The organism is Pseudomonas sp. GW821-FHT02B10 (genome assembly GCF_059421865.1).
The window spans coordinates 55,650-112,821 of sequence record NZ_JBWKVU010000015.1 but is presented as its reverse complement, the minus strand read 5'-3'; the positions used below and the strand labels follow the sequence as shown (position 1 = coordinate 112,821).

52 protein-coding genes (1 of these 52 running past the window's edge) are annotated in these 57,172 nt (G+C 61.8%); 27 read left to right on the top strand and 25 right to left on the bottom strand.

From position 1 onward, the window contains the following. From AC07VU_RS26415 to AC07VU_RS26395, 5 genes are all read right to left on the bottom strand, one after another. Positions 1-354: the 5' portion of a succinylglutamate desuccinylase/aspartoacylase family protein gene (locus AC07VU_RS26415; protein ID WP_495030778.1), read on the bottom strand. It extends 759 nt beyond the left edge of the window; 354 of the gene's 1,113 nt are visible here — the first part of the coding sequence; its start codon is at positions 352-354; its stop codon lies beyond the left edge, outside the window. 295 nt (positions 355-649) lie between these two features. Then, complete coding sequence (locus AC07VU_RS26410; protein ID WP_495030777.1) at positions 650-1,429, bottom strand: ABC transporter substrate-binding protein; 780 nt, start codon at positions 1,427-1,429, stop codon at positions 650-652. Positions 1,430-1,733: 304 nt separating this feature from the next. Then, positions 1,734-2,498, bottom strand: a complete 765-nt coding sequence (gene cobF / locus AC07VU_RS26405) for a precorrin-6A synthase (deacetylating) (RefSeq protein WP_495030776.1) — start codon at positions 2,496-2,498, stop codon at positions 1,734-1,736. 179 nt (positions 2,499-2,677) lie between these two features. Then, positions 2,678-3,241 (bottom strand): histidine phosphatase family protein, encoded by a 564-nt coding sequence (locus AC07VU_RS26400; protein ID WP_495030775.1) that lies wholly within the window; start codon positions 3,239-3,241, stop codon positions 2,678-2,680. 94 nt (positions 3,242-3,335) lie between these two features. Further along, entirely contained in the window at positions 3,336-3,899 is a 564-nt protein-coding gene (locus AC07VU_RS26395; protein ID WP_274306299.1) for a DUF4865 family protein, read from the bottom strand. 94 nt (positions 3,900-3,993) lie between these two features. On the opposite strand from AC07VU_RS26395, the gene AC07VU_RS26390 reads away from it, so the two are divergent. From AC07VU_RS26390 to astA, 8 genes are all read left to right on the top strand, one after another. After that, the gene (locus AC07VU_RS26390) at positions 3,994-4,860 is read left to right on the top strand and encodes a LysR family transcriptional regulator (protein ID WP_007932587.1); all 867 of its coding nucleotides are present in this window, start codon (positions 3,994-3,996) and stop codon (positions 4,858-4,860) included. A gap of 169 nt (positions 4,861-5,029) precedes the next feature. Continuing rightward, positions 5,030-5,884: a MurR/RpiR family transcriptional regulator gene (locus tag AC07VU_RS26385; protein WP_007932586.1), complete on the top strand. Its 855-nt coding sequence runs from the start codon at positions 5,030-5,032 to the stop codon at positions 5,882-5,884. A gap of 2 nt (positions 5,885-5,886) precedes the next feature. Then, positions 5,887-6,531, top strand: coding sequence for a cysteine hydrolase family protein (locus AC07VU_RS26380; RefSeq protein ID WP_274306297.1), 645 nt, complete (start codon positions 5,887-5,889; stop codon positions 6,529-6,531). Continuing rightward, positions 6,528-7,874: a type I glutamate--ammonia ligase gene (locus AC07VU_RS26375; protein ID WP_495030774.1), complete on the top strand. Its 1,347-nt coding sequence runs from the start codon at positions 6,528-6,530 to the stop codon at positions 7,872-7,874. The genes AC07VU_RS26380 and AC07VU_RS26375 overlap by 4 nt, the downstream gene beginning before the upstream one ends. After that, positions 7,858-8,610, top strand: a complete 753-nt coding sequence (locus tag AC07VU_RS26370; protein ID WP_007932583.1) for an N-formylglutamate amidohydrolase — start codon at positions 7,858-7,860, stop codon at positions 8,608-8,610. Before AC07VU_RS26375 ends, AC07VU_RS26370 begins: the two co-directional genes overlap by 17 nt. A gap of 194 nt (positions 8,611-8,804) precedes the next feature. Further along, positions 8,805-10,148: an APC family permease gene (locus AC07VU_RS26365; RefSeq protein WP_495030773.1), complete on the top strand. Its 1,344-nt coding sequence runs from the start codon at positions 8,805-8,807 to the stop codon at positions 10,146-10,148. A 192-nt stretch (positions 10,149-10,340) separates the two neighbouring features. Continuing rightward, a complete protein-coding gene (locus AC07VU_RS26360) occupies positions 10,341-11,357 on the top strand; it encodes an arginine N-succinyltransferase (protein WP_495030772.1) in 1,017 nt (338 codons plus the stop codon). A gap of 58 nt (positions 11,358-11,415) precedes the next feature. Beyond that, a complete protein-coding gene (gene astA / locus AC07VU_RS26355; protein ID WP_274306293.1) occupies positions 11,416-12,480 on the top strand; it encodes an arginine N-succinyltransferase in 1,065 nt (354 codons plus the stop codon). Positions 12,481-12,504: 24 nt separating this feature from the next. Here the strand turns inward: astA and AC07VU_RS26350 are convergent, their stop codons facing one another. The 3 genes from AC07VU_RS26350 to AC07VU_RS26340 all read right to left on the bottom strand — a co-directional run bounded on the left by AC07VU_RS26350 (position 12,505) and on the right by AC07VU_RS26340 (position 15,595). After that, positions 12,505-12,900 carry a carboxymuconolactone decarboxylase family protein gene (locus AC07VU_RS26350; protein ID WP_495030771.1) on the bottom strand — a complete coding sequence of 132 codons (396 nt, stop codon included), beginning with the start codon at positions 12,898-12,900 and terminating at the stop codon, positions 12,505-12,507. 232 nt (positions 12,901-13,132) lie between these two features. Then, positions 13,133-14,377 (bottom strand): M20/M25/M40 family metallo-hydrolase, encoded by a 1,245-nt coding sequence (locus tag AC07VU_RS26345; protein ID WP_053260476.1) that lies wholly within the window; start codon positions 14,375-14,377, stop codon positions 13,133-13,135. Between the two features lie 93 nt (positions 14,378-14,470). Further along, complete coding sequence (locus AC07VU_RS26340; RefSeq protein ID WP_274306292.1) at positions 14,471-15,595, bottom strand: diguanylate cyclase; 1,125 nt, start codon at positions 15,593-15,595, stop codon at positions 14,471-14,473. A 264-nt stretch (positions 15,596-15,859) separates the two neighbouring features. Between AC07VU_RS26340 and hglS the strand changes: the two genes are divergently transcribed. The 4 genes from hglS (at position 15,860) to AC07VU_RS26320 (ending at position 18,493) form a co-directional block, all read left to right on the top strand. Continuing rightward, positions 15,860-17,254, top strand: a complete 1,395-nt coding sequence (gene hglS, locus AC07VU_RS26335; protein ID WP_457276039.1) for a 2-oxoadipate dioxygenase/decarboxylase HglS — start codon at positions 15,860-15,862, stop codon at positions 17,252-17,254. Between the two features lie 234 nt (positions 17,255-17,488). After that, the gene (locus AC07VU_RS26330) at positions 17,489-17,782 is read left to right on the top strand and encodes a type II toxin-antitoxin system RelE/ParE family toxin (protein WP_495030770.1); all 294 of its coding nucleotides are present in this window, start codon (positions 17,489-17,491) and stop codon (positions 17,780-17,782) included. 1 nt (position 17,783) lies between these two features. Continuing rightward, positions 17,784-18,074 (top strand): addiction module antidote protein, encoded by a 291-nt coding sequence (locus AC07VU_RS26325; protein WP_007923531.1) that lies wholly within the window; start codon positions 17,784-17,786, stop codon positions 18,072-18,074. A gap of 71 nt (positions 18,075-18,145) precedes the next feature. Then, positions 18,146-18,493, top strand: coding sequence for a hypothetical protein (locus tag AC07VU_RS26320; RefSeq protein WP_277588335.1), 348 nt, complete (start codon positions 18,146-18,148; stop codon positions 18,491-18,493). Here AC07VU_RS26320 and AC07VU_RS26315 read toward each other — a convergent pair. The 9 genes from AC07VU_RS26315 to AC07VU_RS26275 form a co-directional block, all read right to left on the bottom strand. Continuing rightward, entirely contained in the window at positions 18,471-19,058 is a 588-nt protein-coding gene (locus AC07VU_RS26315; protein ID WP_053260471.1) for a hypothetical protein, read from the bottom strand. The genes AC07VU_RS26320 and AC07VU_RS26315 overlap by 23 nt on opposite strands. Positions 19,059-19,176: 118 nt before the next feature. Then, positions 19,177-20,559 (bottom strand): efflux transporter outer membrane subunit, encoded by a 1,383-nt coding sequence (locus tag AC07VU_RS26310; RefSeq protein WP_277588334.1) that lies wholly within the window; start codon positions 20,557-20,559, stop codon positions 19,177-19,179. After that, entirely contained in the window at positions 20,552-23,734 is a 3,183-nt protein-coding gene (locus AC07VU_RS26305; protein WP_277588333.1) for an efflux RND transporter permease subunit, read from the bottom strand. Before AC07VU_RS26305 ends, AC07VU_RS26310 begins: the two co-directional genes overlap by 8 nt. Continuing rightward, on the bottom strand, positions 23,731-24,921 hold the full coding sequence (locus AC07VU_RS26300; protein WP_274306287.1) for an efflux RND transporter periplasmic adaptor subunit: 1,191 nt from the start codon (positions 24,919-24,921) through the stop codon (positions 23,731-23,733). The genes AC07VU_RS26305 and AC07VU_RS26300 overlap by 4 nt, the downstream gene beginning before the upstream one ends. 101 nt (positions 24,922-25,022) lie before the next feature. Beyond that, positions 25,023-25,160 carry a hypothetical protein gene (locus AC07VU_RS26295; RefSeq protein WP_009043095.1) on the bottom strand — a complete coding sequence of 46 codons (138 nt, stop codon included), beginning with the start codon at positions 25,158-25,160 and terminating at the stop codon, positions 25,023-25,025. A gap of 203 nt (positions 25,161-25,363) precedes the next feature. Next, positions 25,364-26,446 (bottom strand): lipocalin-like domain-containing protein, encoded by a 1,083-nt coding sequence (locus AC07VU_RS26290; RefSeq protein ID WP_274306285.1) that lies wholly within the window; start codon positions 26,444-26,446, stop codon positions 25,364-25,366. Then, a complete protein-coding gene (locus AC07VU_RS26285; RefSeq protein ID WP_495030769.1) occupies positions 26,436-28,952 on the bottom strand; it encodes an ABC transporter permease in 2,517 nt (838 codons plus the stop codon). Before AC07VU_RS26285 ends, AC07VU_RS26290 begins: the two co-directional genes overlap by 11 nt. Then, on the bottom strand, positions 28,918-29,586 hold the full coding sequence (locus tag AC07VU_RS26280; protein ID WP_495030768.1) for an ABC transporter ATP-binding protein: 669 nt from the start codon (positions 29,584-29,586) through the stop codon (positions 28,918-28,920). Before AC07VU_RS26280 ends, AC07VU_RS26285 begins: the two co-directional genes overlap by 35 nt. A gap of 213 nt (positions 29,587-29,799) precedes the next feature. Further along, positions 29,800-30,297, bottom strand: a complete 498-nt coding sequence (locus AC07VU_RS26275; RefSeq protein ID WP_150050053.1) for a MarR family winged helix-turn-helix transcriptional regulator — start codon at positions 30,295-30,297, stop codon at positions 29,800-29,802. A 200-nt stretch (positions 30,298-30,497) separates the two neighbouring features. On the opposite strand from AC07VU_RS26275, the gene arsQ reads away from it, so the two are divergent. The 5 genes from arsQ (at position 30,498) to AC07VU_RS26250 (ending at position 35,825) form a co-directional block, all read left to right on the top strand. Next, entirely contained in the window at positions 30,498-31,703 is a 1,206-nt protein-coding gene (gene arsQ, locus AC07VU_RS26270) for an arsinothricin export permease ArsQ (RefSeq protein ID WP_150050051.1), read from the top strand. 84 nt (positions 31,704-31,787) lie between these two features. Beyond that, positions 31,788-33,062 (top strand): arsinothricin biosynthesis radical SAM protein ArsL, encoded by a 1,275-nt coding sequence (arsL, locus tag AC07VU_RS26265; protein ID WP_053260463.1) that lies wholly within the window; start codon positions 31,788-31,790, stop codon positions 33,060-33,062. 10 nt (positions 33,063-33,072) lie between these two features. Continuing rightward, positions 33,073-33,975, top strand: a complete 903-nt coding sequence (locus tag AC07VU_RS26260) for a DUF8838 domain-containing protein (RefSeq protein ID WP_495030767.1) — start codon at positions 33,073-33,075, stop codon at positions 33,973-33,975. A gap of 16 nt (positions 33,976-33,991) precedes the next feature. Continuing rightward, positions 33,992-35,047, top strand: coding sequence for an arsinothricin biosynthesis methyltransferase ArsM (gene arsM, locus AC07VU_RS26255; protein WP_495030766.1), 1,056 nt, complete (start codon positions 33,992-33,994; stop codon positions 35,045-35,047). Positions 35,048-35,114: 67 nt separating this feature from the next. Beyond that, a complete protein-coding gene (locus tag AC07VU_RS26250) occupies positions 35,115-35,825 on the top strand; it encodes an aquaporin (protein WP_495030765.1) in 711 nt (236 codons plus the stop codon). Between the two features lie 60 nt (positions 35,826-35,885). On the opposite strand, the gene AC07VU_RS26245 is transcribed toward AC07VU_RS26250, so the two are convergent. From AC07VU_RS26245 to AC07VU_RS26235, 3 genes are all read right to left on the bottom strand, one after another. Next, a complete protein-coding gene (locus AC07VU_RS26245) occupies positions 35,886-36,437 on the bottom strand; it encodes an arsinothricin resistance N-acetyltransferase ArsN1 family B (protein ID WP_495030764.1) in 552 nt (183 codons plus the stop codon). 477 nt (positions 36,438-36,914) lie between these two features. Next, the gene (locus tag AC07VU_RS26240) at positions 36,915-37,568 is read right to left on the bottom strand and encodes a peroxiredoxin (RefSeq protein ID WP_007923518.1); all 654 of its coding nucleotides are present in this window, start codon (positions 37,566-37,568) and stop codon (positions 36,915-36,917) included. 173 nt (positions 37,569-37,741) lie between these two features. Next, a complete protein-coding gene (locus AC07VU_RS26235) occupies positions 37,742-37,915 on the bottom strand; it encodes a hypothetical protein (RefSeq protein ID WP_495030763.1) in 174 nt (57 codons plus the stop codon). 480 nt (positions 37,916-38,395) lie between these two features. Between AC07VU_RS26235 and AC07VU_RS26230 the strand changes: the two genes are divergently transcribed. Continuing rightward, positions 38,396-39,307 carry a hypothetical protein gene (locus AC07VU_RS26230; RefSeq protein ID WP_495030762.1) on the top strand — a complete coding sequence of 304 codons (912 nt, stop codon included), beginning with the start codon at positions 38,396-38,398 and terminating at the stop codon, positions 39,305-39,307. A gap of 154 nt (positions 39,308-39,461) precedes the next feature. On the opposite strand, the gene AC07VU_RS26225 is transcribed toward AC07VU_RS26230, so the two are convergent. Both AC07VU_RS26225 and AC07VU_RS26220 read right to left on the bottom strand, forming a co-directional pair. Then, positions 39,462-39,833 carry a hypothetical protein gene (locus AC07VU_RS26225; protein WP_495030761.1) on the bottom strand — a complete coding sequence of 124 codons (372 nt, stop codon included), beginning with the start codon at positions 39,831-39,833 and terminating at the stop codon, positions 39,462-39,464. Between the two features lie 98 nt (positions 39,834-39,931). After that, on the bottom strand, positions 39,932-41,878 hold the full coding sequence (locus tag AC07VU_RS26220; RefSeq protein WP_495030760.1) for a tetratricopeptide repeat protein: 1,947 nt from the start codon (positions 41,876-41,878) through the stop codon (positions 39,932-39,934). A gap of 574 nt (positions 41,879-42,452) precedes the next feature. Between AC07VU_RS26220 and AC07VU_RS26215 the strand changes: the two genes are divergently transcribed. Beyond that, positions 42,453-42,734 (top strand): hypothetical protein, encoded by a 282-nt coding sequence (locus AC07VU_RS26215; protein WP_123412413.1) that lies wholly within the window; start codon positions 42,453-42,455, stop codon positions 42,732-42,734. A gap of 234 nt (positions 42,735-42,968) precedes the next feature. After that, on the top strand, positions 42,969-43,370 hold the full coding sequence (locus AC07VU_RS26210; RefSeq protein ID WP_495030759.1) for a type II toxin-antitoxin system HicB family antitoxin: 402 nt from the start codon (positions 42,969-42,971) through the stop codon (positions 43,368-43,370). A 438-nt stretch (positions 43,371-43,808) separates the two neighbouring features. Here AC07VU_RS26210 and AC07VU_RS26205 read toward each other — a convergent pair whose 3' ends face one another. From AC07VU_RS26205 to AC07VU_RS26195, 3 genes are all read right to left on the bottom strand, one after another. After that, positions 43,809-44,579 carry a hypothetical protein gene (locus tag AC07VU_RS26205; RefSeq protein ID WP_495030758.1) on the bottom strand — a complete coding sequence of 257 codons (771 nt, stop codon included), beginning with the start codon at positions 44,577-44,579 and terminating at the stop codon, positions 43,809-43,811. Between the two features lie 84 nt (positions 44,580-44,663). Continuing rightward, a complete protein-coding gene (locus AC07VU_RS26200) occupies positions 44,664-45,299 on the bottom strand; it encodes a response regulator transcription factor (protein ID WP_053260452.1) in 636 nt (211 codons plus the stop codon). Then, a complete protein-coding gene (locus AC07VU_RS26195) occupies positions 45,296-47,185 on the bottom strand; it encodes a PAS domain-containing sensor histidine kinase (RefSeq protein ID WP_495030757.1) in 1,890 nt (629 codons plus the stop codon). Before AC07VU_RS26195 ends, AC07VU_RS26200 begins: the two co-directional genes overlap by 4 nt. A 181-nt stretch (positions 47,186-47,366) precedes the next feature. On the opposite strand from AC07VU_RS26195, the gene AC07VU_RS26190 reads away from it, so the two are divergent. The 7 genes from AC07VU_RS26190 (at position 47,367) to AC07VU_RS26160 (ending at position 56,822) form a co-directional block, all read left to right on the top strand. Further along, positions 47,367-48,989: an acyl-CoA synthetase gene (locus tag AC07VU_RS26190; RefSeq protein ID WP_053260450.1), complete on the top strand. Its 1,623-nt coding sequence runs from the start codon at positions 47,367-47,369 to the stop codon at positions 48,987-48,989. Positions 48,990-49,113: 124 nt separating this feature from the next. After that, entirely contained in the window at positions 49,114-50,886 is a 1,773-nt protein-coding gene (locus tag AC07VU_RS26185; protein WP_495030756.1) for an acyl-CoA dehydrogenase C-terminal domain-containing protein, read from the top strand. 108 nt (positions 50,887-50,994) lie between these two features. After that, entirely contained in the window at positions 50,995-51,645 is a 651-nt protein-coding gene (locus AC07VU_RS26180) for a hypothetical protein (RefSeq protein ID WP_495030755.1), read from the top strand. 185 nt (positions 51,646-51,830) lie between these two features. Next, entirely contained in the window at positions 51,831-52,922 is a 1,092-nt protein-coding gene (locus AC07VU_RS26175) for an alpha/beta hydrolase family protein (RefSeq protein ID WP_495030754.1), read from the top strand. A 520-nt stretch (positions 52,923-53,442) separates the two neighbouring features. Beyond that, complete coding sequence (locus AC07VU_RS26170) at positions 53,443-54,975, top strand: AAA family ATPase (RefSeq protein WP_495030753.1); 1,533 nt, start codon at positions 53,443-53,445, stop codon at positions 54,973-54,975. After that, on the top strand, positions 54,972-55,829 hold the full coding sequence (locus AC07VU_RS26165; RefSeq protein ID WP_495030752.1) for an HNH endonuclease: 858 nt from the start codon (positions 54,972-54,974) through the stop codon (positions 55,827-55,829). The genes AC07VU_RS26170 and AC07VU_RS26165 overlap by 4 nt, the downstream gene beginning before the upstream one ends. 711 nt (positions 55,830-56,540) lie before the next feature. After that, on the top strand, positions 56,541-56,822 hold the full coding sequence (locus AC07VU_RS26160; protein WP_495030751.1) for a hypothetical protein: 282 nt from the start codon (positions 56,541-56,543) through the stop codon (positions 56,820-56,822). Positions 56,823-57,172 lie beyond the last annotated feature (350 nt).

Genomic DNA, 57,172 nt, shown 5'->3' with positions numbered 1-57,172 from the left:
CAGGCGGTCACCGATCAGGTCGCCCACCGGGCCGCTGAGTTCGACGAAGGCACGGTTGAAGTTCTTCCCGCTGCCGCTTTCGAAACGTCCCAGGTGGCTGCTTTGCAGGTGCTGGTCGAGGCCGATGGGGTTGGCCACCGGCACCAGCTCGATCACGCCCTTGAGTTGCCCCTGGGCTTCCAGTTCGCTCAGGCGTTTTTTCAGTTCCCAGGCGGTGCGCATGCCCGGCAATTCGTCGGCGTGCAGGCTGGCCTGGATATAGACCTTGCGGCTGCCGCCGCCAAAACGGAACACGCTGAGCTGGCGCTGGGTGCCCAGGTGGCTCCAGGGCAGGGAATGGTCGATGCGTTGCATGAAGGGCTCCGGAAGAAAAATGGAGTTCGGCGGGGGCCGTAGCCTGAGGCATTTGCGCGGCCGTGAAAAGGTCGTCGTCCGCTGCCGGGTGGCGCGGGCTTCTGTAGCCGCTGCCGCAGGCTGCGATAAGGCCGAAGGCCTTCAGCGATCTCAAGGTCCCTGCGCCCCCTGCGGGGTCGATCGCAGCCTCGCGGGCTCGGCAGCGGCTACAGGAGTGCCCCATCGCACGGGGTAAATAGCACTCATGAAAAAGGCGGCCCCGGTAAACGGTAGCCGCCTTTTTCAGCCCGGCGAATTACTCGCCGTAGACGTCGAACTTGAAGTACTTGTCCTGCACGGCCTTGTACTTGCCGTTGGCGCGGATCTCAGTAATGGCGGTGTTGAACTTCTCGGCCAGGGCGGTATCGCCCTTGCGCACGGCGATGCCGGCGCCACCACCGAAGTACTTCGGATCGTTGTACTCGGGACCGACGAAGGCGAAGCCCTTGCCGGCGTCGGTTTTCAGGAAGCCGTCGTCGAGGTTGACCGAGTCGGCCAGCAGCGCGTCGATGCGACCGGACACCATGTCCAGGTTGGCTTCCTGCTGGGAGCCGTAACGCACCAGGTTGATCCCGGCCGGCACCAGCACCTCGGTGGCGAAACGGTCATGGGTACTGGCGCGCAGCACCCCGACTTTCTTGCCCTTGAGCTCGGTCAGCGGGTCCTTGACCTCGGTGCCTTCCTTCATCACGAAGCGGGCCGGGGTGTGGTAGTACTTGATGGTGAAGTCGACGTTTTTCTTGCGATCGTCAGTGATGGTCATGGACGACAGGATGGCGTCGATCTTGCGCACTTTCAGCGCCGGGATCAGGCCGTCGAATTCCTGCTCGACCCAGGTGCATTTGACGTTCATCTGCTCGCACAGCGCGTCGCCGATATCCACGTCGAAACCGATGAGCTTGCCGTCGGGGGTTTTCATCGAGAATGGCGGGTAGCCGGCTTCGATACCGATGCGGATCGGCTTGGCATCGTCAGCCACGGCGTTCAGGGACAGCATGGACAGTGCCAGGGCACCGAACAGTACAAGCTTCTTCATTTATAACTCCCGTAGACGGAGGCTCTTATTGGCAGAAAGGTTCGATTGGGGGAAATCGAAGTGGCCAGCAGTCTAGAGCGGCGCCCGGGAGGCAAATTGTGTTTATGCGACAAATACTTATATAAAATCCACACCTGCATTCAGGCGTCGGGCAAGCCGCCCTGCTGCCGCCGTCGGCGTATCGCGAACGGTTCGGACGTGGGGAGAAGGTGGTCGCCGAGTGATGGGCCGGGCGGGAGAACGTCATCGCGGGCAAGTCGGATCGCCGCCCGCTCGCTCCTGCAGAAGCAGCTTCCCGCTTTCCTCAATCCTCGGGCTTGCGCAGCAGGTAGGTGTCCATGATCCAGCCATTGGCCTGCCGCGCCGCCTTGCGCACTTGCTGGATCTGCCCCGCGACCTCCTTGAGCCGGCCGGCGATCAGGATTTCCTCCGGCGTGCCGAGGTAGGCGCCCCAGTAGATCTCCAGGTCCTGGTCCACCACCTGGCGATAGGAGTCCTCGGCGTCGAGCATCACCACCAGGCTGTCGGCATCGCTCACCTGCCCCGCCGCCAGTCGCCGGCCGGTGGTGATCTCCACCGAGCGGCCAATACGGTTCAACGGCACCTTGTGCTGCGCCGCCAGGGCCTGGACGCTGGTGATGCCGGGGATCACCTCGAACTCGAACGCGCAGCGGCCGCTGGCCAGGATCGCCTGCAGGATGCGAATGGTGCTGTCGTACAGCGCCGGATCGCCCCAGGCCAGGAAAGCCCCGGTTTCGCCGTCCGTCAGTTCCTCGTCGATCAGCCGCTCGAAAGTGCGCTGCTTGTCGCGGTTCAGCTCGGCGACGCTGGCCTGGTAATCCACCTCGGCGCCGCGCAGCCGCTCCGGGCTTTGCGCTTCGACAAAACGGTAGCCGGGCCGCTCGATGTAGCGCTCGCAGATTTCCCGGCGCAGGTCGATCAGCGCGTCCTTGCTCTGGCCCTTGTCCATCAGGAAGAACACGTCGGTGCGATTGAGCGCCTTGACCGCCTGCAGGGTGATGTAGTCGGGGTTGCCGGCGCCGATGCCGATGATCAGGAGGGTTTTCACGTGGGGCAGGTCTCGATGGCGAATCGGAAATGGAGTATGGCCGGGTTGTCGCGGCGCGTCACAAAGCGGCCGCCGGGCGGCCTATCGCGAGCAAGCTCGCTCCTACAATGATTTGCGCCACCCCTGTAGGAGCGAGCTTGCTCGCGAAAAAATCCCCAGGCCACGCCGAGCCAAGCCCGCTAATCGCGCTGGTCCAGGCGCAAGCGCCAGCGCCCGTTGAAGCGCAGTTCGACCTGGGCCAGCGGCTCGACATCGATGGCATTGAAACTGGCCAGCGGGCACTGCATGACGTGCACCAGCGCCGCGCGGATGACCAGCGGATGGGTCACCGCCAGCACATGCCCGGGCTGCTCGCACAGCGACGCCAGCCACGCCGCGACCCGCTCGCACAGCTGCGCCACCGACTCGCCGCCATGGGGCGCCAACTGGCTGTCTGCCAGCCAGGCTTGCACGGCCTCGGGCTGCTCGCGCTGCAGAGAGCCAATGGACAGGCCCTGCCAGCGTCCCATGTCACAGTCGCGCAACGCTGCCACCGTCTCCACGGCGGTGCCATACAGGGCGGCGGTCTGCCGCGCCCGTTGCTCAGGAGCACTGAGCAGCCGCGGCGCACCCTTGAACACGCCGGCCCGCGAGCCCGCAAGCGCCTGCCAGTCCATCTCCAGCGGTTCGTCCAGCGGGAAACGCGCCAGCTTCTGGGCGACGGTCCGGGCATGGCAGATCAGGGTCAAGCGGGTGGCCGGCACGGGAAATCTCTCGACGTTGAATGGACGCAGCGGGCAATGTGGCTGCGTTTGTATCATGGGCCGCCGAGGGATTCCCAACTTGTCGCAGCCGAACCTAGGCGCTGGCGATCCCCGGCCGGGCCAGGTACAGCACCTCATAGCGTTCGGCGCCACGCGCGCTGTCGGGCGCGCTGGCCGACAGGGTGAAGCGCACCAGCTCCCAGGCCGGCAGGTCGAGGGCGACGAACACGGCGAAGGTGTCCGGGTCATCGGCTAGCCGCTGGTTGTGTTCGACCTGCTCGGCCAGCAACCTGGCGCGATCCACCAGCGGATCGATCGCCAGCGCCTCGCGATAGAGCGTCCGTGCCTGGTTGGCGCGCCCGCGACGCCAGTCCAGGGGCAACCAGGACTCGATGTGCGGGCGGCCGAAGGAGTCGATCACGCTGTCGAAACCGCTGCCCATGAGAAACCGGGCGGCGCCCGCCGGGTCGACCCAGAGGTAGATCGAGGCGTACAGGTTATGCCGCGCGCCATGCACGCCCCGCTCCTGCCCGGCGAAGACCTTGAACAGCAGCCCGTCGACCTCGTCCCACAAGGGCCCGCGATCCGCGGCGCGGTGGCGGATCACGCCCATGTCGTAATCGGCGGGCAAGCGGTGTGAATACTGTTTGGCCAACATGGCGGTGCTCCTGTGCTTGAGGGTGTGACCAGCTTGCGCAGGGCCAGCCATTACAAAAAGATATCGGCACATATATCTGCGATAAGCATTCGATATGAGCGAACCCGTCAAGCCGCTGGACATCGACACCGTGCACGCCTTCGTGCTGATCGCCGACTTCGGCAGTTTCACCCGCGCCGCCCAGGCGCTGGACACCTCCCAGGCCGCCATCAGCCTCAAGCTCAAGCGCCTGGAGGAACGCCTCGGCTATCGCCTGCTGGAGCGCACGCCCCGGCATGTGCGCCTGACGCCGGTCGGCGAGCAGTTCATGCAGGCCGCCCGCGACCTGCTGCGCGCCCATGAGCGGGCCCTGGGCGACATGCAGGCGGCGCCGGCGCGACGGCTGATCATCGGCATCAGCGACCACGTGGCCGGCGCGGAACTGCCGCACCTGCTGAGCCGCATCGCCGCCTACGATCCGCTGCTGATCATCGAGGTGCGCATCGCCTCCTCCCGGGACCTGACGGCGGCCTTCGACCGCGAGGAACTGGACGCGGTCATCGTGCGCAACGAAGGCGCGCGCCAGGACGGCGAAGTGCTGGTGGCCGAGCGCTTCGGCTGGTTCGCCGCGCCGGCCTGGCAGCAGGCGCCGGGCACCCCGCTGCGGCTGGCAACCATGGCCGCGCCCTGTGGCGTGCGGCATGTCGCCGTGCGTGTGCTGGACGACGCCGGCATTGCCTGGACCGAAGTCTTTATCGGCGGCGGCGTGATGGCCGTGTGCGCCGCGGTCAGCGCCGGGCTCGGGGTCGCGGCGCTGGCCCATCGGGTGGCGCCGGCCGGCGCGGTGGAAGTCGGTGAACGCCTCGGGCTGCCGGTGCTGCCGGTCAGTGAGATCATCTTGCTTGCGCGGCCCACCGACGCCCGCTCCGAGGAAACCCTGCGCGCCCTCAGTGCCGCCTTTCGCGGCACCCTGCCGCGCTGACGGCGCGCCCCAAAAAACCTCGAACACCCGATAAACCCGGGCTTTCACGCCCCCTTTTGGCGCATTTCAGGGCGCCTTTATTTTTCACTGGACATGTAGCGTAAATTACATAAATACTGTTTTCACTTTCAGTGAAACAAAAACGACATCCACTTGCGAAGGCGTTTTTATGCCGTCTCTCAGAGACCAGATCACCGACCCGGCCCTCGACCTCACGCCTTCGGAGCGCAAGGTCATCCGTGCCCTGCTCGACCATTACCCGCGCAACGGCCTGGGGCCCATGTCGCGGCTGGCCGAACACGCCGGCGTCAGCGACCCGACCATCGTGCGGCTGGTGAAAAAACTCGGTTTCGGCGGTTATGCGCAGTTCCAGGAAGCGCTGCTCAGCGACATGGACGCTCGCCTGCGCTCGCCCAGCACCCTGTTGCAACCGCGGGCCCAGGTGCCCCGGGACGATGCCTGGAGCCATTACCTGCAAGGCAGCCTGCGCAGCCTGGAACAGACCCAGGCCCTGACCCAGCCCGAAGACGTGCGCATCCTGGTCGACTGGCTGCTGGACAGCCGGCACGCGCTGTACTGCTACGGCGGGCGCTTCAGCAACTTTCTCGCCAGCTACCTGCTCAATCACCTGCGCCTGATGCGCCCCGGCTGCGTGGCCCTGGACGACAACGCGCAACTGCCCGACCGCCTGTATGACGTGCAGCGCCAGGACATCGTCCTGCTGTTCGACTACCGCCGCTACCAGAGCCAGGCCCTGCGCGTGGCCAGTGCGGCCAAGGCGCGGCACGCGCGGGTGGTGCTGTTCACCGACATCTACGCCTCGCCCCTGCGGGAGCTGGCGGACCTGATCATCAGTGCCCCGGTGGAGTCGGCCTCAGCCTTCGACACCCTGGTGCCGGCGCTGGCCCAGGTCGAGGCGCTGGTCGCCAGCCTGACCCTGCGCAGCACCGACCTGGACCGACGCCTGGAGGGCATCGACGCCCTGCGCAACGAATTCGCCACTCACCTGCTGGAGGACAAATAAGGATGGTCTGCCTTCCCCACCAATCGCCTCGCGACCTGCCATTCACTCTCGATCGCACCGCCCTGCTGCTGGTGGACATGCAGCGGGCCTGGCTCGAGCCGCAGCTGGATCCACATTTGCAGGTGCCGGACGCCGAGTACTTCCTCAAGCGCACCCGCGAGCAGGTGATCCCCAACCAGCAGAAGCTCCTGGCGGCCATGCGCGGCGCCCGGCAGAACGTGCTGCACACCATTATCGAAAGCCTGACCGCCGATGGCCGCGACCGCTCGCTGGACCACAAGCTGTCGGACATGCACCTGCCCAAGGGCAGCCCGCAGGCGGCGATCATCGATCCGCTCGCGGCGCGGGAGAACGAAATCGTCCTGCCCAAGACCTCCTCCGGGGTCTTCAACTCGACCAACATCGACTACGTGCTGCGCAACCTGCAGACCCGCCACCTGATCGTCGCCGGCATCGTCACCGACCAGTGCGTCGACATGGCGGTGCGCGACGCCGCCGACCGCGGTTACCTGGTGACCCTGGTGGAAGACGCCTGCGCCACCTACACCGATGCCCGGCACCAGGCCTGCCTGAACGCGATCAAGGGCTACTGCTGGATCACCGACACCCAGACCGTGCTCGACCGCCTGCGGGAGATGCAGGCATGAGCCGCAACAGCGAGCCGTTGCGGCCGGTGGCCATGACCACCCTGCTCACCACCGACCTGATCGGCGTCAGCCGTGGCCGCTCGTTCCCCAGCGACGAACTGGACAGCTACACCAGCGCCGGCTGCGGCTGGGTGCCGGCCAACAGCGCGCTGACCCCGCAGGACATCATTGCCGAACCCAACCCCTGGGGCGCCCGTGGCGACCTGCGGCTGATCCCCGACCTGGCCAGCCGAGTCCAGGTCGGCAACGGCCCGGACGCCAGCGCCTCGCCGCTGGACTTCATCCACGCCGACATCTGCGAGACCGACGGCCAGCCCTGGGCCGCCTGCCCGCGCACCCTGCTGCGCAACGAGGTGCAGCGCTACGCCAGCGAGCTGGGGCTGCAGGTCACCGCCGCCTTCGAGCACGAATTCAACCTGCGCGGCGCCACCGCGCAACCGGAGCGCCTGGCCTTCTCCCTGCAGGCCCAGCGCCAGGGCGCGGACTTCGGCGGCTGGCTGCTCAGCGCCTTGCGCGCCGCGGGCGTCGAGCCGGAAATGTTCCTGCCCGAATACGGCAAGCACCAATATGAAATCACCTGCCGCCCGACCCAGGGCGTGGCCGCCGCCGACCGCGCGGTGAACGTGCGCGAGATCACCCGCGAGATCGCCCGGCAACTCGGCCATGGCCTGAGCTTCGCGCCCAAGACCGCGGAGCACGCAGTGTGCAATGGCGTGCACCTGCACCTGAGCCTGCAGGACCTGGACGGCGCGCCGGTGCTGTACGACCCACAGAGCACCAATGGCCTGTCGTACCTCGGCGAGTGCTGGGCCGCCGGGGTGCTCAAGTACCTGCCGGCGCTCTGCGCCTTTACCGCACCGACGCCGATTTCCTACGCGCGCTTGCAGCCCCATCACTGGAGCGCCTCCTACGCCTGCCTGGGCCAGCGCAACCGCGAAGCCTCGCTGCGCATCTGCCCCACCGTGAGCCTCGGCGGCAAGCCGGTGGCGCCGCAGTACAACCTGGAATTTCGCGCGCTGGACGCCACCGCCTCGCCGCACCTGGCCATGGCCGCGGTGCTGATCGCCGGGCGCCTGGGCATCGAACAGAAGTTGCCACTGCGCGCCGTGACCGACGAAGTGCCGGACGAACTGAGCGCACAGCAGCGCCAGGACCGCGGCATCGTCGCCCTTCCAGCTTCGTTGCCGCAGGCGCTGGACTGCCTGCGCAACTGTCCGGAACTGCTGCAAGCACTGCCAGCCCCGCTGCTGGACACCTATTTCGCCGTCAAACACAAGGAAGTAGAACTGACCGAGCACCTGACCCCTGCCCAACTCTGTGAGCACTATGCACACCTGTACTGAAACCGCTGAACTGGGGCTGTACACCCAACCGGCCTACCGGCTGCTGCGGGAAGATTCCGCGCACCCGCTGATCCTCGTCTGCGAACACGCCAGCCGTTATATCCCGGCGGCGCTCAACGACCTCGGCCTGGACCCGGAAGCGGCGCGTGAACACATCGCCTGGGACCCCGGCGCCCTGGAGCTGGCGCAAAGCCTGTCGCAGACCCTCGGCGCCACCCTGCTGACGGCCAATTATTCGCGGCTGCTGATCGACCTCAACCGCCCGTGCCAGGCCCACGACAGCATTCCGTTGCAGAGCGAGATCTACCAGATCCCGGGCAACCAGCACCTCGACGAAGCCACCCGCGAGTACCGCCGCAAGCAGCTGTTCAGGCCCTTTCATGCACGCCTGAGCGGGCTGATCGACGCACGCCTGGCCGCGGGCCGGCCGGTGCGGGTGGTGGGCATCCACAGTTTTACCCCGCTGTACTACGGCCAGCGCCGCACGCTGGAGATGGGCGTGCTGTTCGACCGCGCCGAGGGTTATGCCCGGCGCCTGCTGGAAGGCATGTCGGTCCACGACGTGAAGATCGCCGGCAACGAGCCGTACAAGATCGACGCCCTGGGCGACATGACCGTGCCGGCCCACGGCGATGCCCGCGGGCTGGATTCGGTATTGATCGAGGTGCGCAACGACCTGCTGCGCACCCCGCAGGCCATACAGTGCTGGACGGATTATCTGGCGCCGCTGTTGTAAAAAAAGCTGTACATCAGGATGGAGCTGTCGTTGTAAAAAAGCTGTTTGCTGTACCGGTACAACAACTATAAAAAACCGCCGTGGCGTGTCTTTAAACCTGCCAGGTTCAAATACATTGCTTGCCTCTGCAGGTCGTCCTTCGACCTCAGCGACAGGCTCCCGCCCCCCCTTTGGCTGACAAGGAGAACCTCTTCATGGAGATTGAAGAATTCGGCTACAAACAGGAACTCAAGCGCGGCCTGACGCTGCGCGACCTGGTGGTCTACGGGATGATTTTCATGATCCCCATCGCCCCGTTCGGGGTCTACGGCTATGTGAACCAGGAAGCACCGGGCATGGTGCCGCTGGCCTACATCATCGGCATGCTGGCGATGCTCTTCACCGCCCTCAGCTACGGCAGCATGGCCCGCGCCTTTCCCATCGCCGGCTCGGTCTATTCCTACGCCCAGCGCGGGCTCAACCCCCATGTCGGCTTCATCGCCGGCTGGCTGATGCTGCTCGACTACCTGCTGATTCCGCCGTTGCTGTACGTCTACGCGGCCATGGCGCTGAACCACCTGTACCCGGACATTCCCAAGGTCGGCTTCATCCTCGCGTTCCTGGTCAGCGCCACCTTCGTCAACCTGCGCGGCATCACCTTCACCGCGCGGATGAACATCGTGTTCCTCCTGGCGCAACTGGTGGTGCTGGGGATCTTCCTGCTCTACGCCTGGAATGCCCTGCACGGTGGCGCCGGTAACGGCCAACTGACCCTGGCACCGCTGTACAGCCCGGAGAATTTCCACTTCGGCATGCTGATGCAGGGCGTGTCGATCGCCGTGCTGTCGTTCCTCGGTTTCGATGCCATTTCCACCCTGGCCGAAGAGATCAAGAGCGAGCCGGGCAAGAGCGTCGGCCGCGCCGCGCTGATCACCCTGCTGGTGATGGGCGCGATCTTTGTGGTGCAGACCTGGATCGCCACCGACCTGGCCGCCGGCATGGGCTTCAAGTCGGCGGACACCGCCTTCTACGAGATCGCCGAAATCGCCGGCGGCAGCTGGCTGGCGACCCTGACCGCGGTGGCCACCGCGCTGGCCTGGGGCGTGGCGGTGGCCATCACCTCGCAAGCGGCCGTGTCGCGCCTGCTGTTCGGCATGGCCCGCGACGGCAAGCTGCCGAAAATCCTGGCCAAGGTCCATCCCAGGCACAACACGCCACACGTCAGCATCTACCTGGTGGCCGTGCTGTCGCTGCTGATCTGCTACCTGTTCATCAACTCGGTGGACACCCTCACCTCCCTGGTGAACTTCGGCGCCCTCAGCGGTTTCATGCTGTTGCACCTGACCGTGATCAATCACTACTGGCGTCGCAACCAGTCGGCCCAGGTACTGCGGCATCTGATTTGTCCGGTGATCGGCTTTCTAATTGTCTGCGCGATCATGTACAACATGGGGGTCGATGCGCAGAAACTCGGTTGCATCTGGATCGCCATCGGCCTGGTCTACCTGTTTTTCCTCAACAAGCTGGGCGCCAATACGGCGCTGGCCGATCCACTTTAATCAACACCCCCGGCCGCCGCGGCACCATGAAGGTGCTCCGGCGAATCCGAGTGGGCGCCGACAGGTGCCTGCGTGCCACCGTCCGCCCATGCGGGCAGTGGCAGTAATGCGTGGAAACCGACAGTGATTGTCAGGTTCGGCGCCCCGGGTTTCGCGACCAGGCGTCGATCATTTTGATACAGGAGTGCATCCATGCTGGTCTTACGCCCAGTTGCGCCAGACGATTTGCCGGAGTTGCAACGGCTGGCCCGTGAAAGCCTGGTGGGGGTGACGTCCCTGCCGGACGATCGACAACACCTTTTGGACAAGATTCTCGACTCCTGCGCCTCCTTCGCCGCCAACGTGCAGGCGCCGGGGCCGGAGAACTATTTTTTTGTCCTGCACGACCCCGCCAGCGGCCAGTTGCGCGGCTGTTCGGAAATCCTCGCCATGGCCGGGTTTTGCGCGCCCTTCTACAGCCTGCGCAACCGGCCCTTCGTCAGCAGCTCGCGGGAGCTGAACGTGCAGCACGGCGTGCCGACCCTGTCGCTGTGCCAGGACCTGAGCAACCACAGCCTGCTGCGCGGCTTTCATATCGACCCGGACCTGGTGGGCACACCGATGGCGGAGCTGCTTTCCAGGGCCCGCCTGCTGTTCATCGCCGCCCATGGCTCGCGCTTCGCCGACACCAGCATCACCGAGATCGTCGGCTACAGCAGCGACGACGGCCATTCGCCGTTCTGGGATGCCCTGGGCAAACACTTCTTCGACCTGCCCTATGTCGAGGCCGAACGCCTGTGCGGCCTGCAAAGCCGCAGCTTCCTCGCCGACCTGATGCCGCAGTACCCGATCTACATCCCGATGCTGCCCAAGGCGGCCCAGGACTGTATCGGCCAGGTCCACCCGCAGGGTCGCGAGGCCTACGAGATCCTGCTGCGCGAGGGGTTCGAAGCCAACCACTATGTCGACCTGTTCGACGGCGGCCCGACGCTGTACGCCCGCCACAACGGCGTTCGCTCCATCCGCCAGAGCCTTATCGCCAACGCCTGTCCGGGCCAGCATAGCGGCAGCGGCCGGGCCTGGCTGGCGAGCAACGAGCGGCTGGGGCAATACCGGGCCGCCCTGGTGCACCTGGACGAAGCCCCCGGCGACCTGGTCAACCTTGACCCGCAAACCTTCCAGGCCCTGCACCTGCAAACCGGCGACCCGGTACGGCTGGTCGCCCTATGAAGAACCCCGGACACGTTTGCATTCGCCGCCTGAACAGGCGCGCAGAAGGAGCTGCATCATGATCGTTCGCCCGGTACGCGTGACCGACCTGCCCGCGTTGATGGCCCTGGCCCGGCGCGCAGGCCTGGGGCTGACCAGCCTGCCGGCCAACCAGGAGCGCCTGACCCACCGGATTCGCTGGGCCCAGCGGACCTTTGCCGAACAGGTGGAACGGGCCGACGCCGACTACCTGTTCGTGCTCGAGGACGACGACCAGCAAGTGATCGGCATCAGCGCCCTGACCGGCGCGGTGGGCCTGCGCGAACCCTGGTACAGCTACCGGGTCGGCATGACCGTCAATTCGGCGCCGCGCCTGGGCATCCGGCGGCAGATCCCGACCCTGTTCCTGAACAACGAGATGACCGGCCAATCGGAACTCTGCTCGCTGTTCCTGCGCCCCGACCAGCGCCGTGACACCAACGGCCGCCTGCTGTCCCTGGCACGCCTGCTGTTCGTCGCCGAGTTCCCGCACCTGTTCGGCGACAAGCTGATCGCCGAGCTGCGCGGCAAGGGCGACGAGAACGGCTGCTCGCCGTTCTGGAACAGCCTGGGCCGACACTTTCTGCAGATGGATTTCGTCCAGGCCGACCACCTGTCCAGCCTCGGCCACAAACCCTTTATCGCCGAACTGCTGCCGCGCCAGCCGCTGTACACCTGCCTGCTCAGCGAACCGGCCCAGGCCGCGATCGGCCAGGCCCACGAAAACGCCGAGGCGGCGCTGGCCATCCTGCGCCACGAAGGTTTTGCCCATCAGGGCCATATCGACATCTTCGACGGCGGGCCGGTGATCGAGGCCGAGCTGAGTAAAGTCCGCGCGGTGCGCGAAAGCCAGGTGTTGCCGCTGCTGGTCGGCACCCCGGACGACGACGCGCCGACCTGGCTGATCCACAACCGCCGGCTGGAAAGCTGCCGCGTCACCCGCGCCCGAGCTCGCCTGGTGTCCGGCTGCCTGCTGGTGGATCGCCTCAGCGCCAAGCGCCTGCAAGTGCAGCCCGGCGACCTGGTGCGCGCCGTGCCGCTGCTGGCCACCCAGGCCAAGGCGGCCGCGGCCGAAAGCCCAAGGACGGCGCTGGCCGATGCCTGAGCGGCGCCACGGGCCGCATCGGACTCATTCGAGCTTGAATCCGTTATCCAGCGGCACCCGGTAGCCGTTGGCCAGGCGATTGGTTTCGTTGGCCATGCCGACCACCGCCTGCAATTCACCGAACATCGCCTCCGTCATCCCCGCCTTGCGCGCCGCGGCGGTGTGCGAAGCGATGCAATACGGACAGTTGTTGGTGACGCTGACCGCGACGTAGATCAGCTCCTTGGTCAGCGGATCGAGCGCCCCCGGCGCCATGATCTCCTTGAGGCTGTCCCAGGTACGACGCAAGGTCGGCGGATGGGCCGCCAGGCATTTCCAGAAGTTGTTCACCTGGTCGACCCGGCGGGTGCGCATGATGTCGTCGAACACCGCCCGCACTTCCGGGCTGGCGTCGACGTATTCGGTGAGGTGGCTGCTCATTGAAGGCTCCGCTGTGGGGGACGAGGCTTTCGAGTATAGGCAGAGGGATCGCAGGCGCCTGCAGCCATTCCCTTGTAGCCGCTGCCGAGCCTGCGAGGCTGCGATAGGACTGCAGCTCCTCCAGCGGTCTCGAGATCCTTGCGCCTGCTGCGCAGTCGATCGCAGCCTCGCGGGCTCGGCAGCGGCTACAGGGTCCGGCCATGCAGAAAATGCAGTGCGTCTGTTCCTGCAATCAATGCTTGGCCGACAGCTCCATGATCATCCGCGCCAGCAGATAGATCCGTGGTGCCACGCTCTCGACTTCGGCGTATTCCTCGGGGGTGTGGATATTGCCACCGACGATACCGAAGCCATCCAGGGTCGGCGTGCCGACGCCGGCCGACAGGCTGGAGTCCGCCGCCCCGCCGCTGCCCTCGATGGTCAGCTTGCGCCCCAGTTCGCCGTAGATGCCCTGGGCCATGGCCACTAGCGCATCGGACTTCTCGGTCTGCGGCATCGGCGGCAAACCGCGCTGCAAGGTGGTCTTGACTTCGGTGTCGGCGATCAGCTTGTTGGCCGAGACCCGCGCCAGATCCTTCTCGATGCGGTCGAACTCCTCCGGCACCGCCGCCCGCACATCCGCCTTGGCGGTGGCCTGGTCGGGAATCACATTGGTCCGGTCGCCGGCCTTGAGCACGGTGAAGTTGATGGTGGTTTTCTTCTCTTCATCCCCCAGCTTGCCCAGTTGCAGGATCTGGTGCGCCGCTTCCATCGCCGCGTTGCGCCCCAGCTCCGGCGCGACGCCGGCGTGAGCGGCCTTGCCCTTGACCTCCACCAGCGCCGTGGCGCTGCCCTTGCGCCACACCACCAGGCCATCGGCCGGGCGCCCCGGCTCCAGGTTCAAGGTCACGTCGTGGGCCTTGGCGGTTTTCTTGATCAGCTCGGTGGCGATTTCCGAACCGGTTTCCTCGCTGGCATCGAGCAGGAAGGTGATCTGTGCATAGTCCTTGAACTTGAGGTTATCCAGGACCTTCAGCGCGTAGATCCCGGCGACGATGCCGCCCTTGTCGTCCATCACTCCCGGGCCATAGGCGCGGCCATCCTGGATGCGGAACGGGCGCTCGGCCGCGGTGCCTTCCTTGAACACCGTGTCCATGTGCGCCATCAGCAGGATCCTGGCCTTGCCGGTGCCCTTGAGCGTGGCCAGCACATGGCTGCCGCCGGCCGTGCCGTTGGGGACTTTTTCGATGCTGGCGCCAAGCTTCTTCAGCTCGGCGATGGCGATGTCGCTCACCTGGTCCAGCCCCGCCTCGTAGCCGGAGCCCGAGTCGATATTCACCAGGCGCTCCAACAGTTTCAGGGCGTCGCCCTGGTATTGCTGCGCATCGTTCTGCACTTGTGGGTGGGGGGCGGCGCTGGCGTGGGTGGCCAGCAGGCCAAGGGCGAGGGTCAGGCCGATACGGGCGGCCAGCAATGAGCGAGGGGAAGTCTGCGTCATGAATCGGTCCTTGTTTCGTGTCGGAAGGTGCCCGCCCACCCTACCTGACAAATTCGCCCCCCTCCATGCTGGCGCAATGCTCTGCGAACGGCCTTACAAGGAGTTCAGCAGGACCTTCGACGAGCAGCCGCCGCGGCGGCAGCTGACCTTGTTGCGGCCGGTGGTCTTCGCCTCGTACAAGGCCTGGTCGGCATCGTTCAACCAGTCCAGGGCATCGCTGTGGTCCGGGGAATAGGCGGCCAGGCCGATGCTCAGGCTGACCTCCAGGGCCGGGCTCTGCTCATAGCCCAATCCACCGAAACGGCAACGCAAGGCCTCCATCAGTTCGGCGGCATGCTCCAGCGGCACGTCCGGCAGGATCACACAGAACTCGTCGCCGCCATAACGCCCGGCCAGGTCGCTGATCCGCAGGTTCTGCTTGAGCAGCTTGCTCAGCTGGCGCAACACGATGTCGCCGGCGACATGGCCGTAGGTGTCGTTGATGGCCTTGAAATGGTCGATGTCGATCAGCGCGATGGCGCCGCCCTGGTTCGGGTTCGTCCCCTGGCGCCGGCAACGCTGGAACTCGATTTCCAGCTGGTCCTTCCAGGCCCCGTGGTTGAGCAGGCCCGACAGGCTGTCGGTGCGGCTCAGGGCCAGCAATTCGCGCTTGTGCCGGGACAGGACATTGGCCTGCTGGTAGCAGATAAACCCCAGGGCCAGCGGATACAGGGTCAGCATCGGCAGGCAGGCATAGAGTTGCAGCGCACTGCTCTGGGCCACGAACCCGACGCCGAACAGCAGCAGCCCGACAGCGATCCCCAGCGCCTGCGCCAGGCAACCGGCCAGGAAAAAGGGCACGCCACCCAGGGCGATATTGTTCATCGCCATCAACGACAGGGTGGTGGTGGTCGGCAGCGGATTGAAGTGCATGGCCGCCACCCAGAACCCGCCGAGGAAGGCATCCACCAGCAGGTTGCGATGCTCGCCGCGAAACGGCACTGGCGAGCAGCGCGCCCACTGATACGCCAGGTGCGGCCAGATGAAAGCGTTGAACGACATGAACGCCCAGACCCAGGGCGATGGATGCAGCGGGTACATGCCCGCGGACACGCAAAGGAAACCGAGGGCCAGCCCCAGAATTCGCGTCTTGTATAGCCTCCTGGCCAGTGAAAGTCCCTTTCCTCCATTGTGCGGCGTCAAGGCCAAGTCGCCTCCGTTGAACGGTACGCAAGCCATGGGATGCGGTGGTGTTCAGAAGTCTATCAGCGCAACGGCAAATAGCCATCACCGCTCGGCCGCCGGAAAGCGCTGCGGGTTGCCTGAGTGAAAACCAGCGGATGCCATCGGTCCAGCTGCACGTAGCCACCCTGCCCGCCTGCATTCATTTGCAGAATGAAGTCCGGAAGAAACTTCGTTTGTCAGCACACCCCGCGCCAACCAGAATCAGGCCCAGCCAACACCGCTACCCTCTTTGTCTCACTACGCCGGGAATCCTTGTTTATGAGCCTGCAGAGCTTCGTCAGCCCAGACCTGATCCGCCAACGTTTTTCACGGGCGATGTCGGACATGTACCGCGAGGAAGTGCCGCTGTACGGTGCCCTGATGGAGCTGGTGGCCCAGGTCAACGCCGGGGTCCTGGGCAGCGACGAGAGGATCGCCCGCCAGCTGCGCAGCACCGGCGAAATCCAGCGCCTGGACCTGGAGCGCCACGGCGCCATCCGCGTCGGCACCGCCACCGAACTGGAGACCCTGGGCCGCCTGTTCGCGGTCATGGGCATGCAGCCGGTGGGTTACTACGACCTCACCCCGGCCGGGGTGCCGGTGCATTCCACGGCCTTTCGCGCGGTGCATGAAAGCGCCTTGCAGGTCAGCCCGTTCCGGGTCTTCACCTCGCTGTTGCGCCTGGAACTGATCGACAACCCGCAGTTGCGTAGCTTCGCCGAATCGGTGCTGGCGCGCCGGAGCATTTTCACCCCGCGCGCCCTGGCCCTGATCGAACAGGCCGAAACCCAGGGCGGCCTCGACGACCGCGCCGCCGGGGAATTCGTCGAGCAGGCCCTGGAAACCTTCCGCTGGCACCACAGCGCCACGGTCACGGCCGGGCAGTACCAGCAACTGAGCGCCCAGCACCGGTTGATCGCCGACGTGGTGGCGTTCAAGGGGCCGCACATCAACCACCTGACGCCGCGCACCCTGGACATCGACCAGGTGCAAGCGCTGATGCCGGCCCACGGCATCACGCCCAAGGCGGTGATCGAAGGCCCGCCGCGCCGGGAATGCCCGATCCTCTTGCGCCAGACCAGCTTCAAGGCGCTGGAGGAAGCCGTGGCCTTCACCGACCAGCCCGACAGCCGCGGCAGCCACAGCGCGCGCTTCGGCGAGATCGAACAGCGCGGCGCCGCCCTCACCCCCAAGGGTCGGGCGCTGTACGACCAGCTGTTGAACGCCGCCCGCGACGCCCTGGGGGACTTTCCCAACGAAGCCAATGCCCAGCGCTACAACACCCTGATGGCCGAACACTTCCGCGCCTTTCCCGATGACCACGAGGCCATGCGCGAACAGGGCCTGGCGTACTTCCGCTACTTCGCCAGCGAACAAGGCCTGGCCGCGCGCCAACAGGCGGATCGACCGACGAACCTGGAGGCGCTGATCCATGCCGGGCATGTGCGGGCCGAGCCGCTGGTGTACGAGGACTTCCTGCCGGTCAGCGCCGCCGGGATCTTCCAGTCCAACCTGGGCGACGATGCGCAAAGCCATTACGCCGGCCACTCCAACCGGCAGGCTTTCGAGCGGGCCCTGGGGCGCCCGACCATCGATGAACTGCAGCTGTACGCCGACACCCAACAGCGCTCGCTCCAGGCATGCGCCACGGCGCTGGGCCTGCCCGCTCTCTGATTTTGCGTCCCACAGCATCAGCCAGAATGGCTGATGCTGGCCCTTTCCAGCAGCCACCACAGGGCAATGGCTACAGGGTGTTTCGGCAACCCTGATCGACAACATGCCGATACGAAACAGCCCGCCTCGCCCACTCCCCTCCTGCTTACCTTCCCATGACGTCTTCAGGTGCACCGTCAGTCGCCTGGGGGTCATTACACCTTTTTATTTTGTCTCTATATGGATACAGTTCTCATGAATTACGAGATCCTGCAGACGACCGTCTTTGCCCGATGGCACACCACACTACGGGACCTGCGCGCCAGGATAGCCATCGCTCGGCGTATCGAGCGGGCTTCGGCGGGCAACCTGGGCGATGTGAAAAACCTCGGCGGCGGTCTCTCGGAAATGCGCGTGAATATGGGCGCCGGCTACCGCCTCTATTTCACGGTTCGCGGCAATACGCTGATCGTCCTGCTGCTGGGCGGCGACAAGTCCACCCAGCCTGCCGATATCTGCCAGGCCCGTTCCCTGGCCAAGGAGTTCTGATATGTCCGACACACTGCTTGCCTTCGACATCGCCACCCTGCTCGACAGCGACCAGGCGATCAGCGAATACCTGTCCCAGGTCCTGGCCGATGGCGATACCGATGAACTGATCCGCGCCCTGGGCCATGTCGCCAGGGCGCGGGGCATGACGCAGATTGCCAAGGCCACCGGCCAGGGCCGGGCCAGCCTCTACAAGGCTTTTGCCCCGGGCGCCAAGCCGCGCTTCGATACCGTGGTCAAGGTCATGCGTGCGCTGGGCCTGCAACTGTGCACCACCGTGTCCCGAGGCTGAAGCCGACCCGGGCGGCAGGCAATGAAACAACAGGCTGTGTCGGTAAAGAGTCTTGCTGGAGAGAGCCGAGAGTGCTTGGCAACCGCTGGCAACAAGCGTCGAACCTGCGCAAGTCGCATGAACGCAATGGCGGAAATGGTGGGGCGGAAACCCCGAAGAGGGTGTTCGCCCAGTGCTCTGGCCTGGCAATCCATGCACCGGTAAAGAGCCCTTGCACCGGGCGAACGAGAACTATTTTAATCGAACAGGAAAAGAAAGTCCGTGCACATATTCTGAAGAATTCTGAACACAAAGCTGGCGGAATTTTTTTTATTTCGCTCACCTTCGTTCAACTCCCCGCACGGACCTCCCGAGATCCGCGCGCCGGCCGCCACAACGACCAGCGCCCGCTCTCAATCAACCTTCGTGCTGCGTCGTAACTTGCAACACGTCGGTGTAGGTCACCACCACGCTCTGGCCGACCTTGAGGTCTTTCAGCCGGGCCTGGACTTCCGGTTTTTCCACGGCCAGGACCTTCTTGTTACCCGCCGGTCCCTGGAAGGTCAGCTGGTTGTTCTTCAGGTCGATGTCGGTGATCTTCAGTTGCACCTGCACCTGGCGATAGGCTTCACCGCCCGGGTTGGGGTTGTCCTTGGTGGCGCGAATCACCCCGGTGCGTTCAGCGGAATCCGGCAGGCCTTTTTCCACATTGGTGTCCAGCACCGCCACTACCGCGTGAGTGACCCGCACATTGACCTGGTCGCCCACCTTCAAATGCCCCAGGTCCTTGGCCTGATCGCTGAGTTGCACATGCACCGGTTGGCCCTGCGCGCCTTCCAGCACCACACGATGCTTGGCGGCATCCACGGAGAGCACCTTGGTCACCAGTTCATCGGCCTCCACGGTACCGGCCAACGGAATGTCGGCGGCATGGGCATGCAGGCTGGCAGCAGACAACAGAGTGGCCAAGGCAACGGCTTTGGCCAGAGAGTGAAGCGGCTTCATAGACATTCATCCCTGTAATTGAAGACAAGACCCGCGCCGTTCAGGTGCGCGGTGCCGCTTGAGCATAGACGCTGTAAATGCCTACGCCGCCGCGAACCACAGATTCGTTGCTCCCCGTTCAACCACCGAGCGCCCGCACCAGCACAGCCTGGTTCTGCAATTGCGCGGTCTTGATCCGCGACAGCGCGTTCTGCGCCGTGAGCTCGACGCGCTGGGCCTGCAGCACATCGAGAAACGGCGCCTCACCGGCGGCCCAGGAACGCTGGATCTGCTGCGCCGCCGAACTGGCCTGCGCCGCGGCACTGGCCAGATGCTGCTGGCTCTCGGCATTGCGCCGGGCTGCGGCGAGGGCCGACTCGACTTCCGCCACCGCGCCGAGCACGGTACGGCGATAGCCGAGCAAGGCCTGGCGCCCCTCGGCATCGCGCAGCTCCACCACCGCGCGCCGGCGTCCGCCGTCCAGCAGCGGCACGCTGGCATTGATACCGGCCAGCCAGAAGGTCGAGCTGGCCAGGTTCGCGGCACTGACACCGTCGACCAGCGAGCCCAGGGCCGCCGACAGGCTCAGGCGCGGCAGCAGGTCGGCCTTGGCCACCCCGACCCGTGCGTAGGCAGCGATCAGCCGGGCCTCGGCGGCGCGGATGTCGGGACGCCGACGCAGCAGGTCGGCCGGGGTGCCGGCATCCACCAGATCCACCTCGCTCAGTTGCGCCGGGCTGGCGGCGAACTGTTGGTACAGCGCCTCGCTCGGCTGCGCCAGCAACACTGCCAGACGGTGCAGCGAGCGCTGCCACTCCAGTTGCAGGGCCGGCACCTGGGCCGCGGTGGACTCCGACTGGGAACGGGCCCGCAGCAGATCGGCCTGCGGGCTGCTGCCTGCCGCATACAGCTGCTCGGTCAGTTGCAGGGTGCGGCTCTGGCTCTCGGCGTTCTGCCGCACGATGCTCAGGCGCTCTTCCAGCCCCCGCGCCTGGGCATAGGCCTGCACCACCTCGGTGACCAGCGCCACCTTGACCCCACGCGCCTCTTCCGCGCTGGCCTGCAGGTCGGCACCGGCGGCCCGCACACCTTCGCGAATCCGCCCGAACAGGTCGATCTCCCAGGAGGCGTCGAGACCCAGGCTCAGCGGCTCGGTCATCAAGGGTTCGCTGAACCCGGCCTGGTCCGCCGAGATCCGTTGCCGGGCGGCGCTGGCCCCCAGGTTCAGCTCGGGGCTCGCGCCGGCGGCCGCGACGCCGCGCAAGGCACGACTGGCATCGATCCGCGCCAGGGCGATCTGCAGGTCGAGGTTTTCCTCCAGTGCCCGCGCCACCAGGCGGTCGAGCAAGGGGTCGTGGTACAGCGTCCACCATTGCTCGGCAATGCCCGCCGCCGGTATTTGCGGCGCATTGACGAAACGCCCGGCGGGCGCCTCGACAGCCGGTGGCAAAGTCGGCGCGGCGCAGGCCGCAAGCAGCGCCGCGGTAAAGGCCAGGGCGGGAAAACGCAGCAGGTTATTCATGGACCACTCCCGAAGCAGAGACGCTGGATGGGGCCTGCAACCGCCGCTCGCCCCCGGCGAGACGGCGGATCAGGACGTAGAAGATCGGGGTGAACAGCAGGCCGAATAGGGTCACGCCGATCATGCCGAAGAACACCGCCGAACCGACCGCCTGGCGCATTTCCGAACCGGCGCCCTCGGACAGCACCAGCGGCAGCACACCGAGGATGAAGGCCAGGGAGGTCATCAGGATCGGTCGCAGGCGCAGGCGACAAGCCTCCACCACGGCATCGACGATGCCCTGCCCGTCCTGTTCCTGCTGGCGCGCCACCTCGACGATCAGGATGGCGTTTTTCGCCGCCAGCCCCACCAGCACGATGAAACCGATCTGGGTCAGGATGTTGATGTCCAGGCCCATCAGGCGCACGCCACCGGCGGCGGCCAGCAGACACATGGGCACGATCAGCAGGATCGCCAGCGGCAGGCTCCAACTGCCGTACTGCGCCGCCAGCACCAGGTAGACGAAGATCACACAGAGCGGGAATACCAGCAGGCCCATGTTGCCGGCGGTGGCCTGCTGGTAGCTCAGGTCGGTCCACTGGTAGGTGATGCCCGGTGGCAGGGTCTGCCCGGCCAGGCGCTCCATGGTTTGCAGGGCGAAGTCGGAGCCCAGCCCGGGCAAGGTGTCGCCGTTGATTTCCGCGGTCGGGAACAGGTTGTAGCGTGGGAAACGCTCGACCCCCAGCGACTCGTGCAACCGCGTGACGCTGGCGATCGGCACCATGTCGCCGGCCTCGTTGCGCACCTTGACCCGCGCCAGGTCCTCTGGCGTGACCCGGTACGGCAAGTCCGCCTGGGCCGTCACCCGATAGGTGCGCCCCACCAGGTTGAAGTCGTTGATGTAGGTCGAGCCGAAATAGGTCTCGATGGCCTGGTTGATCTGGCTGCTGGGCACCCCGAGCATCTCGGCGCGCTCACGGTCCAGCTCGACGAACACCTGCGGCGTACGGGCCGAGAACGGCGAGTAGACACCGGTCATGCCCTGGGTCGCATTGGCCGCGGCGATCAGTTGCTCGGTGGCCTTGGCCAGGGCCTGGCTGCCCAGGCCGGCACGGTCCTGCAGGCGCATGGAGAAGCCGCCAGTGCTGCCCAGGCCCTGGACCGGAGGCGGCGTGGCGACAATCACCGACGCGCCGCTGACCACTTTCAGGCGCTCACGCAGGTCGGCGGCGATCTTGTCCGAGGTCAGGCCGCGCAGCTTGCGCTTGGACCAGGGTTCGAACACCGGCGCCAGGCCGGACGAGTTGGAAGAACTGGTGCCGGTGACCATGGAGAACCCGGAGAATGTCGGCACCCGGTCGACACCCGGCACTTGCAGGGCGATGGCTTCGATCTGCCGGGAAATCTCGTTGGTGCGCTCCAACGCAGCGCCTTCCGGCAGTTGCACGATCACCACCAGGTAACCGCGGTCCTGGGCCGGAATGAAGCCCTTGGGCGTGGACACCAACAGGTAGGCGGTGGCCGCGATCAATACCGCGTAGATCGCCAGCATCAATGGAGTCCGCGCCACCAGGGCCCGCACGCTGCCGGCATAGCCCACCGAAAGCTTGAGGAAGCCGCGGTTGAAGCCCTCCGCTGCGCGCTTGAGCAGGCCGGCCACACCGCGCCGTGGCGTTTGATGCGCCTTGGGGTCGTGGCGTCGCAGAATCATCGCCGCCAGCGCCGGCGACAGGGTTACCGAGTTGAACAGCGAGATCGCCGTGGCCACCGCGATGGTGATGCCGAACTGGCGGAAGAACTCACCGGAGATCCCCGGAATGAACGCCGTGGGAATGAACACCGCGCAGAGCACCAGGGTGATCGCCACCAGCGCGCCACCAATTTCCTGCATGGTGATCAGCGTGGCCTGCAACGGGCTCTTGCCTTCGGCCAGATGGCGCTCGACGTTTTCCACCACGACGATGGCGTTGTCGACCACGATGCCCACCGCCAGCACCAGGCCGAACAGGGTCAGATTGTTGATCGAGTAACCGAGCATGGCCATGACCGCGAAGGTGCCCACCAGCGACACCGGAATCGCCAGGATCGGAATGATCGACGGACGCCAGCCTTGCAGGAATACCAGGATCACCAGCACCACCAGGATCACCGCCTCGTAGATGGTCTTGCCCAGCTCGCCGATGCTGTCGGCGATGAACGCGGTGGGGTTGTAGCCAATGCTGTATTCGATGCCTTCGGGGAATTCCTTGCTCAGGTCCTGCATGGTCTGCTCGACCACCTTCATGGTGGCCAGGGCATTGGCGCCGGGACGTTGCAGCACCTGCAAGCCGATGGCCGGGTGGCGCAGGTAATAGGTGTTGTTGACGTAGGCCAGGCCAGCGATTTCGGTGCGCGCCACATCCTTCAGGCGCACCAGGCGCCCGGCGCTGCCGGACTTGATGACGATGTTGTCGAAGTCCGCCGGCTCTTTCAGGCGGCCTTCGAAAATCAGGTTCGGCTGGAAGGCCTGGGACGCCACCGGCGGTTGCGCGATCACCCCTCCCGCCACCTGGGTGTTCTGCGCGCGCACCGCGGCAATGATGTCCGCCGGCGTCAGGTTGAAGGACGCCACGCGCTCCGGGTCGAGCCAGATGCGCATGGAGTATTCACGGGCGCCCAGCGGATTGATGTCGCCCACACCGTCGATGCGCTTGAGGGTATCGGCGACGGTCCGGATGGCGAAGTTGGAAACGTAGAGCTGGTCGTAGGTGCCCTTGGGCGAGGAAATGAAGATGGTCGACAGCTGGGTCGGCGACGATTTGCGCACCGACACGCCGCTGCGCTGTACCGGCTCCGGCAGACGCGGCGTGGCCAGGGCCACGCGGTTCTGCACCAGCACCTGGGCCTTGTCGACATCGGTGCCGCTCTTGAACGTCACGGTCAGGTTGAGGCTGCCATCGGAGGTCGCCTGGCTGTACATGTAGAGCATGTCCTCGACGCCGTTGACCTCCTGTTCGAGGGGGATCGCCAGGGTCTCGGCCACGGTCTGCGCCGACGCGCCCGGGTAGGTCGCCTGCACCACCACGGTGGGCGGCGCGATGTCCGGGTATTCGGACGTCGGCAGGATCAGATAGGCCAGGCCGCCGACGATCATCAGCACGATGGACAGCACGATCGCCAGCACCGGCTGTTCGACGGAGATTTTCCCCAGGTTCATAGCGGCGCTCCTTCGCTGGCCGAGGCCTTCGGCGCCAGCGCCAGGGTCTGCTCGCTGGCGGTCGCGGTCTCGCCGACGCGCACCCGCTGGATGCCGTCGACTATTACCCGGTCCTCGGGCCGCAGGCCGCTGGCGACTTCACGCAGGCCGTCATGCAGCTTGCCCAACTGCACCGGACGCAGTTCCACCTGGTTCTGCGCATTGAGCACATAGACCACCTTGCGCGTGGCATCGACGCTGATCGCCGTGTCCGGCAGCAACAGCGCCTGATAGCTCGGGCGCCCGGAAAACTGCACACGCCCGAACTGCCCAGGGCTCAGGCGCAGGTCCGGGTTGGCCACCCGGGCGCGCTGGCGCAGGGTGCCGGTGGACGGGTCGAGGCGGTTGTCGATGAAGTCCATGCGCCCGCTCAGGGTCGGCTCGCTCTGCCCCGGCAAGGCGATGCGCACCAGGTTCTGGCCCGCGGCGCCCTGCTCCTGGCGGCGGTACTTGAGGTAGCTCTGCTCATCGATATCGAAGTAGATGTCGATGGGGTCCAGGGACACGATGGTGGTCAGCAGGGTCGCATTGTTGTTGCCGCCGTTGACCAGGTTGCCTTCGCTGATCAGCTTGCGGCTGATCCGCCCGCTCATGGGCGCGGTGATGCGCGTGAACTCCAGGTCGAGCCGGGCATTGCTCAAGGCGCCTTCGGCGCTCAGGACTTCGGCCTGGGCCGCCTGCCGCGCCTGCAAGCGCTGGTCATACAGGCTGCGGGCAATGGTCTTCGATTCGATCAGCACCTTGGCCCGGGCATACTCCTGCTCGGCCAGGGCCAGCTGCGAACGTACCTGGGCCAGCTTGCCCTGGGCCTGGACCACCGCGGCCTGGAAGGAGCGCGAATCGATGACGAACAGCAGGTCGCCCTTCTTGACGATGGCGCCGTCGGTGAAGGCGACCTTTTCCAGGTAGCCGCTGACCCGCGAACGCACTTCCACCGAATCGGTAGCCTCGAAACGTCCGGTGAAACTGTCCCAATCGATGATCTGCCGGTTTACCGGCTGGCTCACCGAAACCGTCGGCGGCGCGGGCGGGGCCAGTACCTGATCCGGACCGCAGCCGGACAACGCCGACAGCAGCGCCAGGCCGATGGCCGACAACGCGGCAAACTTCAAGGGTTTGGACTTTATCGCGGATAATCCTGGTTTCATAACTTTCTCCGGGGTTGGCGAACAACTTTGCAACCCAGTTTTCAGCCACACAAAAGAGTCGGCCGCCTACTTTCCAGCAGCGGCCACTTGAACTTTAAACTTCAGTTTTGTGCCGAGCCCGCGCTCAATGCGCGGTTTCTTTCGACAAAGGCGCCGGACTCCTCGGCCTGCACGCCGACCACGGAAGACAAGGCCAGCAAGGCAAGGAACAGGGCTGCGGATTTTTTCAGGCTGAACATGGCGGAGAACCTCAGTGATATTTAAGTTGAGCGAATTCTCCGTCTTTGCGAAAAAAGATAAATGCTGCGCCGGGGAAAAGAATATTGAGTCGAAATCATGAATCGACACTTTATTAGTTCAACAGAAAACCATTCACAGTTTGACGCGAGAGATAAATGAATATTGGGCAAATAACTAATGACCTGCACTCACGAATACCTCGTTAATAGCCGGTCATCTCCAGATAACCGCTGCCGGTATGGCTGCCGCTCAATTGCACCGGCCCTTCCCAATAAGGAATGCGCAGGTTCATCCAGGCCTTGGGGTTGAGCGCCTCGGCATTGATATCCAGGCCGTGGCCGGGAATGCGCAGACGCCAGCGGGTGGGCAACGTGCGCCCCGCCACCTTGGAGTCCTCCAGCGGGGTGAGCTGGATATCGTCCTTGTGCAGGGTCTGGGTGCGGCCGTCGGGTTCGATCCAGGTGCCAGTGATGTAGGGCGGTTTGTGGTTTTCCCGCACGCGGAACAGCATCAGCCGCTCGCCGCTGTCCAGGTGCAGGGAGAACCAGTCCCACCCGCTCTGCCCGGCCGCCAGGGGCTGGCTGCTCCATTCGCGGTCGAGCCAGGCCGGGCCGCTGACCTGATAGGTCTGGCCGTCGATCTGCAGGCTGCCCTCGGCCTGGAAAAACGGCTGGCTGTAGTAATAGGACGCCTGGCCCTGCTCGGACTTGCGGCTGTAGCCCGCCTCGCCCTGGAGCACCAGGGGCCGGTCGCTGCGCAGCTGCAAGCGGTAGGCGAAACCCGCGCCGCTGGCTTGCAGTTGCATGTGCGCCAGAGGGTCGGCGTTGGCGTCGGCGGACTGGCTGCTGAAACTCCAATCGTCGATCCAGGCCTTGAACGGCTGCGCGGTCACCCCGGCCTGCCCCACCCCGCCGCGGGCGTAACGTTCGGCGGCGTGATGGGCAGTGGCCGAAGTCGCCGCGGCGTGGCCCAGCCAGACATTCGGCGCCTGCCAGCCGGGCTGGTCGGGTTCGGCGCGCAAGGCGCTGCGAAACAGCGTCCACTGCACGCCGAAGCGCTGGCCGTCGCTGGCCCTGAGGTCGGCGGTGAGGTACCACCACTCGATGCGAAAACCGTCATGCACGCCATGATCAGCAGGGAAGCTGAACACCCGCCCCGGCACCACCTGGGTGAACGCCGCGGCATCCTCGCCCAAGCCGGCGAAACCTTGCGCCGGCTCGTCGCCTTTATCGCAACCGCACAGGGCCAACGCCAGCAACAGGCCAGGCAGCCGTTCAATCTTCATGGGCAAAGGTCCTGAGCAGGTCCGCCGGTTGGCTGCGATACAAGCGGAGCAACGGCCAGGCCGATGCGAGCAAGGTGGCCAGCACCGCCAGGGCCAGCAGCTGTACCAGTTGCAACGGAAACACCCGCAACGGCAGGCGCCAACCGAAGGCCTGGACGTTGATCACCGTGTCCAGGCACCAGGCCAGGGCGATGCCCAACGGCAGCGCCAGGAGCAAGGTCAGCAGCGCCAGCAGCCAGGTCTGCCCGAGGTTGAGCAGCATCAGCTGGCGCCGGCTTACCCCCAGCGCCCACAGCGGCGCGAGTTGGCCCAGGCGGCTCTGGCTCTGGGTCAGCAGGCTGATAAACAGCGCCACGCCGGCCACCCCCAGGGTCAGGCTGTTGAGCGCGGCGGTGGCGGCGAAGGTGCGTTCGAATACCTGGCTCGACCAACCCTTGAGCTGCGCCTGCTCGACCATGCGGCTGTCGTCGAGACCGAAGCGTTGCCGCAAGGTGCTGACCAGCGGCGCCACGGCGGCTGGCTCGAGGCGCAGATTAAAGCGGTTGGGCGTCAACTGCGGCCAATGCGCCAGCAAGTGCTCGGCATTCACCAGCAGATGGCCCCTGGGGTTGCCATAGTCGGCATAGATCGCCACCACTTGCGGCGCCCACTGCCCCGCCGGCACGGGAATCTCCAGCCGATCGCCCAGCCGCACCTTGAGCCGGCGCGCCGTCTGCTCGCTGAGCATCAAGGCGTCGGCGCTGGCCAGCTGGGTCCAGGGCTGCTCGCCCAGGGCTTCGAGCAAGGGCCAGTGCTGGCGGTAGCTGGCATGCTCGATCACCCCATACAGGTCCGCCGGCCAGCCTTGCAGTTGCAGCGCCACCTGCCAGACCGGCAGCACCGCGGCAACGGCAGGCTGCTCGGGCAGCCAGCCTTGCAGCTCCCGCGCCTGCGCCGGGGTCTGCGGGTTGATGTACAGCTCGGCGCTCAGGCGCTGGTCGAGCCAGTCGGCGAAGGTCTGGCGAAAACCGGCGGTCATGCTGCCGGCGCCGATATTGGCGGCCAGGGCCAGCAGCAGCGCCATCAACGCCAGGCTCAGGGCCGGCAACTGCTGCCGGCAATCGGCGAGAAACCACTGCCCGAGCACCGAACGGCTGCGCCCGAGCAGCACACTGAGCAACCCATTGAGCAATACCGGCAGGCCCAGGGCCGCGCCCAGCAGCAAGCCGGCCATCAGCACGAAACCGCTGCCCAGGCTGTCGCCCCAGGTCCAGGCCGCGCCCGCCAGCGCTATCAGGGCCGTGGCGACCCAGGCCTGACGCCGCAGCCAACGCGCATGCGCCTGATGCCAGGCCTGGGGATCGGCCAGCGCCAGCAACGGCAGGCGCGCCGCCCGCAGCAGACTGTTGGCGCCCGCCAGCAAGGCGCCGAGCAGGCTCAGGCCTATCCCGCTCAACCACCACCCGGGGCTCAGGCTCAACCGCCCCGCCACCTCGGCGCCATACAGGCCGCGCAGGCTGGCGGCGACATCCGGCAGCAGCACGCTGGCCAGCAGGTACCCGCTAAGCACCCCGGCCAGCCCACCGAGCAAGGCCAGGCCACCGAGTTCGACACACAGGCAGGCGATCAGCATCCGCGCGCTGACCCCGCAGGCGCGCAGGGTGCGCAGCAGGCCACGCCGCTGCTCCAGGGCCAGGCCGATGGCGGCGTGGACGATAAACAGGCCGACCAGGAACGACAGGAACCCCAGGGCATCGAGGTTCAGGTGAAAGCTCTCGGTCAGGCGCGCCAGATCGTTTTCCTCACTACCGCGCTTGAGCACCAGCAGGCCCTTGAACGCATCGGGCAAAGTCGGCGCGCTGGCGGCGAAATCCGCCGGCAACAGCAGGCGCGAGATCTGCTGCGGCAAGCCCAGCAGCGGCTGGGCAAAACCGATATCCACCAGCAGCAACCCCGGGGCCATGTCCGCCTGGCTGTGCAGCGGCGGCAGTGGCTGGCCGCTCGCGGTCACCGGCCGATCGCCTTCGCGGTAGCCGAGGGCTTCCAGGGTTTGCGGGGCGATCCAGGTGCTGCCCGGCGGGCTGACGAATTCGACCATGCGCGCGGAATCCAGCACCTGGCCGGCGACCGCCGCACCGGCCGGCAACGACAGCGGCTCGATCCCGAGCAATTGCAGGCGCTGCTGTGCATGGTCCTTGAGCGTCAGCCGGCCTTGCACCACCGGCGACACCGGCCAGCCGGCCCGGCGCAGGCTGACGAACAGGTCCTGGGAAAACGGCGCACCATTGGCCGTGGCCAGGCTGGCCTGGGGCGCGCCGCCGATCAACTGGCTGGCCTTGGCGTAACTGTCTCGTGCCTGGCTGTTGAGCGCCTGCACCCCGGTCAACAGGCTGGTGGCCAGCCACAGCCCGGTCAGCACACTGAAGAACTGCACCGGGTGCCGCCGCCAATGGCTGAGCAGCGCCCGCAGGCTGTGCCAGAACACCCGCACCTCAGTGCTCGCCCGCGCCGGCCAGACGCCCGCCATGCAGCAGCGCGATCCGCCCCAGGCGACTGGCGACGCGCTGGCTGTGGGTGACCATCAACAGGCTGGTGGGGGTCTCGGCCAATAGCTCCAGCAACAGCTGCAGCACATCGTCGCTGGTGGCTTCGTCGAGGCTGCCGGTGGGTTCGTCGGCCAGCAACAGCCGCGGTTTGCCGGCCAGGGCGCGACCCAGGGCCACCCGCTGTTGCTGGCCGCCGGACAGTTGTTCCGGGTAGCGCCGCAGCAGATCCCCCAGGCCCAAACGCTCCACCAACTGCGCCTGCCAACGCCCATCGAAACGCCCGGCCAGCCGCGCCTGGAACCCCAGGTTGTCCTCCACCCGCAGGCTGCCGATCAGGTTGAACTGCTGGAACACCAGCCCGACTTCGGTGCGCCGCCAGTTGGCCAGCTGGTTCTCGTTCATCCGCTCCAACTGCTGCCCGCCGATGCGGATGCTGCCGCCATCGACCTTGTCCAGGCCAGCGATCAGATGCAGCAAGGTGCTCTTGCCACTACCCGACTCGCCCATCAGCGCCAGGCTGCCGCCCTGCTCCAGGTGCAGGTCAACCCCCTGCAACACCGGCAACGGGCCCTGGGGCGTGGTGTAGCTTTTGCGGACGGCGTGTACATCGAGCATGGGTGGGCTCTGGCAACGGAAGGAAGGCTCAAGGATAGCGCTTGTCAGAGCACGAGGGTTCGCGGCAGCAACTCCGCCCACGGCTCAACCTACGCTCAGACAACCCGGCAAGGACTCAATGACCTCGTATCTGACCACTATGCGGTTCTTGTACAGACACTCCTGATACACCCGCTTTGCCCGCAGCGCCCACTCATCAGCATTGGCCCCCCCTCAGCAGCATTTGAGGGGCTGATACTCGTCGTTTTCGGGCGCCTTCAGGCCGCAACGCTGCTCAGTGGCATTGGCAAAGCGACGTAGTAGTTCGATGGCACCGTTGCGCACCTCTGTCGAGAGGTCGCTCGAAAGATGACGGGCCTCTCCCACCAGATCCGATCGAATCCTTTCATACACAGCCAAGCCTTCTGGCGTTGCGCTGATCGCCACCGCCCGGCCATCGGTCACGTCCTGGATACGATGCACCAACCCCTGCTTGCCCAGCGAGTCGACCAGCCGGCTCGCGTTGCTTTTGTCGAGGAAAAGCTCACTGGCCAGAGACTGAACACGAACGGGCCCGGCCTTGATCACATGCTCAAGCGCATAGCATTGAGTGACGGAGAGGCCTTCGCAGCAACTGCGATCCCTGTCACGGAACTGGTAGACCCGAACCAGGTGACTGAGTGCCTCATAAAGCGCCTCTGCATCCTGGTCGATCTGGTCAATTTTTGGCATAGCGGACGACTCGAAATTTCGGGAACTCAGGCAGATAGCACCTTAGCAGGCAGGGCGACAATCATTTTGGATATAAGCATGTCACAAAATTGTTTCTTGATTTTAGTTGCGGGTCGCAACGTATTTTGCCACTGTAGGTTCCCGGAAAGGCCATGAGGCCGCTCAGTTACATGCTCCGGTAACCGCTAGGGGGTGCAGGGATGTTGACGCAAGCGCTCAGGATTAAAACGGGGCCCTGGTTACGAAGCCTATGGAATAGCGCTTCCATTCCTCTGCCGGTCGCCATGCTGCTGGGTGCGATTTTGCTCCCCTTGCTCGGAGGCGCAAGCAGTAGCAGCGTCTTTGAAACGCTCAGCAAAGGCTTCGGCAATAACCTTGGCTATTTCGCCATGGTCATTCTGAGTGCGTTCTTCATTTCAGGCTGGATAGCGGCGCGAGGCAGCGCCTCGTTTGGCAAATTTGGCGTATCGCTTTCACCATTGCTTGGCGCCGGGATGGTTTGTCCCGACACGGCCTACGCCTCCCTGGCCCCGATTGCCGGAAACCACAAGAAGTACATTGCGATCGGGTGCTATTCGGGATTCAAGCTGCTGATGCCTGCCGGCCCGCTGATCATCGGCATCGGATTAGGGGCGAACACCCATGACCCGAGATTCCTCTACCAGGGACTGCTGCTCACAGTCATCACTTGGATAGCCGGGGCGGCCTGGACCTATTGGACGACCCGGACGGACTTGCCAACGACCAATCATGCAACTGACGCTGCTACGCCTCAGGACTCGGTTGCCAAAGTGATCATGCCTCTGGCGGTATTCTTCATACTCCTGATCACGGGATATGTGATTGCGAAGAACCAGCATCCGGTGGTCGAGTTCTGCACGACACCTGCCGGTGCACTGATTGTCACCTCGCTGCTGATTGCGTTGAACAGCAAGCCTGGCGAGGTTCAGGATCTTCTGTCCAAGGCCATGCGCAGGACCAGCTCGCTGCTATTCACCATCGGCTGTGCATCTGCATTGGGTCTGGCACTGGGCAAGGTGCTTCCAAAGGAACTGCTTGAACACACGCTCACCCCTTCAGGCAGCACCACGCATATTCTCGTAGGCGTGTTCGTGTTGGCTGCCATTTTCAAAACGTTGAATGGCTCCTCGCTTGCAACTTTTGCTGCAATTCCACCTGTTCTTACTCCCCTCTTGGCATCCAGTGGAGTGGACTTGATGAGCATTACCTTTGCAGTTTGCCTCGGGTCCTTCATCGCCATTCTCCCCAACGACAGTTACTACTGGTTGGTGAAGTCAGACGCCTTTCCTGAATACCCCACGGGAAGATACATGCGTCTGATTACAGCGGGTTCAGCCCTGCAAGCATTGGCGGGCCTCGCCGTCCTGTTGCTGGTATCGCCTTAACTTCGAATCCAACTTCGAATTCTTGCAACACCCACAGTGGCTCTCGCCACCGAATCGTCGCGCCTGAACTCAAGGAGAAAGAGAATGAAATACTTGGTCGCCAGTACATTTGAAGGGGGATATCAGCCGCTTAATGCGATATCTGCAACCACTGCTCTACTTGATGCAGATATTGATGCGCAGTTGATCGATATCTATGTAGAGGGCCTCTGCGTTGAGCGGTTCGGCGGCGCCGATCTCGTCTTCATCTGCGTGCCGCTTTTTGACTCGCTGACAGCCGGCACCCAGTTGGCGAAGACGCTGAAAGAAGCACATCCAGACCAGAAGATCTGCTTCTTCGGGCAGTACGCGACCATCAATGCAAAGAGCCTGGCTGCCAAGTACGGTGATTACGCGATCGCGGGTGAGTGGGAAAAACCCATCGTCAGCCTGGCAAAGCACCTGAATGGCGAGCAAGAGCAAGACTTGCGTGGAGTCATCGATCGGCCCCGTGGCCTTTCCAGTGAGATCGTCGTACCCCAGTTGATTCGCGATGGATTCCGCCTGCCGAGGCGAGACCTGGCACCTCCCCTTCACAAATATCCGCAGCCCCAGTTGGAAAAGCTGCTGGGTAGAAAGGCCATCGTGGGTGGGGTCGAGGGCTCCCGCGGCTGCCACCACAAGTGCTCTTACTGCTCGGTGTATGCAGCCTATGACGGCAAGGTCCTGCTGGTCTCTGATGATCTTGTTGAGCGGGATGTAGCCAACCTCGTCGCACAAGGAATGACTCACCTGACATTCACCGATGCTGACTTCTTCAATGCCAAGACGCACGGTCTGAAAATCATCCGCAAGCTGCATTCGCTGTTTCCCGAACTGACGTACGACTTCACCACTCGGGTGGACCACATCCTGGAGAACAAGGAAGCGATCAAGGAAATGGGCCAGCTAGGACTGGCCTTCATCACCACCGCCCTGGAGTTCCCCAAGCAGGAGGTCCTCGATCAGGTCTTCAAGGAGATGGATGTGCCGATGATCGAGGAGGCTTTGGCGTTCTTGAAAGAGGCTGGGGTCAAGGTCAACCCGACCTTCATCACGTTCAACCCTTGGGTAAGCCTCGAAGACATGGCCGAACTCCATGACTTCATCGCCCGGAACGAGTTGGAGAACATCGTCGACCCGATCCAGTTCGAGACCCGGCTGCACCTGTACAAAGGCTCACCACTGCTCGACAACGCCTCGGTCAAGGAGCTGAAGCTGGAAGAGCACGAGTTTCACTTCGACTGGCAGCATTCGGATTCTCGCCTGGACAAGCTCTTCATGGACTCGGTCACGCCGCCGGAAGAAGGTGTGTTCAAACGCTGCTGCCTGAAGTGCTAAGGAGATAACCATGTCTTCACTTTCCCTGCTACAAGCGGCCCTCAGACTGGCCAATCAGACAGAGGGGTTCCAGGCGCCAGCGCACATTGCCTGGCGGACTCACACGGAGTCCATGAAGAGCATCCTGGCGGACGACAAAAACACCCTCTTCATCTGCCCTGAAAGTCGTCGTCACGAGTTCACGGCGCAGTATGGCCAAGCTCAGGGTCGTGCCTTCAGCCCAAGCGTAAATAGCACTCAGGGCAGGCCAAGCGGAACCGACGACCCATCTTCCACGTTCTCGACCATCTACTGGGAAGGGTTCAATGCTGAACCCGCTTTCAGCCACTACGCACAGTCGATCTATGAACGTCTGGAGCGACAGGGTCGCCTGGTATTTCCCGCCATTCTGGCGGATGAGGAAGCCGACGCTGTCCGTCCTTTTGTCGTCGAGGGCCTGGAGTGTCGGACGGCGATAACCGAGCCCCTTGTTGCCGAGAAACTCTGCGAAGCCGGCTTCCATGGCATCACCTACGCCTTGGCGTCTGAAGTGCCCGTCTGTATTCAGGACGGTATCGAATACCGTCTGTTTACTATCAGTGCCTACAAGGGCAAAGCCGGTGTATGTCTCGACCAGGGGCATGCTGTTATCTACAAAGGTCCCTGGAAGCATACGGTCGACGACGATGGCCATACCTACCATCGTGGTGTGCGTACCGCAGTGTGCGAGAAGACCTTCAATCTGCTGATGAGCCAGCCCTATCAGGGACAGTTCATTCCAGTGCGTTGCTACGTTGAGCCGCCGTTGGAAAAGAGTGGTTTCTTTGACTGCAACACACCCTCCATCCGGGACCCCAAAGTCACCAAGGGGCTTCTTCCTATCGCTGGTTCTGCCGAGGAATCGTGCTGTGCCGACGGTAGTTCGTGCTGCTAAACGGGAGATATGAATAATGGCTTCTGCACTTGAAAACGAAATCATCGCGGACTACACCGAGGCGCTTCGTCAGGGCAACGTCGTACTCGAATCGCAGCTCAACGAGAGCTGTTGCAGCGAGGCTTACGGCGCCCAGTACCTGAAGAACATTCCAAAGCGGATCACCGAGGCCAACTTCGGATGCGGCAACCCGACCCAGTATGTGCGCGAAGGCGATGTGGTCCTGGACCTGGGGTCGGGAGCCGGCCTCAATTGCTACGTTGCAGCGCAGATCGCGGGCAGCAAGGGCGCCGTTATCGGTATAGATATCAATCCGAGTATGTTGCAGATTGCCCGCGGCGAGGCGGCTGCCTTTCAAGAGGCCACCGGCAGTGCTCCGTTGCGGTTCCACAGGGCATCGGCCAGCAATCTGAAGATTGACCAGGATCTTGCCGAAGAGCGCCTGCGCACCGAGCCCTGCACTGACTGGGCATCGTGGAAAAACTTCGAACAGTTCGTCAGCGACAGCGCCCAGACCCATCCACTGGTGGAGGACCAGTCTATCGACCTGGTGATCTCGAACTGTGTGATCAACCTGGTCGGAGAAACTGAAAAGCAGAACGTCTTCGCAGAGATCTACCGGGTCCTGAAACCGGGTGGACGCTTTGCAATTTCCGACAATGTTTCGAACGTCGCCATACCTGACGAGCTGAAGCAGGACACCAAGCTGTGGTCAGCCTGCTATTCGGGTGTGCTACAGGAACAGGCGTTTTACCAGCAGCTTCAAGATGCCGGTTTGACGGGGATAAATATCGAAGCGAGGAACGACGCGTCGACCAAGCGGATCGGCTCCGTTCAGTTCTACTCCGTCACGGTCACTGGCACCAAGCCACAGGTTCGCAAGGGTCATCCTTTGACCGTGATCTACCGCGGGCCTGCTCGCGAACTCACCGGTGATAGCGGCAAAACCTATAAGCGTGGAGTGCCCACCGAACTGGCTTGCGAGGATGCCTACCTTTCTTCGCAGAGCTCGGTGTTTGTCGTGGAAGGCAATCAGCCCGAGCAGATCAGACCCAAGTCCTGCTGCTCGTAACGCTGTCTGCGGCTACTGCTAGCTGTAGCCGCTTCCCTCAATCGCTTACCTTCTCAGAGCCTTCCAGATGAGTACTTCACGGAAAATTTTGGCTGAAACGCTCGGTGCCGCCATTCTGCTCTGCACCGTTGTAGGGTCCGGAATCATGGCGCAACGCCTGGCTAACGGTAACGATGCGCTCGCGCTCCTTGCCAATGCTTTGGCAACGGGGGCCAGCTTGTACGTACTGATCGTTTGCTTCGCCACCTTTTCGGGAGCGCACTTCAATCCCGTGGTGTCGGTTGTCGACTACCTGCGCGGAGGGCTGAGCGCCAAGCTTCTAGGCCCCTATATCGCGGCACAGACGGTGGGGGCGATCCTGGGGGTCTTCGCTGCACACCTGATGTTCGAACTGCCGGTGGTGGAGTTCTCCCAGCATGTCCGCACCGGGCCTTCGCAATGGTTCAGCGAGTACCTGGCAACCTCTGGATTGCTCCTCACCATCCTACTGTGCGACAAGTACCACAAGGCGAAGGTGCCACAGGCGGTGGCCGCCTACGTGGTGGCCGCTTACTGGTTCACCTCCTCCACAAGCTTTGCGAACCCTGCGGTAACCCTTGCCCGATCGTTCACCGATACGTTCTCAGGGATTCGCCTATCGGACGCGGCGCCTTTCATCATTTCGCAGTTCTTCGGTGGTCTTACGGCGCTCTTTCTGGCGAGATTTCTCACTGGAAACACTACTGCCCTGGAGACCTCCCAACCTGTGCTTGACGACCAGAAACTACCAAGCCGATAAGGCTTTTCACTGTGGCCTGTCAGCCCGCGCTCCCCGCTCGCGGGCTGACTTCATCCAGGCCTACAGCTCTACGTATCCTCTCGCCTCGCTGAACGCGACGATTTCTCTCGGCGGCGTCACTGTATTCAGCGACTTGCGCCAGTAACCGACACTATGCCATTGCCCATGCTTGAAGCCCACTTCGGGATAGGTGCCGATATGGGTGAAGCCCAGGGCTTCATGGAGCCCAACGCTAGCAGCGTTGGGCTGGGCAATGCCGGCGTAAGCGGCATGGAAGCCTTGTCGCTCGAGGATCGGCAGGAGCCGCTGGTAGAGTGCGCGGCCGATGCCACGACGGTGTGCCGCGGGGTCGATATAGACCGTGACATCCACCGACCAGCGATAAGCCTCCCTGGCGCGATGCTGACTGGCATAGGCATAACCAACGACCGCGCCGTCCAACTCCGCTACCAGATAGGGATAGGTCGCCAGTGTCGCCTCGATCCGGCTCGCCATCTCCTCGATCGTTGGCGGGATGAGCTCGAACGAGATGACCGTATCCGACACCATAGGTGCATAGATCGCCTGAATGGCCGGAGCATCGGCCGGCGTTGCTATCCTGATCTTGCCCATCCTGTTTTCTCCTTGCCGTTACTCGCCATGTACCGCGTGAACAGGCGGATCTTATCGGTTTCAGGTCCGATGCAGAGCATGGGGATGGACAATCCAAAACGACTTGCTTTGCACGGACCCAGGACGACGGCGTTATAGAGATCAGCAGTCGCCAGGACTCAGCCGAGCTTACTGCACCGGCCAAAAATTCATCAGCAATAAACGCTGGGCATAGTTCAGGCCAATACGCCGGTAGCGTTCATCGAGCATCAGCGTCAACAGATTCAGCTGCGTCCAGGGTTCGACCCGCGCTCAGCGGTATCGATAGGCAACACGGACCGTTCGAGGCGGGGATGGGCAGTGGCTGCCCATCCTGGCTAAAAGCCCCCCATGGAGCTGCCTGACGGTGACGGCGGCGCCGAGCCGACTGAACCCTGACATCCGGCGCAGCGTCGTTTCCGCAGGCCTGCTCCGTGAGCAAGCCCTTGTCGGGCGTCGTTACTTCGGTTGCTCCACGGTACGCAGATAGGGTTTCAACGTCTTGAAGCCTTGCGGGTATTTCTTCCGGGCGTCCTCGTCGGATACCGAGGTAGGAATGATCACGTCCTCGCCCGGGCGCCAGTTCACCGGGGTGGCGACGGTGTGCTTGGCATTCAGTTGCAGGGCATCGAGCAGGCGCAGCACCTCATCGAAATTGCGCCCGGCGCTCATCGGGTACACCAGCATGGCCTTGACCTTCTTGTCCGGGCCGATGATGAACACCGAACGCACGGTGGCGTTGTCCACGGCAGTGCGCGCGCCACCACTGGCATTGGGGTGGATCATGTCGTAGAGCTTGGCCACCACCAGGTTTTCGTCACCGATCATCGGGTAGTTGACCGCATGCCCCTGGGTTTCCTGGATGTCGCCGACCCAGGCCTTATGGTCGCTGACCGGGTCGATGCTGAGCCCGACAATCCGGGTATTACGTTTGTCGAACTCCGGCTTGAGCCTGGCCATATAACCGAGCTCGGTGGTGCACACCGGGGTGAAGTCCTTCGGGTGGGAGAACAGGATTGCCCACTTATCGCCGATCCACTCGTGGAAATGCAGCGGACCTTCGGTCGTGTCGGCAGTGAAATCGGGTGCTTCGTCGCCAATGCGGATTGCCATGGTTGGTCTCCTTGCAGTGACTGGGAGGGGTAGTTGTCAGGGAACTGACGGCTGTTGCGGCGGCGTTCGGGTACGGCGCGCGAATCAGTATAGGAGACGTGCCAGGGCAAGGTGGGCGTAGACAAAAAAGCCCGGCAGTGTTGCGCTGCCGGGCTTTGGTCTCAGGTTCGCCTTCAGAATCGAGAGTTGGCGCTCAGCTGGGTCGGCAGGTCGAGGCCCGCGGCGATGTTGCCGAACGCCATGGCGAAGCTCGGGTTGCTGGCCTGTTCCAGATGCAGATAGACGCCCTGCAACACCCTCAAGGGGCCTGGGGGGTAGGTTTTGAAGACGCCTTGCACGTGCGGCATGGGTGGGCTCGTCAAACGAAGATGGGGCTCAAAAATAGCGTGTGTCACAGCCGTGCCGGCTTAAGCCTTCGAGGCGCCAAGGCCGCCTCTGAACGAACCGACCTCGACGCTGTGCCCGGAGAGGGATAGTGAGATGATGGTCGAGCTGGTGGGCAGCGGCGTGAGCATGCAGTGCGCGACCGCCGGAGGCGTTTTTTTGGGGCGCCGAAGAGTTCGAGGGCAAAGGCATTTCATGTGCAGATTGTGCGTTTGATTAACACGCCAAGCCGGCACGGGAGCAAGACCACAAAATGGTCCATATGCGGCAATGATGACAACCGGCGGCAAACGGCCAAAAGGAGCCCGTCAGTTGTATCGGTGAAGTCAGGGCAAATTAACGCTCCGCTAGATACTTTGCGTACTTATGTAATGAGTGAACGCGTCGATACCGTATGGGACAGCTGTAAAAGGCTACTACTCCCACGTCACAGATGTGAGCTTATGAAAACAGTTATTTCCTCTCTTGAGTCCACTGCTGAAAGTCTTTTGAAGCTCACCGGTGCTGCACTCAAATTCTGTATCGCCTTGGGCAGTGCCTGCGTGATCATCTATGCACTACGGGTTGGCCATTTCCCCCAGGGTCTAACGCTGGGGGACGGGCTACTGTTCCTACTGGCCGCGAGTTGTTTTGGTGTTGTGTACGCTATGTTCGTCGGTTGCCTGGTGTCGCTCGGCATTTGCTTGTCGGTTGTGACGCGACCTATTTTCAACTTCGTATTTAAGCGTATACAAAGGAAAATTAATCCGAAAAAAGAAATAGCGTATGAAATGGCGCCATTTCATTGGGGGGCAATTCCTTTCGCTCTGGTGGCTATAGTGCTTATCTGGGCATTTGGACAACGTGACATCATGGCCTACTGGAATTTGCCCTTGATCTCGATAGCGCTCTACATCTTCTATTCGATAGCGAAGTCAGCAGGAGCCCAGTACCGTCGTCATGAGTGGTTGCTCAACTCTGTTATCGTAACTCCTGAGAGGGATGAACTTCAGAGCTCTGGGGCAGCCGGAAAACAGAAAAGTGCATACTTGGTAAGCATCACCATCGTCATGCTGCTGCCATTGGTGTTGGGTGGTGTTTCAGGTCTACTCATGGATGGAGCAATGCGTATGGCTCAGGTTCGCATTGAACATGCCGCCGTGTACGTAAAAGCACCTTATAACGCTTTAATGCCAGATGCGCTGGTAGCCAAAGAAATTAAGGCCCCAGAAGGCTACAAGGCTTATGCCGGGGTAACCGTGCAATTCAAGGGTTTTGGCAATACGACCGTTATTGCTTTCAAGGATGACGGACGTCAACGTCAGTTGGATGTTCCAAATGATCAAATTATTGTGGAGAAGAAGACGAGTGAATGAATCGCGCCTAGTTTTGTAGGCGCTGAGCAATTGATCTTGGCTGAAAGCCTTCGTAAGTTAGCGGAAGCTATCGGGCAAAAGCGGGCAATCAGCCGAGGTTCGCCTTCGGCTGTGACCATTATCCTATTCGGCATGAGCGCATTGCAAATTATCCCTAAGTCAAAAAATTTATAGTTTCTTGTATTTCAAACGAGAGCTTTTCATTTTTCTCATCATCCTCCCGCCATTCATTAATGAGCGAGTTGAGCAATCTAATGGTGAGGATTTTATACTCTGGGAAGTGACGGAGCTCATATATGAACGCTCGCTGACTAACTAATTTAAACTGGCCGTCGCCATCTGCTCCATTGCTAATATTTCGTAGCAAGAGGTGATATCTTTCATATCGTTGGTTTTTCAGTTCATCTCTTCTCAAAGATACGTATCTATAAGAAGAAAATGCAAGTGCAGCTAGAGAAATAACGAGCGCAAGCACCGTCGCTATAGACCCTACTTCATTTATATGCTTGACCAACCATTCACTCATATAGACTCCTCAGAGATATTCAAGTGATAGAAATTAAAAATCCAGAAATAGAACTAAACGGAAAGCAATTAAACAATCAACCATAAGCTTTTTTTCAATCACATCAGGATAAAAGGAAGTTCGCGACGTAACACTGCTACTAATTCGTGGCCTGGAAACTTATTTGCTGCAATCTTCCAAACTCGACTCGCCTGCTCCCGCTCCCCAGCATTCCAGTAAACTCCCCCCATATTGAACCAGGCCAGTTCATAATCAGGATTCAATGCAATGGCTTTCATATATGCACAGATTGACTCGCGGACATTTTGTAATTTTTCGTAAGCAACTGCGACTTGAAACCAACTCATGTCGTCCTGCTGAATTTCTTCAGCTTGTGATAGAAGAATCGGTAAGCTTTCTTTAGGTCGGTTCAGAAAGTTTAGCGCAGTACCGAGGCAGTAACCATAATGTCCACCCGCAAGATCGTATGCGACACGATAGCAGCGCTCAGCTTCCTCCCAATCATCTTCCTCCTGAGCCCAATGCCCCAGACGATCCCATAGATAGGCGACGGGCTCGCCACTTACATGACAGATAGAAGTCTCGAACTCGCGCTTGAATAAGATATAGTTCATATCTGCATCGGGGTCTTCCGATTGTAAATATAACCTAGTCATCAACCGTTCTCGTACGCCGCTGGAACAGTTTGGTTTCGCAATTAGATATCTATCCCAAAATGGTATGCTGAGCTTTGCGTTTTCAAGTGAGCAGCGACCAAAGCTCGCAACTTGTTGACTACACCATGGCCAAATCCAAGATTCATTTCCCGCATCACTCAGTAGCGTGTTGATCTCGCGAAACGCAGCCCTTCCATCACTGAGATTAAAGAGCGCATTTATACGCCAACCTGAAACCGAAGATCGTTTACCCAATGCATTCTCGGCGAAAACGACGTTATCAAAATGTTCAAGAGCCTCTTTATTCTCACCTTTTCGCAGACAGTAGAGTCCTAAGGCGTAGTGCGCCTCTGGAAGCTGAGGATTGTGACGTAGTGCTTCGCGATAAAATCCAGCTGCTTTCTCCTCGTCGCCTAATCTTTCGTAGCTGGTGCCGAGGTTCTTATAGCATTCCGCGAATAGTGGGGTGCCATCATTGGCAACCATATGGCAAAGAGCGGCTTCATATTGGTTCGCAGCCTCGTCTTCGCGCCCTAGTGCCGATAGCGCATTACCTATTGAGTAGTGAAGACTTCCAACATCAATACGACCTTCGTTAATTTTTGAGGTGAGATAGGAAATTCCATCCGTCAGACGTGCGGAATTTTTATTCCGTTTCGCCATACCAAGATTAATCTCCGCCATATAGCAGAAGATAATTGCGTCATGATTCACAGGCAGGACGGACAGGAACCTATCAAACGCAGCACTTATTATTTCGTCTTCACCACTATCATACAAATTAGAAAGAATTCTTGACGCCTGAGTTTCATCATCTGGCACATACAGATCCGGACGGGATCTTTTTAGAATTCCTGGTAGATCTTCAGGGCGAGCAATTGTTTGTGTGATTCTCACATCGCGCAGTGACAACGCACCGGCTTTCGCCAAAGCCGCGAAGGATTTCAGATGCATCTCAGTAAGAACTTCTGAAAACTTTACAGTAATAGTTTGTTGCTGCGTCCAATTTTGCCCGCTATGTTCGTACCTTCTCATCACCGTGTCGGCGGAACAAAAACGTAGAGTGGCGGTTGGGACGTGGTAGCAAACGAATAAGGAGTGGGGTTGCATCAGCAGATAGTTTAGATTGGATCTTCTTATCTCTACACTGATCGACCCATCCGAGTTCACGTTTCCTTCCGTACCTTTCAGTTGAACGTGGATTCTAACGTTGGTCGCACTTTCGTGATCAATTACCTCAATCTGACAGTCGGTTCCATAATCCTTTCGATCCTGCGCCTGCAGGACAAAGTCTTCTGAAATTGATAGAAAATTCTGAAAAGCAGCTTCGGCTTTACTTTCCGTGACATGGTTTTTATGACGCGTGGGTAGATTATTGAAGTGATCCATCTTCTAGCTTCCAGGTACTGCACACTGACTTATGGTGTGTCTGAGAGAATAGTAGCAGGCCTCTTAAAGCCTGTATTCCTAGCTCCTCTGTAGGTTGGTCGAACGTCTGCTTTGGCCGAAAACGGTCTTTCACATATATCTCCAAAACCAAGACCGGTTCAGTTTCTGTCACTTCGCGCAGAAGGCCTTCAAGTTCTGGATGGCTAGCCCCCACGTAACCGGTTAGTGAAGCCAGTGCAACTACGTCCCACCACCATCGCTGCCAACGCTCCGACACAACCACTCAAACATCCCCTCCAATGCACGGTTGCGCCGCTCAAGCGCGGCCCCTATAGTTCGCGCTCGCGGCAAAATCCGCGAACGACCTTGGCCGGTCGAGCATAGGAACGCATCAGCGTCCAAACACCATTGCAGGCGCTTTTTTTGTGCCTGCGATTTTGTGTCATGGCGGCTGTGCGTGGGACACCTTCGGGTGTGCCGGTGTCCTATGCCCGGTCGGCCAACCCGCGTACAGCCGCCACCCTAATTCGCTTGGCCGCGAAAGGTGGCTGCTCTATTCATAGGAGCTGCACCGATGATTGACCATCAAACTTCCCGCTTCACCCCCGTCGATACCCACGACGCCGACGCTCCCGTTTTCTACCTCGATAGCAGTGCGCCCTTGAGCGATCTGGCGGCTTGTGCAGCCCATCGTTTCACCGTGGTGCGCGACCTGATGGACAGCCTGTCCACGCTTAACCTGAAAGACATTTCCGACTGCGATCTGGCGCGGGTGACCCGAGGGGTGCATTTGCTGACCCGGGAAGGGTGTGCGGTGTTGGAGGTGATTCAGTGGCGCACGGCGCAGGAGGCCTGAGCGCTATTGAGCCAGGGAGGCTGTTTGTAGCCGCTGCCGAAGGCTGCGATCGGCTGCGTAGCAGACGCACATTCTGCCTCCCGGATTTATCTGTTGCACCGCGTCGCCCGGTTTGGCGGGCGCTTCGTCGGAATGCCGCCCAACCCGATCGCAGCCTCATTCTTCGGCAGCGGCTACAGGGAGCGTCAACCCCAAGCCGCCGACTCAGCCTTCGCACCTTATGAGGAGATCCCCGTGCACTATCCCATCTGCATCGAGTGGGGCGACGAGCACACGGCTACCGGCATCCAGATTCCCGACATTCCTGGCGCGGTAACCGCCGGCGATACCTTCGAGACCGCGTATAGCGCCGCCATCGAAATCGCCCACGTCATGCTCGAAGAACTGGCCCGTGAGGGGCAAGCCATCCCCCTGCCCTCGCCCACCGGCACACACCGCGCCAACCCCGACTTCGAGGGGATGGGCTGGGGCATGCTGGATATCGATATCACGCCTTACCTGGGCAAAACCGAAAAGGTCAATGTGACCCTGCCGGGTTACGTGATTCAACGCATCGACCGCTTTGTACGGGAGCACAACATCAAGAGCCGTTCATCTTTCCTGGCGGATGCCGCGATGGAAAAGCTGGGGCGTTAAACACCGAAAAGCTCCCTACACAACTCCATCAAGGCCGGCCGGCAGGCCGCCGTCTTGCTTTTGATCTGAACGCCCCGTTAACCACGATGGCCGAACGCAGGCATTGAGCCGTGGGTAACCCGGCAGGGATGCCGGGTTAGCCGCCCCAGGCCATGGATGGCCTGTGGCGGCGGCCCACGGATCAATGCCTTCGTTCGGGCATGCCGAGCCTAGGCGAGGCACCAAGTGGTGGGACAAAGCGTTTTGGTTACTTTGGCGCTTTTCCAAAGTGACCCGCTGTAAGAGCGGAACCATAAGCCGCCGTTACCGCAGGAACGGATATACACCCCGTCCAACATCACCAGCGAAACCACTACCGCTATCGCGAGCAAGCTTCGCTCCTACAAAAGCCCATGCAGCAACAGATATGTACCCAAGAAGATCACGGACGACAGCGCCCTACTGCACCGGCAGAAAATTCATCAGCAGCAAACTCTGCGCATAATTCAACCCAATCCGCCGATAACGCTCATCCAGCATCTGCGTCAACAAATCCAACCGCGCCACAATCTTCCCAAACTCCACAGCAAAACTCAGATTGCTGCCCTCCTCCGAAATCTCATTGGAAAACAGCAACAACTCCCCATTGGCCCCCTGCCGCTGGCTGAGCATCCAGGTAGCCTTTTCAATATTGCGCGCCGCGTTACTGACAAACTGCGGATCGATAGTGTCGGTCATGAAAAACTCGGTACGCCCACCGTGGGCGGTGACCAGCATGCTGCCAATGGCATAGATGAAAGCCCCAACCCGGTCGCCACGAAACTCCGGGCTCAGGGCATAACTCAACGCGGCCAGGTCGCGGCGGTTGCCCAGGGCCGGCAAGGCCTTCTGCTGCTCGATAGCCTGACGGATATCCCGCGCGGCGCTGGTAGCGTCGGTATACCCCCACTCGCGCCACTGGTTGGGGTTGCGCAGGTAGAGCTTGTTCATCAGCAGGTAAAGGCTTTGCAGGTTGTCGCGCATGCTCAGGGTGGCCATGCGGTCGACGCTGGTCTGGAAGAACTCCTGGGGTTTGCCATTGCTGAACTGGTGGACCATGTCACGCCCCTGCTGCTGGCTGCAGCCCGTGGCACAGAGCATCAAGGCACCCACCAGCCACAGCGGCTGGCGCAACACAGGCGCGAACAACACACGCAGGTAAAGAGAAAGCGGATAAACCATCGGCACCATTCTGGACTCTGGCCGCGCGGGGAATCGGCGCGGCCTGGCCCTGAATAGAACCGCAAAAACGCAAAAAGTGCGGTGGCCGCAGCCTCAGCGCAATTGCAGCGGGTCCACCAGCCCGACGGCGATGGCCATGCCCACCAGTTCCGGCAGGTGCTCGGCCTGCATGCGCTTCATCACCCGCGAGCGATACAGGTCGATGGTCTTGACGCTGACCCCCAGTTGCTCGGCGATCTCGCGATTGCTGTAGCCCTGCACCAACGGCAGCAGCACGTCCTTCTCCCGCGGCGTGAGGCTCTCCAGGCGCGCTTCGACCCGGGCCTGCCCGGCGTTGCGGCTGTGGCGGTCGTCGGCGCGGCTCAGGGCCTGCTGCACACTGTCCAGCAGTAGCTGTTCGTTGTATGGCTTCTCGATAAAGTCCACGGCGCCGGCCTTGAACGCCCGCACCACGATGGGCACATCGGCGTGGCCGCTGACAAAGATCAGCGGCAGGTGGATATCCCGCTGGCGTAGCTCTTCCTGGACATTCAGCCCGCCCATGCCGGGCATGCGCACATCCAGCAGCACGCAGGCGTCGAGGCTGGGGTCGCAGTGTTCGAGGAACTCCCGGCCGCTGGTGAAGGGCACGGCCTTGAGGCCCACCGATTCCAGCAGCCAGACGGTGGAGTCGAGCATGCCCGGGTCGTCGTCGACCACATACACCAGCTGCTGCGCCGCACTCGTCATTGCCTTGCTCCTGTTATCGGTTGGGTGGGTGAATCGGCTTGCGCCGGGGCCGTCGCCGGCAAGTGGCAGCACATCTTCAAGCCGCGGCTCTGGGGCTGGGCCTGCAAGTCGCCGCCGAAGCCTTCGACGATGCTGCGGCTCATGGACAGCCCGAGCCCCAGGCCGTTGGCCTTGCTGGTGTAGAACGGGGTGAACAGCTGCGCCAGCTGCTCGGCGGAGACGCCCGGGCCCTGGTCGCTGACGCTGACCTCGACCCCGCCTTCGCTACTGGCCCGGGCACCGAGGACGATCTGCGAGCCCTGCTGCGGATGCACCTCGCGATTGGCCTCGATGGCGTTGCGCAGCAGATTCAACAGCACCTGCTCGAGCAAGATCCGGTCGGCGTACACCGGCGGCAGATTATCCGCCAGGCGCAGTTCGATCGTCACCTGGCAGGCCTGCGCCTCCCAGGCGCACAGGCGCACCGTTTCCCGGGCCACCTCGGCCAGGTCCAGGGCCTGGACCCGGCGCCCGCCCTTGCGCAGGAAGGCCCGCAGACGCTTGATCACTTCGGCGGCGTGGGTGGCCTGTTCGGCGATCCGCTCCAGGCCCTGGGCGACCTTGCGGGCGGCCTCGGGCTGAGTGTCGAGGGCTTGCAGATAACGTTGGCTGGCGTTGGCGTAATTGACCACCGCCGCCAGGGGCTGATTGATCTCATGGGCAATGCCCGAGGCCAGTTCGCCCAGGGTCACCAGGCGCGCGGTGTGGGCCAGTTCGTCCTGGTGATGGCGCTGCTGGGCCTCGCGCAATTCCCGTTCGCTCTGGTCGTGGGCCACCAGGGAATAGAAGCGCTCGCCACTGGCCGCGCGATGGGCCAGCAACATCAGCGACACCGGCACCGACGCGCCGCCGGCCGGCGGTTGCAGGCGCGCCTCGATGCTCCAGCGGCCTGTGTGTTCGGCGCGGTGCCAGCCTTCGCGTTGCAGGCTGTCCAGCACTTCCTGGGTGAGGATGCTTGCCAGGTCCGGCATCGGCTGCCCGGCCTCCAGGCCCAGGGTGCGTCGGGCCGCAGGGTTGAGGTAGGTCACCGCGCCGCCGGGCTGGATGAACAGCACCGGGTCGGGGTTGGCCTCCACCACTTCCGCCAGGCGCCGCTTGTTCTCTTCGGCCTGGACCCGGGAGGTGATGTCCCGCGACACCGCCACCACTTCCACCACCGCCCCGGTGTAGGTTTCGCGGATCGCCCGGCAGGCGGTCTCGAACCACAGGTAATGGCCGTCGCGATGGCGGATGCGGTAGGTCATGGTGTGGTAGCCGTCCTGCTCCAGGGCGTCCCGGGTGCGCTGCGTCAGCCCGGCCAGGTCCTGGCTGTGGAACAGGCTGCGGGCCAGGCGCCCGCGCAGTGCTTCGGGCCAGTAGCCAAGCAGGGTCCAGGACGCCGGTGAAGCGTCGAGAAAGGTGCCGTCCGGGGTATGCCGGGAAATCAGGTCGGTGGTGTTCTCGGTGATCAGCCGGTACAGGCGCCGGGCCGTGGCCGACTCGCGCTCGGCGAGGATCTGCGCCGTGGCTTCGCGGCACCGGGCCAGGACCCGTTGCCTGTGCGGGTCGGGGATAAAGCTCCAGAGCAGCACCCGCTCGCCCCACTGGGCCTCGACCTCTTCGATGGCCCGCTGTTGCTCCAGGCAGGCCCGGACCAGGGCCGGGTGATTGACCGGCAGCAGCGCCGCGACCTCGCTCGACGCCTCGCTATCCAGCCATTGCAAGAGCGCCGGGTTCAGGTCCACGGGCCGCGCCTCGGCGTCCAGCAGCAGGCTGGGTTGCGGGTCATGGCCCAGCCAGGGCGAGTCCGGCAGCCGGCCTTCACGCTGCAGGCGCAGCCAGCGGTTCAAGTGGGTGGAGGTGGGCATCGTCGATAAACCTGCGGGCTGGATCAGCGAATTATTAATATAGTATAAATACTATACAACTCAGGTAGTACTTCCATATCCATTGCCAAGCAGTATATAAAAGCTCCCGGATAAGTCACCGAGTGCCGCAAAAATGGCCTCGGCCAATAGAGCTAACAATCAGCCACCGGGTACCCGAACCATGTCCATCTACGAGCAAGGCCTCGCGCCGACGGCCGTCAACCATATCGCCCTGTCCCCCTTGAGCTTCATCGAGCGCACCGCCGCCGTTTACCCCGATTACCCGGCGGTGATCCACGGTTCGATCCGCCGCACCTGGGCCCAGACCTACAGCCGCTGCCGGCGCCTGGCCTCGGCCCTGGCCGGGCGCGGAATCGGCAAGAACGACACAGTGGCGGTGATGCTGCCGAATATCCCGGCCATGCTCGAAGCCCACTTTGGCGTGCCGATGATCGGCGCCGTGCTCAATGCCCTCAACGTGCGCCTGGACGCCGAGGCCATCGCCTTCATGCTGGCCCACGGCGAGGCCAAGGTATTGATCGCCGACCGCGAGTTCCATGAGGTGATCCACGCCGCCGTGGCCATGCTCGACCAGCCGCCTTTGGTGATCGACCTCGACGACCCCGAGTACGGCGAGGGCCAGCCGGTCAGCGAGCTGGACTACGAGGCCTTCCTCGCCGAGGGCGACCCGGAATTCGCCTGGCAGTGGCCGGATGACGAATGGCAGGCCATCGCCCTGAACTACACCTCGGGCACCACCGGCAACCCCAAGGGCGTGGTCTATCACCACCGCGGCGCCTACCTCAATGCCCTGGGCAACCAGATGACCTGGGCCATGGGCAACCACCCGGTGTACCTGTGGACCCTGCCGATGTTCCACTGCAACGGCTGGTGCTACCCCTGGACCGTCACCGCCCTGGCCGGGGTCCATGTGTTCCTGCGCCGGGTCGACCCGCAGAAGATCCTCAACCTGATCCGCGAGCACCAGGTCACGCACCTGTGCGGCGCGCCCATCGTGCTCAATGCCCTGGTGAACATGCCGGACTCGGCCAAGGCCGCCATCGATCACCCGGTCGACGCCATGGTCGCCGGGGCCGCGCCACCGGCCAAGGTGATTGGCGCGGTGGAAGAAATGGGCATCAAGGTGACCCACGTCTACGGCCTGACCGAGGTCTACGGGCCGGTGACCCTGTGCGCCTGGCACGCGGCCTGGGACGAGTTGCCCCTGGAACAGCGGGCGCAGATCAAGTCGCGCCAGGGCGTGCGTTACCCGACCCTGGAAGGGGTGATGGTGGCCGACCCGAAAACCCTCGAACCCACGCCCCGCGACGGCCAGACCATCGGCGAGATCTTCATGCGCGGCAACACGGTGATGAAGGGCTACCTGAAGAACCCCAGCGCCACCGCCGAGGCCTTCGAGGGCGGCTGGTTCCACACCGGCGACCTGGGGGTGACCCACCCGGACGGTTATGTGGAGATCCGCGACCGGCTCAAGGACATCATCATTTCCGGCGGCGAGAATATTTCCACCATCGAGCTGGAAGGCGTGCTCTATCGTCACCCGGCAGTGCTGGAAGCCGCGGTGGTGGCCCGCCCCGACGAGAAATGGGGCGAGACGCCCTGCGCCTTCATCACCCTCAAGGCCGACCACCAGCAGGTCAGCGAGGCGCAGATCATTGCCTTCTGTCGGGAACACCTGGCGGGCTTCAAGGTGCCGCGCACCGTGGTGTTCAGCCAGTTGCCCAAGACCTCCACCGGCAAGATCCAGAAGTTCGTCCTGCGCGACATGGCGAAAAACCTCTAGCTTGAATAGACAGAAACCCCGTGCATGTCGTTGCCCTGCAGGGAGTCGGCATGGCGGGGCCTAGCCTTTTTGAATCACCCGGCCCCGGCCGTTCAACCGCCACTCTTGCCCGAGGTTTGTTGCGATGCCTGAATTCAACGCCCCCCTGCGTGACATGCGCTTTGTCCTGCATGAAGTGTTCAACGCGCCCAGGCTCTGGGCCCGGCTGCCGGCCCTGGCGGAGACGGTGGATGCCGATACCGCCGATGCGATTCTCGAAGAAGCGGCCAAGGTCACCGGCCAGCTGATCGCCCCGCTCAACCGCAGCGGCGACGAGGAAGGCGCCACCTGGGACAACGGCCGGGTGCGCACCCCCGCCGGTTTCAAGGAGGCCTACGCCACCTATATCCAGGGCGGCTGGGTGGGCCTAAGCGGTAACCCGGCCTACGGCGGCATGGGCATGCCGAAGATGCTCGCGGTGCAGTTCGAAGAAATGCTCTACGCCGCCAATTCCAGCTTCGCCCTGTATTCGGCCCTGAGTTCCGGCGCCTGCCTGGCCATCGACGCCCACGCCAGCGAGGCGCTCAAGGCGCTGTACCTGCCGCCCATGTACGAAGGTCGCTGGGCCGGCTCCATGTGCCTGACCGAGGCCCATGCCGGCACTGACCTGGGGATCATCCGCACCCGCGCCGAACCCCAGGCCGACGGCAGCTACCGGATCAGCGGCAGCAAGATTTTCATCACCGGCGGCGAGCAGGACCTGACCGAAAATATCATCCACCTGGTCCTGGCCAAGCTGCCGGACGCCCCGGCCGGGCCCAAGGGCATCTCGCTGTTCCTGGTGCCGAAGATCCAGGTCGACGCCCAGGGCAACCTCGGCCAGGCCAACGCGGTGAGCTGCGGCTCCATCGAGCACAAGATGGGGATCAAGGCCTCGGCCACCTGCGTGCTGAACTTCGACGGCGCCAGCGGCTGGCTGATCGGCGAGGCCAACAAGGGCCTGGCAGCGATGTTCACCATGATGAACTACGAGCGCCTGTCCATCGGCATCCAGGGCATCGGTTGCGCCGAGAACGCCTACCAGAACGCCCGCACCTACGCCCGCGAGCGCATCCAGAGCCGCTCGCCCGCAGGCCCGGTGGCCAAGGACAAGATCGCCGATCCGATCATCGTCCACCCCGATGTGCGGCGCATGCTGCTGTCCATGAAAGCCATGACCGAGGGCGGCCGGGCCTTCGCCAGTTACGTCGGCCAGCAGCTGGACCTGGCCAAGTTCGCCGACCAGCCCCATGAGCGGCACAACGCCGAGGCCCTGGTGGCGCTGCTGACCCCAGTGGCCAAGGCGTTCTTCACCGACACCGGGCTGGACAGTTGCATCCTCGGCCAGCAGGTCTTCGGCGGCCACGGCTATATCCGCGAATGGGGCCAGGAGCAACTGGTGCGGGATGTGCGCATCGCGCAGATCTATGAAGGCACCAATGGCATCCAGGCCCTCGACCTGCTGGGCCGCAAGGTAGTGGGCAACGGCGGTGTGGCCCTGCGCCTGTTCACCGGCGAGATCCACGACTACGCCTACCTGCCCGGCGCCGCCTACGCCGCCGAGCTGCTGGACGCCGTGCAGCGCCTGGAAGACCTCAGCGACTGGCTGCGCGAACAGGCGGTGCAGAACCCCAACGCCGTGGGCAGCGCCTGCGTCGAATACCTGCACCTGTTCGGCTACGTGGCCTACGCCTACCTGTGGGCGCGCATGGCCCAAGTGGCCGAGCACAAGCACGCCGAGGACGAGCGTTTCTACGGCGCCAAGCTGGCCACCGCGCGTTTCTACTTCAGCCGCCTGCTGCCGCGCATCCTCAGCCTGGAGCAAAGCATCCGCGCCGGCAGTTCCTCGCTGTTCGGCCTCGAAGCGGAGCAGTTCTAACCCCCCTCGGGCGGGGTCTCTGTGCCCCGCCCTGCTGCACGGCGGCTGATGCAAAACCGGCGGCGGCCTTGCATACTGCGCGCCCCGAACACCGCCCAAGGAAGAAACGTGTTGGCGCCCGCCCCCTCTTTGCCGAACCCTCTTATCCGTCGCCTGTTCACCCTGTGGACCTGGCTCTACCACCTGTTGAGCTGGATCGCCGTAGCGGCCCCGCTGTCCCTGATGGTCTTCGCCGACCTGCAACTGATCATCCCCCGCGACGTCAGCGGCACCCTGTTCGGCGGCGCCATGGGCTTCCAGTTGTTCCTCGGCCTGTGGCTCGTCTGCGCCCTCGGCCTGGCCCTCGCCCTGCTCACCCGTATGCCCGGCGCCCGCCTGGCCTGGCTCGTCGCCGGCCTGGTGCCGCTGCTGCTCGGTGCCTGGTGGCGGATCAATTACCCGGACGATGCCGACGGCAACCTGATCTTCAGCCCGCAGTCCTGGGAGCTGGACTACGCGATGGCGATCGGCTGCGGCCTGGTCTTCAGCGGGCTGTACTGGTATCGACGCGGACGCCTCAAGCCCCGGCCAGCCGCCACCAGCGCGGAAGAACTGTTCCGCCGGACCGTGGGGGCGCTGATCCTGGCCGGCGTGTTTATCCTGCCGGCGTTGAGTTTTATCAAGGAGCGGGCTTTGCCTCATTGTGCGTTCAACAAGGCTGGGCAACAGCTGAGCGTGTGTTTGGGGGATGACCCGAATGAACGGGTGATTGTTGATTGATGGGTGGGGCTTGGAAGAAGCGGAGGCTGCTGCCGGCCAGAAGCGCTCACTGGGGTGCGCCTAGAAAACAAGTCGATTCAATGGGCATCAGAAATGGCTGTGTGTGCCGACGCGAGGGCTGATATGTTTCCCGCGCACCTGATCGCGTCCCATCGACGCCGATCCCATCAAGGAAGATGAAAACAATGAAAACAGTGCTTGGCGCCCTGCTCCTTATCTGCCTGAACATACATGCATTCGCTGGCGACAACCCCATCGGCTTCCGGGCCTCGACGTTGCCAGACAAGCAAAACGACCGTCCGCTGGAGTTGGTCGTTTGGTACCCGAGCGCAACCACTGCCACACCGCAGTTGATCGCCGATACTCCGGTGTTTGTCGGTGCCCTGGCCGTCCGCGATGCTCCTCCGGCCGCAGGCGCGCATCCACTGGTGGTGCTCTCCCACGGCTTTCGCGGTAATTGGGAGAACCAATCATGGCTGGCCAGTGCGCTGGTCCGTCAGGGTTACATCGTGGCGGCGGTCAACCACCCCGGCACCACCACCCGCGATCGCAACCCTAAAGCCGCGGCACAGTTGTGGCAGCGTCCCGTCGACCTGCAGCGGACCATCAATGCGGTCATGGCCCAGCCGGAACACTTCGGGTTAGTGGCGAAGCAGAAAATTGCAGTGGTAGGTCATTCCCTTGGCGGCTGGACAGCCCTGGAAATCGCCGGTGCTCGATTCGATCCCGACCGTTTTGTCCAGGACTGCATCACCCATCCGCAACTGGCCAGTTGCAGCGTTTACAAACAGATCAACCCCGACAGCACCCCGGCATCGAAAGCCCGGCTGGTCGCCGACCTGAGCGACAAACGTGTCACCGCCATCGTTTCCCTGGACCTGGGCCTGTCACGCGGCCTGACCGATGAAAGCCTGGCGACGCTGCCGGTGCCGACACTGGTGATCGCAGCGGGCGTGCCCTCTGAAGACCTTCCCGCGCGGTTGGAGTCCGCCGACCTGAGCAAGCGCTTGCCCCCTGCGACGAATCGCTACGTCGAGATCGAGGACGCCAGCCACTTCAGCTTTTTGTCGCTGTGCAAACCTGGCGCGCTGGCGTTGCTCGAAGAAGAGGCACCAGGCGATGGCGTCATTTGCCGGGATGGCGACAACGCTCGACCGCGGGCGTTGATCCAGCAGCAGATTGCGTCGCTGATCACCGAGTTTCTGGCGCAGTCATTTCACAACTCAAAATGGGTGATTCCATTAACGGCCAGTACTTGGTGCGCTGCCTGCGTATAGATCGGGTGGGCGCGCCTCACGAAGCATGACAATGGCTCTACGCGAAATCGACTCAACCACTGCCGAATGGCAACCTGTACCTGACGCTAGCCGTATTACAAATGTGTCATTCGATCTGGAGTTCTTGAAACGCTCTGGCTGAATTGGCTAAAAAATCAATACAAGTGCAGGCGGCTCTTCACATTTAGCAGCAATCAGCTGCGATCGTGACAGGCAAATAATGGCCGATTCTGTTGAAAAAGTCGGCTTCGGTTTCCACGGCAGAAAAATACGCGCCTGAGATTGAAATCTGTGTTTTTGGCAGAAGGTTCAGGACTCGGATTTCACGTAGCAGCGTGCAAAAGAGGTGTTTTCACCCATCAATGTTCGAGCGTTTTAGGAAAACCGACTTTTTCAACAGAATCGGCCAAAAGGAGTCAGCCAAATGTGATTATGCAAAGTGTGGTTCACCTCATAGGTTGAGATCTGATTTTAGATAACTCAGAATGGTTTTTCTCGGTTAATAGAATAAGGTAGAAAAATGGATTTTTTTATACTAGGGCGCAATGACAAAATTCCTTCCTCGACCGCAAACACAGTCTTTCTAAGGTACGACAATTGGAATGATTACTCGTACGTCACAATGTTTTATGTGACGCTGTGCGATAGAAATGGTAATCAACACGACTTGGGGAATGTTAAAGTTGGATTTAAAGGTCAGACTACATCCGTATCAACTTACTCCAGACTAACTTCACCATTCAAGTTTCTACCAGAGGGCTTCTTCTCTCTTGGCACAGAGCTGGAATACTACGAAAAGCTAGCTAAAATCGAAAGCGAAGACACAAGAAATGACTATCTAAAATCCTTGTGCGACATTGTGTGGAATGAAAAGCATCTAGATGCAGCGATGGGGGAGGACGTATTTAGTACTTCCTTGCTAAGGGGTGTTAGTCTCACAGCGATTAAGGAACAGTTCAAGAGGGTTTTAAATGGGGGAGTAGTTAGAACAAACTTCTCCTTTTCATACTTAAGACTTGCAACTGAGAGACAGGCAGGCATAGAACTTAGCTTCGATGTGAAATCAGAGTCAAAACCAAGTACAAACATCCATGCCCTTATTGGTCGCAACGGGGTTGGAAAAACAACAATATTAAACGGAATGATTCAAGCAGTAACGGGTGGACTAGGGTGTGACGAGGGCTTCTTTAAAGATGGGCTTTTTGAAAAAGCCCAAATAGGCGCTGATTATTTTAGTAGCTTAGTGTCTGTCTCGTTTAGCGCTTTTGATCCATTTACACCGCCTCCTGAACAGTCTGATCCTGCTAAGGGCACATGTTACTACTATGTAGGCTTAAAGAAAGTTTCTTCCAAAAACTCAGAACTGAAAACCTTAGAGGAAATTCATCAGGAGTACTTGAAAAGCTTGGCTCTGTGTATGAGTCAGCCAGGTAAGAAATTGCGCTGGCTAAGTGCAATTGAAAATCTAGAGTCTGACGAAAATTTTGCTGACATGGAATTACCTAGATTGATGGGTTTGACGGGGCAAGATTTTAACGCTAAGGCATTGGAGCTGATTGTTAGGATGAGCTCGGGGCACGCAATAGTACTTTTGACAATTACCAAACTTGTGGCAACTGTAGAAGAGAAGACTCTAGTTGTAATTGATGAACCTGAAAGCCACCTTCATCCTCCTCTGCTATCAGCTTTTATAAGGGCTTTAAGTGAGCTTCTCCTCGACAGAAATGGTGTAGCTATTATTGCTACGCACTCCCCTGTTGTTTTGCAGGAGATCCCGACTTCTTGTTCGTGGAAAATCAATAGATCTAGATTAGTAATAGGAACTGAAAGGCCTGAAGTTCAAACGTTTGGAGAGAATGTTGGCGTATTGACGCGTGAAGCTTTTGGCTTAGAGGTGAGAAAGTCAGGCTTTCACAAAATGCTTAAACTTTCAGTCGACGCCGGCGGAACTTTCGAGCAAGTACTACTTGAATACGGTGGACAGCTGGGCTTTGAAGCCCAAGCAATAGTTAGAGCACTGATTGCTAGTCGTGATTTAGGAGGCAGCAAATGAGGCGCCTCAACCTACCTGAATGCACTGCGATGCAATCATATAATTTATGCCTAGCTTCTGTTTTTGACTTGAGTTTGAAAGAGCGTTTGAATGGTGTTTCGGACTTTATTGAGAGGGCGTCGAATACGTATATCGACCAAGCGCGAGTTGGTAGTGTTTATTCTATTCCACCGCTAATACATCCAAAAGGCGAAGACCCAATTGTCATTGCTGACGTAAGGAAGAGTGAGCTTATCAAGCTGTATGGATACCACATGGTCAATAGGCAGCCTGGTAGAGGGTTATATGATGTGATTTTAGTGGCCGCTAACGAGCAGTGTCCTTTTTGTGGTGGGATAGGCAGGCCTAAAAGTCTGGATCACTATCTACCTAAAGCTAATTACCCTCAATATGCCGTGCTTCCACAAAACTTGGTACCTTGCTGTAGAGATTGTAATACCGAGAAGAGCAATGCCCTCGCGACTGCAGAAGGCGAGCAAGCTATTCATCCGTATTTTGATGATAATAAATTTTTTTTAGAGCAATGGGTGTTCGCAAAAGTAAACCTTACACACCCCTGCAGCTTAGAGTATTTTTCTGAACCACCCAATGAATGGAGTGATATTGAAAAAAACAGAGCATCAAATCATTTCAGAGATTTTAATATTGGAACTCGTTACAGCGTACAGGCCGCCGATGAACTAAGCGCTCTTGTTGATTTGCGTCGCGGCTATTTGTCTGACATTTCGCCCGAGGAGTTTTCAAGATACCTGACATCAGTATCTAACTCGACATCATATTTTTCTAATCATTGGAAAAAAGTGATGTACCAGGCATTAGCGCAAGATAGGGGTTTTTATGGCGCACCCTTATAGCTTTTGACGCACAGGCAGTTTAGTAGGCGCTTTGAATTCTGCTTTTGGCCGAAAGTAGCCCTTTATGAGCGGTTGCTTTCGGCCAAAAGCGGTATGCCATGTGTACTACAAAGGCAAGGTCAATTCAGTTTCTGAGCTACATAGTCATAAACATCAGTCGAAGCAGAGCGCCTTGACTGGCAGTAGCCACAACTTGAACTCCGCTCCGGAAGTAATCAGCCGGCCTCCAAAGGGGCTTGCCGTCAACAACCAATAGAATTAACAAACTGCCCATTAAGCGGATCCCAAAGCCTTGTTTCGGTCACTTTGTGCAGCAGCCCCTCAAGCTCAGGCTGGATAGGTCCCATGCAAACGGATAGCCAGCTCAGAGCAGTTACACATCTGCTGCAATTTCCATCGACCCCATGACACAACCACTCAAACATCCACCGCCTACGTGCAGTTGCGCCGCTCAAGCGCCGCCCCTATAGTTCGCCCTCGCGGCAAAATCCGCGAACGACCTTGGCCGGTCGAATTACAACGACGCATCAGCGTCCAAAACACCATTGCAGACGCTTTTTTTGTGCCTGCGATTCTGTGTTATGGCGGCTGTGTGCGGGACACCTTCGGGTGTGCCGGTGTCGTTGTAAACCGGTCGGCCAACCCTCACACAGCTGCCACCCTCAATTTGCTTGGCCGCAAATGGTGGAAGCTCTACAACGAGTAACGACCATGGACGATCAATCGATTTCTCGCTTCACCCCCGTCGATACCCACGACTCCGACCAAGCGGTTTTCTACCTCGACACCCAAACCTCCCTGAGCGATCTGGCCAGCAGCGCGGCCCATCGTTTCACTGTGGTGCGCGACCTGATGGACACGCTGTCCACGCTTAACCTGAAAGACATTTCCGACTGCGACCTGACGCGGGTGACCCGAGGGGTGCATCTGCTGACCCGGGAAGGGTGTGCGGTGTTGGAGGTGATTCAATGGCGCACGGCGCGGGAGTCCTGAGCGCTATTGGGGCTGGGGGGCTTTGTAGCTGCTGCCGAAGGCAGTGATCGGGTGCGTCGCAGACGCAAATCCTGATTCGCGGATTTATCTGTTGCACCGCGTTGTCAGGTTTGGCGGGCGCTTCGCACCCGGTCGCAGCCTCGCAAGCTCGGCAGCGGCTACAGGAATTGCGTTCAGCCTCAGGTCGGCCGGTAGGCCGCCGTTTGGCTTTTGCTTTGGCTTTTGATCTGAAGGCCCCGTTAACCACGATGGCCGAACGCAGGCATTGAGCCGTGGGTAACCCGGCAGGACGCCGGGTTAGCCGCACGGGGCCAGGGATGGCCCCTTGCGGCGGCCCACGGATCAATGCC

What these genes read in the sequence shown, in the direction of transcription:
- AC07VU_RS26340 (WP_274306292.1), bottom strand. Translation starts at nt 15,595, where the DNA reads ATGGCTTGCGTACCGTTCAACGGAGGCGACTTGGCCTTGACGCCGCAC.
- AC07VU_RS26200 (WP_053260452.1), bottom strand. Translation starts at nt 45,299, where the DNA reads ATGACGAGTGCGGCGCAGCAGCTGGTGTATGTGGTCGACGACGACCCG.
- AC07VU_RS26310 (WP_277588334.1), bottom strand. Translation starts at nt 20,559, where the DNA reads ATGAATAACCTGCTGCGTTTTCCCGCCCTGGCCTTTACCGCGGCGCTG.
- AC07VU_RS26305 (WP_277588333.1), bottom strand. Translation starts at nt 23,734, where the DNA reads ATGAACCTGGGGAAAATCTCCGTCGAACAGCCGGTGCTGGCGATCGTG.
- AC07VU_RS26375 (WP_495030774.1), top strand. Translation starts at nt 6,528, where the DNA reads ATGAGCCGCAACAGCGAGCCGTTGCGGCCGGTGGCCATGACCACCCTG.
- AC07VU_RS26175 (WP_495030754.1), top strand. Translation starts at nt 51,831, where the DNA reads ATGAAAACAGTGCTTGGCGCCCTGCTCCTTATCTGCCTGAACATACAT.
- AC07VU_RS26250 (WP_495030765.1), top strand. Translation starts at nt 35,115, where the DNA reads ATGAGTACTTCACGGAAAATTTTGGCTGAAACGCTCGGTGCCGCCATT.
- AC07VU_RS26410 (WP_495030777.1), bottom strand. Translation starts at nt 1,429, where the DNA reads ATGAAGAAGCTTGTACTGTTCGGTGCCCTGGCACTGTCCATGCTGTCC.
- AC07VU_RS26240 (WP_007923518.1), bottom strand. Translation starts at nt 37,568, where the DNA reads ATGGCAATCCGCATTGGCGACGAAGCACCCGATTTCACTGCCGACACG.
- AC07VU_RS26215 (WP_123412413.1), top strand. Translation starts at nt 42,453, where the DNA reads ATGATTGACCATCAAACTTCCCGCTTCACCCCCGTCGATACCCACGAC.
- AC07VU_RS26165 (WP_495030752.1), top strand. Translation starts at nt 54,972, where the DNA reads ATGAGGCGCCTCAACCTACCTGAATGCACTGCGATGCAATCATATAAT.
- AC07VU_RS26275 (WP_150050053.1), bottom strand. Translation starts at nt 30,297, where the DNA reads ATGCCAAAAATTGACCAGATCGACCAGGATGCAGAGGCGCTTTATGAG.
- AC07VU_RS26345 (WP_053260476.1), bottom strand. Translation starts at nt 14,377, where the DNA reads ATGACGCAGACTTCCCCTCGCTCATTGCTGGCCGCCCGTATCGGCCTG.
- AC07VU_RS26360 (WP_495030772.1), top strand. Translation starts at nt 10,341, where the DNA reads ATGCTGGTCTTACGCCCAGTTGCGCCAGACGATTTGCCGGAGTTGCAA.
- AC07VU_RS26380 (WP_274306297.1), top strand. Translation starts at nt 5,887, where the DNA reads ATGGTCTGCCTTCCCCACCAATCGCCTCGCGACCTGCCATTCACTCTC.
- AC07VU_RS26350 (WP_495030771.1), bottom strand. Translation starts at nt 12,900, where the DNA reads ATGAGCAGCCACCTCACCGAATACGTCGACGCCAGCCCGGAAGTGCGG.
- AC07VU_RS26300 (WP_274306287.1), bottom strand. Translation starts at nt 24,921, where the DNA reads ATGAAACCAGGATTATCCGCGATAAAGTCCAAACCCTTGAAGTTTGCC.
- hglS (WP_457276039.1), top strand. Translation starts at nt 15,860, where the DNA reads ATGAGCCTGCAGAGCTTCGTCAGCCCAGACCTGATCCGCCAACGTTTT.
- arsQ (WP_150050051.1), top strand. Translation starts at nt 30,498, where the DNA reads ATGTTGACGCAAGCGCTCAGGATTAAAACGGGGCCCTGGTTACGAAGC.
- AC07VU_RS26390 (WP_007932587.1), top strand. Translation starts at nt 3,994, where the DNA reads ATGAGCGAACCCGTCAAGCCGCTGGACATCGACACCGTGCACGCCTTC.
- AC07VU_RS26260 (WP_495030767.1), top strand. Translation starts at nt 33,073, where the DNA reads ATGTCTTCACTTTCCCTGCTACAAGCGGCCCTCAGACTGGCCAATCAG.
- AC07VU_RS26370 (WP_007932583.1), top strand. Translation starts at nt 7,858, where the DNA reads ATGCACACCTGTACTGAAACCGCTGAACTGGGGCTGTACACCCAACCG.
- AC07VU_RS26195 (WP_495030757.1), bottom strand. Translation starts at nt 47,185, where the DNA reads ATGCCCACCTCCACCCACTTGAACCGCTGGCTGCGCCTGCAGCGTGAA.
- AC07VU_RS26160 (WP_495030751.1), top strand. Translation starts at nt 56,541, where the DNA reads ATGGACGATCAATCGATTTCTCGCTTCACCCCCGTCGATACCCACGAC.
- AC07VU_RS26325 (WP_007923531.1), top strand. Translation starts at nt 17,784, where the DNA reads ATGTCCGACACACTGCTTGCCTTCGACATCGCCACCCTGCTCGACAGC.
- AC07VU_RS26225 (WP_495030761.1), bottom strand. Translation starts at nt 39,833, where the DNA reads ATGAGTGAATGGTTGGTCAAGCATATAAATGAAGTAGGGTCTATAGCG.
- AC07VU_RS26395 (WP_274306299.1), bottom strand. Translation starts at nt 3,899, where the DNA reads ATGTTGGCCAAACAGTATTCACACCGCTTGCCCGCCGATTACGACATG.
- AC07VU_RS26185 (WP_495030756.1), top strand. Translation starts at nt 49,114, where the DNA reads ATGCCTGAATTCAACGCCCCCCTGCGTGACATGCGCTTTGTCCTGCAT.
- AC07VU_RS26230 (WP_495030762.1), top strand. Translation starts at nt 38,396, where the DNA reads ATGAAAACAGTTATTTCCTCTCTTGAGTCCACTGCTGAAAGTCTTTTG.
- AC07VU_RS26330 (WP_495030770.1), top strand. Translation starts at nt 17,489, where the DNA reads ATGAATTACGAGATCCTGCAGACGACCGTCTTTGCCCGATGGCACACC.
- AC07VU_RS26280 (WP_495030768.1), bottom strand. Translation starts at nt 29,586, where the DNA reads ATGCTCGATGTACACGCCGTCCGCAAAAGCTACACCACGCCCCAGGGC.
- AC07VU_RS26205 (WP_495030758.1), bottom strand. Translation starts at nt 44,579, where the DNA reads ATGGTGCCGATGGTTTATCCGCTTTCTCTTTACCTGCGTGTGTTGTTC.
- arsL (WP_053260463.1), top strand. Translation starts at nt 31,788, where the DNA reads ATGAAATACTTGGTCGCCAGTACATTTGAAGGGGGATATCAGCCGCTT.
- AC07VU_RS26245 (WP_495030764.1), bottom strand. Translation starts at nt 36,437, where the DNA reads ATGGGCAAGATCAGGATAGCAACGCCGGCCGATGCTCCGGCCATTCAG.
- AC07VU_RS26235 (WP_495030763.1), bottom strand. Translation starts at nt 37,915, where the DNA reads ATGCCGCACGTGCAAGGCGTCTTCAAAACCTACCCCCCAGGCCCCTTG.
- AC07VU_RS26220 (WP_495030760.1), bottom strand. Translation starts at nt 41,878, where the DNA reads ATGGATCACTTCAATAATCTACCCACGCGTCATAAAAACCATGTCACG.
- AC07VU_RS26385 (WP_007932586.1), top strand. Translation starts at nt 5,030, where the DNA reads ATGCCGTCTCTCAGAGACCAGATCACCGACCCGGCCCTCGACCTCACG.
- AC07VU_RS26365 (WP_495030773.1), top strand. Translation starts at nt 8,805, where the DNA reads ATGGAGATTGAAGAATTCGGCTACAAACAGGAACTCAAGCGCGGCCTG.
- AC07VU_RS26285 (WP_495030769.1), bottom strand. Translation starts at nt 28,952, where the DNA reads ATGGCGGGCGTCTGGCCGGCGCGGGCGAGCACTGAGGTGCGGGTGTTC.
- AC07VU_RS26295 (WP_009043095.1), bottom strand. Translation starts at nt 25,160, where the DNA reads ATGTTCAGCCTGAAAAAATCCGCAGCCCTGTTCCTTGCCTTGCTGGCC.
- AC07VU_RS26290 (WP_274306285.1), bottom strand. Translation starts at nt 26,446, where the DNA reads ATGAAGATTGAACGGCTGCCTGGCCTGTTGCTGGCGTTGGCCCTGTGC.
- AC07VU_RS26170 (WP_495030753.1), top strand. Translation starts at nt 53,443, where the DNA reads ATGGATTTTTTTATACTAGGGCGCAATGACAAAATTCCTTCCTCGACC.
- AC07VU_RS26315 (WP_053260471.1), bottom strand. Translation starts at nt 19,058, where the DNA reads ATGAAGCCGCTTCACTCTCTGGCCAAAGCCGTTGCCTTGGCCACTCTG.
- arsM (WP_495030766.1), top strand. Translation starts at nt 33,992, where the DNA reads ATGGCTTCTGCACTTGAAAACGAAATCATCGCGGACTACACCGAGGCG.
- astA (WP_274306293.1), top strand. Translation starts at nt 11,416, where the DNA reads ATGATCGTTCGCCCGGTACGCGTGACCGACCTGCCCGCGTTGATGGCC.
- AC07VU_RS26190 (WP_053260450.1), top strand. Translation starts at nt 47,367, where the DNA reads ATGTCCATCTACGAGCAAGGCCTCGCGCCGACGGCCGTCAACCATATC.